57 protein-coding genes (1 of these 57 cut by a window edge) are annotated in these 57,295 nt (G+C 57.9%); 19 read left to right on the plus strand and 38 right to left on the minus strand.

The window, feature by feature from the left end; genetic code table 11:
- Positions 1-606: 606 nt before the first annotated feature.
- A complete protein-coding gene (locus tag BUC26_RS04160; RefSeq protein WP_073373578.1) occupies positions 607-1,458 on the plus strand; it encodes a hypothetical protein in 852 nt (283 codons plus the stop codon).
- A gap of 130 nt (positions 1,459-1,588) precedes the next feature.
- Here the strand turns inward: BUC26_RS04160 and BUC26_RS04165 are convergent, their stop codons facing one another.
- The 4 genes from BUC26_RS04165 to cooS (BUC26_RS04180) form a co-directional block, all read right to left on the minus strand.
- The gene (locus BUC26_RS04165; RefSeq protein WP_073373579.1) at positions 1,589-2,722 is read right to left on the minus strand and encodes a hypothetical protein; all 1,134 of its coding nucleotides are present in this window, start codon (positions 2,720-2,722) and stop codon (positions 1,589-1,591) included.
- Positions 2,723-2,734: 12 nt separating this feature from the next.
- Complete coding sequence (locus BUC26_RS04170; protein ID WP_244155780.1) at positions 2,735-4,195, minus strand: sigma-54-dependent transcriptional regulator; 1,461 nt, start codon at positions 4,193-4,195, stop codon at positions 2,735-2,737.
- A 3-nt stretch (positions 4,196-4,198) separates the two neighbouring features.
- Positions 4,199-4,648 (minus strand): hypothetical protein, encoded by a 450-nt coding sequence (locus BUC26_RS04175; RefSeq protein ID WP_073373580.1) that lies wholly within the window; start codon positions 4,646-4,648, stop codon positions 4,199-4,201.
- A 74-nt stretch (positions 4,649-4,722) separates the two neighbouring features.
- Positions 4,723-6,684, minus strand: coding sequence for an anaerobic carbon-monoxide dehydrogenase catalytic subunit (gene cooS / locus BUC26_RS04180; RefSeq protein WP_073373581.1), 1,962 nt, complete (start codon positions 6,682-6,684; stop codon positions 4,723-4,725).
- 326 nt (positions 6,685-7,010) lie between these two features.
- Here cooS (BUC26_RS04180) and BUC26_RS04185 point away from each other — a divergent pair, with 326 nt between their 5' ends.
- On the plus strand, positions 7,011-7,586 hold the full coding sequence (locus tag BUC26_RS04185; RefSeq protein ID WP_073373582.1) for a lipid-binding SYLF domain-containing protein: 576 nt from the start codon (positions 7,011-7,013) through the stop codon (positions 7,584-7,586).
- A 51-nt stretch (positions 7,587-7,637) separates the two neighbouring features.
- The gene (locus tag BUC26_RS04190; RefSeq protein ID WP_073373583.1) at positions 7,638-7,841 is read left to right on the plus strand and encodes a hypothetical protein; all 204 of its coding nucleotides are present in this window, start codon (positions 7,638-7,640) and stop codon (positions 7,839-7,841) included.
- Between the two features lie 248 nt (positions 7,842-8,089).
- On the opposite strand, the gene BUC26_RS04195 is transcribed toward BUC26_RS04190, so the two are convergent.
- Together BUC26_RS04195 and BUC26_RS04200 are read right to left on the minus strand one after the other, a co-directional pair.
- On the minus strand, positions 8,090-8,317 hold the full coding sequence (locus tag BUC26_RS04195) for a ChaB family protein (protein ID WP_073373584.1): 228 nt from the start codon (positions 8,315-8,317) through the stop codon (positions 8,090-8,092).
- A gap of 93 nt (positions 8,318-8,410) precedes the next feature.
- Positions 8,411-8,845, minus strand: a complete 435-nt coding sequence (locus tag BUC26_RS04200; protein WP_244155781.1) for a sll1863 family stress response protein — start codon at positions 8,843-8,845, stop codon at positions 8,411-8,413.
- A 362-nt stretch (positions 8,846-9,207) separates the two neighbouring features.
- Between BUC26_RS04200 and BUC26_RS04205 the strand changes: the two genes are divergently transcribed.
- The 10 genes from BUC26_RS04205 to BUC26_RS04250 all read left to right on the plus strand — a co-directional run bounded on the left by BUC26_RS04205 (position 9,208) and on the right by BUC26_RS04250 (position 16,750).
- On the plus strand, positions 9,208-10,329 hold the full coding sequence (locus BUC26_RS04205) for an NADH:flavin oxidoreductase (protein WP_073373585.1): 1,122 nt from the start codon (positions 9,208-9,210) through the stop codon (positions 10,327-10,329).
- 59 nt (positions 10,330-10,388) lie between these two features.
- Entirely contained in the window at positions 10,389-11,015 is a 627-nt protein-coding gene (locus BUC26_RS04210; RefSeq protein ID WP_073373586.1) for a LysE family translocator, read from the plus strand.
- A 103-nt stretch (positions 11,016-11,118) separates the two neighbouring features.
- Positions 11,119-11,559 carry a universal stress protein gene (locus BUC26_RS04215; RefSeq protein ID WP_073373587.1) on the plus strand — a complete coding sequence of 147 codons (441 nt, stop codon included), beginning with the start codon at positions 11,119-11,121 and terminating at the stop codon, positions 11,557-11,559.
- A gap of 52 nt (positions 11,560-11,611) precedes the next feature.
- Entirely contained in the window at positions 11,612-11,956 is a 345-nt protein-coding gene (locus BUC26_RS04220; RefSeq protein WP_073373588.1) for a hypothetical protein, read from the plus strand.
- Positions 11,957-12,035: 79 nt separating this feature from the next.
- Positions 12,036-12,473 (plus strand): VOC family protein, encoded by a 438-nt coding sequence (locus BUC26_RS04225; protein ID WP_084540439.1) that lies wholly within the window; start codon positions 12,036-12,038, stop codon positions 12,471-12,473.
- A gap of 5 nt (positions 12,474-12,478) precedes the next feature.
- On the plus strand, positions 12,479-12,958 hold the full coding sequence (locus tag BUC26_RS04230; RefSeq protein WP_084540440.1) for a DUF5329 family protein: 480 nt from the start codon (positions 12,479-12,481) through the stop codon (positions 12,956-12,958).
- A gap of 255 nt (positions 12,959-13,213) precedes the next feature.
- Positions 13,214-13,912: an aspartate/glutamate racemase family protein gene (locus BUC26_RS04235; protein WP_073373589.1), complete on the plus strand. Its 699-nt coding sequence runs from the start codon at positions 13,214-13,216 to the stop codon at positions 13,910-13,912.
- An 83-nt stretch (positions 13,913-13,995) separates the two neighbouring features.
- A complete protein-coding gene (locus BUC26_RS04240; protein ID WP_073373590.1) occupies positions 13,996-14,958 on the plus strand; it encodes a sensor domain-containing diguanylate cyclase in 963 nt (320 codons plus the stop codon).
- Between the two features lie 17 nt (positions 14,959-14,975).
- Positions 14,976-15,944, plus strand: coding sequence for a Na+-dependent transporter (locus BUC26_RS04245; protein WP_073373591.1), 969 nt, complete (start codon positions 14,976-14,978; stop codon positions 15,942-15,944).
- A 134-nt stretch (positions 15,945-16,078) separates the two neighbouring features.
- Entirely contained in the window at positions 16,079-16,750 is a 672-nt protein-coding gene (locus tag BUC26_RS04250; RefSeq protein ID WP_084540441.1) for a methylated-DNA--[protein]-cysteine S-methyltransferase, read from the plus strand.
- Between the two features lies 1 nt (position 16,751).
- Here the strand turns inward: BUC26_RS04250 and BUC26_RS04255 are convergent, their stop codons facing one another.
- The 15 genes from BUC26_RS04255 to BUC26_RS04330 all read right to left on the minus strand — a co-directional run bounded on the left by BUC26_RS04255 (position 16,752) and on the right by BUC26_RS04330 (position 32,924).
- Positions 16,752-18,038: a CBS domain-containing protein gene (locus BUC26_RS04255; RefSeq protein WP_073373593.1), complete on the minus strand. Its 1,287-nt coding sequence runs from the start codon at positions 18,036-18,038 to the stop codon at positions 16,752-16,754.
- 12 nt (positions 18,039-18,050) lie between these two features.
- On the minus strand, positions 18,051-18,383 hold the full coding sequence (locus tag BUC26_RS04260; protein ID WP_073373594.1) for an STAS domain-containing protein: 333 nt from the start codon (positions 18,381-18,383) through the stop codon (positions 18,051-18,053).
- 249 nt (positions 18,384-18,632) lie between these two features.
- Positions 18,633-18,989 carry a hypothetical protein gene (locus BUC26_RS04265; RefSeq protein ID WP_143165905.1) on the minus strand — a complete coding sequence of 119 codons (357 nt, stop codon included), beginning with the start codon at positions 18,987-18,989 and terminating at the stop codon, positions 18,633-18,635.
- 94 nt (positions 18,990-19,083) lie between these two features.
- Positions 19,084-20,154, minus strand: coding sequence for a redox-regulated ATPase YchF (gene ychF, locus BUC26_RS04270; RefSeq protein ID WP_073373596.1), 1,071 nt, complete (start codon positions 20,152-20,154; stop codon positions 19,084-19,086).
- A gap of 298 nt (positions 20,155-20,452) precedes the next feature.
- Complete coding sequence (locus BUC26_RS04275) at positions 20,453-21,925, minus strand: ATP-binding response regulator (RefSeq protein ID WP_073373597.1); 1,473 nt, start codon at positions 21,923-21,925, stop codon at positions 20,453-20,455.
- A 24-nt stretch (positions 21,926-21,949) separates the two neighbouring features.
- The gene (locus tag BUC26_RS04280) at positions 21,950-23,476 is read right to left on the minus strand and encodes a PAS domain-containing sensor histidine kinase (protein ID WP_073373598.1); all 1,527 of its coding nucleotides are present in this window, start codon (positions 23,474-23,476) and stop codon (positions 21,950-21,952) included.
- A 95-nt stretch (positions 23,477-23,571) separates the two neighbouring features.
- On the minus strand, positions 23,572-24,555 hold the full coding sequence (locus BUC26_RS04285) for a hypothetical protein (RefSeq protein ID WP_073373599.1): 984 nt from the start codon (positions 24,553-24,555) through the stop codon (positions 23,572-23,574).
- A 112-nt stretch (positions 24,556-24,667) separates the two neighbouring features.
- Positions 24,668-25,054, minus strand: a complete 387-nt coding sequence (locus BUC26_RS04290) for a response regulator (protein WP_073373600.1) — start codon at positions 25,052-25,054, stop codon at positions 24,668-24,670.
- Positions 25,055-25,091: 37 nt separating this feature from the next.
- Entirely contained in the window at positions 25,092-26,018 is a 927-nt protein-coding gene (locus BUC26_RS04295; RefSeq protein ID WP_073373601.1) for a methylenetetrahydrofolate reductase, read from the minus strand.
- Entirely contained in the window at positions 26,015-26,683 is a 669-nt protein-coding gene (locus BUC26_RS04300) for a methylenetetrahydrofolate reductase C-terminal domain-containing protein (RefSeq protein ID WP_073373602.1), read from the minus strand. The genes BUC26_RS04295 and BUC26_RS04300 overlap by 4 nt, the downstream gene beginning before the upstream one ends.
- Before the next feature lie 50 nt (positions 26,684-26,733).
- Positions 26,734-27,153 (minus strand): hydrogenase iron-sulfur subunit, encoded by a 420-nt coding sequence (locus BUC26_RS04305; protein WP_073373603.1) that lies wholly within the window; start codon positions 27,151-27,153, stop codon positions 26,734-26,736.
- Positions 27,153-30,194, minus strand: a complete 3,042-nt coding sequence (locus tag BUC26_RS04310; RefSeq protein ID WP_073373604.1) for an FAD-dependent oxidoreductase — start codon at positions 30,192-30,194, stop codon at positions 27,153-27,155. The genes BUC26_RS04305 and BUC26_RS04310 overlap by 1 nt, the downstream gene beginning before the upstream one ends.
- Before the next feature lie 179 nt (positions 30,195-30,373).
- A complete protein-coding gene (locus BUC26_RS04315) occupies positions 30,374-31,246 on the minus strand; it encodes a methylenetetrahydrofolate reductase (protein ID WP_073373605.1) in 873 nt (290 codons plus the stop codon).
- 64 nt (positions 31,247-31,310) lie between these two features.
- The gene (locus BUC26_RS22645) at positions 31,311-32,633 is read right to left on the minus strand and encodes a (Fe-S)-binding protein (protein WP_084540442.1); all 1,323 of its coding nucleotides are present in this window, start codon (positions 32,631-32,633) and stop codon (positions 31,311-31,313) included.
- A gap of 45 nt (positions 32,634-32,678) precedes the next feature.
- Positions 32,679-32,924, minus strand: coding sequence for a sulfurtransferase TusA family protein (locus BUC26_RS04330; RefSeq protein WP_143165906.1), 246 nt, complete (start codon positions 32,922-32,924; stop codon positions 32,679-32,681).
- Between the two features lie 264 nt (positions 32,925-33,188).
- On the opposite strand from BUC26_RS04330, the gene BUC26_RS04335 reads away from it, so the two are divergent.
- On the plus strand, positions 33,189-34,559 hold the full coding sequence (locus BUC26_RS04335; protein ID WP_073373609.1) for a sigma-54 interaction domain-containing protein: 1,371 nt from the start codon (positions 33,189-33,191) through the stop codon (positions 34,557-34,559).
- A 138-nt stretch (positions 34,560-34,697) separates the two neighbouring features.
- On the opposite strand, the gene BUC26_RS04340 is transcribed toward BUC26_RS04335, so the two are convergent.
- Positions 34,698-34,949 carry a hypothetical protein gene (locus BUC26_RS04340; RefSeq protein WP_073373610.1) on the minus strand — a complete coding sequence of 84 codons (252 nt, stop codon included), beginning with the start codon at positions 34,947-34,949 and terminating at the stop codon, positions 34,698-34,700.
- On the opposite strand from BUC26_RS04340, the gene BUC26_RS04345 reads away from it, so the two are divergent.
- Both BUC26_RS04345 and rbr read left to right on the plus strand, forming a co-directional pair.
- A complete protein-coding gene (locus tag BUC26_RS04345; protein ID WP_073373611.1) occupies positions 34,948-35,139 on the plus strand; it encodes a ferredoxin in 192 nt (63 codons plus the stop codon). The genes BUC26_RS04340 and BUC26_RS04345 overlap by 2 nt on opposite strands.
- Positions 35,140-35,150: 11 nt before the next feature.
- Complete coding sequence (gene rbr / locus BUC26_RS04350; protein ID WP_073373612.1) at positions 35,151-35,726, plus strand: rubrerythrin; 576 nt, start codon at positions 35,151-35,153, stop codon at positions 35,724-35,726.
- 40 nt (positions 35,727-35,766) lie between these two features.
- On the opposite strand, the gene BUC26_RS04355 is transcribed toward rbr, so the two are convergent.
- From BUC26_RS04355 to BUC26_RS04385, 7 genes are all read right to left on the minus strand, one after another.
- The gene (locus tag BUC26_RS04355) at positions 35,767-36,132 is read right to left on the minus strand and encodes a CGGC domain-containing protein (protein WP_073373613.1); all 366 of its coding nucleotides are present in this window, start codon (positions 36,130-36,132) and stop codon (positions 35,767-35,769) included.
- Between the two features lie 624 nt (positions 36,133-36,756).
- On the minus strand, positions 36,757-37,575 hold the full coding sequence (locus BUC26_RS04360) for a DUF3786 domain-containing protein (protein ID WP_073373614.1): 819 nt from the start codon (positions 37,573-37,575) through the stop codon (positions 36,757-36,759).
- 39 nt (positions 37,576-37,614) lie between these two features.
- Positions 37,615-38,901, minus strand: coding sequence for a citrate synthase (locus BUC26_RS04365; RefSeq protein WP_073373615.1), 1,287 nt, complete (start codon positions 38,899-38,901; stop codon positions 37,615-37,617).
- Positions 38,902-39,106: 205 nt separating this feature from the next.
- On the minus strand, positions 39,107-40,402 hold the full coding sequence (locus BUC26_RS04370; protein WP_073373616.1) for an MFS transporter: 1,296 nt from the start codon (positions 40,400-40,402) through the stop codon (positions 39,107-39,109).
- Positions 40,402-41,103 carry a DUF166 family (seleno)protein DfsP gene (gene dfsP / locus BUC26_RS04375; protein ID WP_267461797.1) on the minus strand — a complete coding sequence of 234 codons (702 nt, stop codon included), beginning with the start codon at positions 41,101-41,103 and terminating at the stop codon, positions 40,402-40,404. Before dfsP ends, BUC26_RS04370 begins: the two co-directional genes overlap by 1 nt.
- Positions 41,100-41,489: a hypothetical protein gene (locus BUC26_RS04380; RefSeq protein WP_073373617.1), complete on the minus strand. Its 390-nt coding sequence runs from the start codon at positions 41,487-41,489 to the stop codon at positions 41,100-41,102. The genes dfsP and BUC26_RS04380 overlap by 4 nt, the downstream gene beginning before the upstream one ends.
- A 13-nt stretch (positions 41,490-41,502) precedes the next feature.
- Positions 41,503-42,573, minus strand: coding sequence for a uroporphyrinogen decarboxylase/cobalamine-independent methonine synthase family protein (locus BUC26_RS04385; protein WP_073373618.1), 1,071 nt, complete (start codon positions 42,571-42,573; stop codon positions 41,503-41,505).
- 415 nt (positions 42,574-42,988) lie between these two features.
- On the opposite strand from BUC26_RS04385, the gene BUC26_RS04390 reads away from it, so the two are divergent.
- The 3 genes from BUC26_RS04390 to ybaK all read left to right on the plus strand — a co-directional run bounded on the left by BUC26_RS04390 (position 42,989) and on the right by ybaK (position 44,635).
- Complete coding sequence (locus BUC26_RS04390; RefSeq protein ID WP_073373619.1) at positions 42,989-43,171, plus strand: hypothetical protein; 183 nt, start codon at positions 42,989-42,991, stop codon at positions 43,169-43,171.
- A 162-nt stretch (positions 43,172-43,333) separates the two neighbouring features.
- Positions 43,334-44,167, plus strand: a complete 834-nt coding sequence (locus BUC26_RS04395) for a TSUP family transporter (RefSeq protein ID WP_244155782.1) — start codon at positions 43,334-43,336, stop codon at positions 44,165-44,167.
- A gap of 3 nt (positions 44,168-44,170) precedes the next feature.
- Positions 44,171-44,635, plus strand: a complete 465-nt coding sequence (gene ybaK, locus BUC26_RS04400; protein ID WP_073373620.1) for a Cys-tRNA(Pro) deacylase — start codon at positions 44,171-44,173, stop codon at positions 44,633-44,635.
- 235 nt (positions 44,636-44,870) lie between these two features.
- Here ybaK and BUC26_RS04405 read toward each other — a convergent pair whose 3' ends face one another.
- The 9 genes from BUC26_RS04405 to BUC26_RS04445 form a co-directional block, all read right to left on the minus strand.
- Positions 44,871-45,647, minus strand: a complete 777-nt coding sequence (locus tag BUC26_RS04405) for an ATP-binding protein (RefSeq protein WP_073373621.1) — start codon at positions 45,645-45,647, stop codon at positions 44,871-44,873.
- Between the two features lie 59 nt (positions 45,648-45,706).
- Positions 45,707-46,006, minus strand: a complete 300-nt coding sequence (locus BUC26_RS04410; RefSeq protein WP_073373622.1) for a DUF3110 domain-containing protein — start codon at positions 46,004-46,006, stop codon at positions 45,707-45,709.
- A 123-nt stretch (positions 46,007-46,129) separates the two neighbouring features.
- Entirely contained in the window at positions 46,130-47,020 is an 891-nt protein-coding gene (locus BUC26_RS04415; protein WP_073373623.1) for a dihydropteroate synthase, read from the minus strand.
- 97 nt (positions 47,021-47,117) lie between these two features.
- Positions 47,118-48,458 carry an acetyl-CoA decarbonylase/synthase complex subunit gamma gene (gene acsC, locus BUC26_RS04420; protein ID WP_073373624.1) on the minus strand — a complete coding sequence of 447 codons (1,341 nt, stop codon included), beginning with the start codon at positions 48,456-48,458 and terminating at the stop codon, positions 47,118-47,120.
- 81 nt (positions 48,459-48,539) lie between these two features.
- Positions 48,540-50,753, minus strand: a complete 2,214-nt coding sequence (gene acsB / locus BUC26_RS04425; protein WP_073373625.1) for an acetyl-CoA decarbonylase/synthase complex subunit alpha/beta — start codon at positions 50,751-50,753, stop codon at positions 48,540-48,542.
- A 46-nt stretch (positions 50,754-50,799) separates the two neighbouring features.
- Positions 50,800-52,830 carry an anaerobic carbon-monoxide dehydrogenase catalytic subunit gene (gene cooS, locus BUC26_RS04430; protein WP_208609719.1) on the minus strand — a complete coding sequence of 677 codons (2,031 nt, stop codon included), beginning with the start codon at positions 52,828-52,830 and terminating at the stop codon, positions 50,800-50,802.
- A 56-nt stretch (positions 52,831-52,886) separates the two neighbouring features.
- Entirely contained in the window at positions 52,887-54,458 is a 1,572-nt protein-coding gene (locus BUC26_RS04435; RefSeq protein WP_073373626.1) for an acetyl-CoA decarbonylase/synthase complex subunit delta, read from the minus strand.
- A gap of 184 nt (positions 54,459-54,642) precedes the next feature.
- On the minus strand, positions 54,643-56,601 hold the full coding sequence (locus BUC26_RS04440; protein WP_073373627.1) for an ASKHA domain-containing protein: 1,959 nt from the start codon (positions 56,599-56,601) through the stop codon (positions 54,643-54,645).
- A gap of 349 nt (positions 56,602-56,950) precedes the next feature.
- Positions 56,951-57,295, minus strand: the end of a protein-coding gene (locus BUC26_RS04445) for an NADPH-dependent 2,4-dienoyl-CoA reductase (protein ID WP_073373628.1). The gene runs 1,680 nt beyond the window's last position; only the last 345 of its 2,025 coding nucleotides appear in the window; the start codon falls outside the window, past its right edge; it ends in the stop codon at positions 56,951-56,953.

Consider the following 57,295-nt stretch of genomic DNA (forward strand, 5'->3'; position numbering starts at 1 on the left):
GGCGAGAAAGTGATCGAGGTCAGCGACTACAACGTTATCAACTAAAAATAATCTGAAACCCTTGCCGGCCAGCGCCGGCAGCGGTGAGTCAGGGGGCGTCGCAGACGCCCCCTTTTTTTTCGTCCGCACATATCACCTCAAGCTGCTCGGCAACGCGCCGGGTCCAGATCCACTGTCGCGAGTTGATTCAGGCAGGAGCGAAAGGTCTTAGTAAACGCGACCCGCTAGCCACAAACGTTTCTTTCTGGTTGAAGATCGCCTTGTGACAGTGAAGGTTATTCCCTTCACGATGGGTTCGGTAACACCTTGAATAATAATGATTTATTGAGCGAACTAGAAGTTGCTCCGAGAGTGTATGGTTTTGCCCTTCACTCGGCACCCTGACGGTCTTCGACGCCTTCTCCTTAACTTACTTTGATTACAGCATATTTTATATTACTCCAAGCTGGCATGGGTATTGCTCTATAAAAGGCAAGAGATGAGTTTTCGGACTCATACAATGATCAGAGAATCGATCGTTCCCGAAACTATCCATAGGTGGCCAAGGGAACAAACTAAAACTACCCTGCCCGACAACGGGCGGAAAAAAATTGAAGGAGTACCGTCATGAAAAAAATTATCTCTACCACGACAGCATTCATGTTCGTCGCATCTCTGGGTATCGCCGGCACCGCCGCAGCGGTCAGCTGGAACTTCAAGGAAAACTACCTGGATCGATCGGTAACGTCAGTCACCGACTCAAAGAAAGCGGCACCCGAGCAAAGCATGGCTGCCTCCTCGCGCGGTTCCGACGAGCGACACGTCGTATCCTGGAACTTCGATGAAGGCAATTTCAGCAGCGGCGCCGAAATCATCGACAGCGGCCCGACAACTGACCAACTCGCCGCTTCGGGTTTCGGCGATGACGCTCGCCTGGTCAACTGGAACTTCAAGGAAGACTACCTGGATCGCTCGGTAACGACTGTGACCGATTCCAAGAAAGCCGCACCCGAGCAAAGCATGGCTACCTCCTCGCGCAGTTCCGACGAGCGGCACATCGTATCCTGGAACTTCGATGAAGGTAACTTCACCAGCGGCGCCGAGATTATCGACAGCGCCCCGGCAGCCGACCGGCTCGCCGCATCAGGCTCCGGGGATGACGTCCGTCTGGTCAGCTGGAACAGCGACGAGGGGCGTTTCGACAGCGGAGCGGCGCTGAGACTGCCGGCAGAAGAGCGAGTAAGTCTGTCCGGGACGATCAGTAACGACAATCCGATCAGGTGGCACTCTGAGGAGCTTGCCGCCACCGACTCCGTAACCTTCCGGGCCGGCAATGGAAACACCTTCAGCCTGGCGGACAATGCCAAGGGACTCAAGCTGAGCGACCTTGACGGCAGGTCGGTCGAAATCAAGGGTAGCGTGATGGAACGGGCCGGCGAGAAAGTGATCGAGGTCAGTGACTACAACGTTATCAACTAAAAAAAATCTGAAATTCTTGCCGGCCAGCGCCGGCACCGGTGAGTCAGGGGGGCGTCGCAGACGCCCCCCCTTTTTTCTCTGTTTTCATGGGTTCGCGTCTGCGGTCAATGGTTCTGCCTGGCATCCGCAGTTACTGCAGTAGACGCTCCATCTCGTCAGGGGATTTCATAAAGAGAGCAACGCTTCCACGCACCCCCAGATCAGCGACTACCTCGATCGCCCGAGGCAGCAAACGATATTTTTCGAATTCGGCTTTGGTCTCCAGATCTTCCCGGATCATGGTTTCCGGCAGTTCCGGAATACGCGTAATCAACACTTCGGGAACGAGATGATAGACCAGCCCGCCGACCACCGCTTCCTCAACCGCCATCCACCGCTCGACGATACCACCGACCTCCGTCATGGTGGGAAGTTGCTCGCTGGCCTCGATAGTCTCCATGATCGCCCTCTCGGTCGCATCACGCAGACCGATATGCAGGGTCTCCTCGAGGGGCGTCATCAGAACCGTATAGGGATTATCCGAGGCACTTTTCCAGATGGTCTTACGGGCACGCATAAAACGCCAGCTGTCGGTTTCTTCCGAATAACTGATATAACTCGAGAAGGAACCGACCTCATCGACAGACGACCTGCCGGCAAGATCAAGACTGATATGTTTCTCCGTATCACCGCTGAATTTGTAACGCGCTTTATATTCCCGAGCCAAGTCCCGGACAATAACCGCCTTGATTCCCTGTCCACCGTCGAACGGCTCCACGCCGTGCTCCATCACGGTGGAAATTGAATGATACGGATCTGCCAGACCGGTCCGAGCCAACAAGTCATCGATGGTCTCACGAGAGTACTCGACAAACAGCTCAGCCACCTCTTCTCGTGGTTCCGGGACGTACAGGAGACGATAGGACATGGCATCAAGCTGCCAGTTTACCTCTTCACAACCGAGGTCGTCGCGAATTCGCTGAATCAGATCGGGCTGGGACTGCAGATAGTCGACGCAGGTGCCGTGATCGGTTCGTTCCCGGTCCGGTAAAAATTCTGTAAACGGTATAAACTGCAGCTCACCGTCTTTCTCACCGAGCATCTCCACCAGACGCGAAAATTTTCCCTCTTCCGTTCGGCTGCCGGTATCGCCACCGGCCAGTCCGGTCGCCAGCAGAAGCAGGACAACTGTCAGCAATAGATATGCCGCTGTCCATGTCTGGCGCGCGCCAACCTGGCGTTGGCGGCAACCCGGTGCCTGCGCACCGCATGTTTCTTTCATCATGGTTTCTCGATCTTACTGTTTCCAGGCGCGTCGAAAGCGCTCTGGGGACAACCCGTGTTTGCGCAACAACGTATAAAAGTCGGCTCGATACATACCTGCCTCCTTTGCTGCCCGGCTGACGTTACCCTGGTGGTGGTCCAGGAGTTGCGTAAGGTAATCCTTCTCGAAACTGTCCCGGGCATGTCGAATCGGCGGCACGCCGGTTCCCGGAGACGCCGACCCTATAATCAATTCCGGCGTCACCGTCTTCCCCTGAGCCAGAGCGACGGCATACTCCATTGCGTTTTCCAGCTCCCGAATGTTGCCCGGCCAGTCGAGGTTCATTAATTTCCGGGCGGCTGCTGGGCTGATATCACTTACCGTTTTCCCGGTGTCGTGGCTGAACTTGTCGAGAAAATAGTGCGCCAGCGGCAGGATATCCTCCTTGCGCTCCCGCAACGGCGGCAGGGTAATAGGGATCACCCGGATCCGATAATAGAGGTCTTCACGGAAGGTGCCGTCGCGCATCTGCTGCTCCAAACGGCGGTTGGAAGCGGCAATGATCCGCACATCGACGGTGACCTTGCGGTTGCTGCCCAACGGGTAAAACTCCCGCTCTTCGAGAATGCGCAGCAATTTCGCCTGCATGGACAATGGCAGTTCTGACAACTCGTCGAAAAAGAAACTGCCGCCATGGGCCCGCGCGAAGAGCCCCTCGCGGCGGCCGTCGGCACCGGTGAAGGCGCCTTTTTCATAGCCGAGCAACTCGCTTTCCAGCAGATTTTCCGGGATAGCGGCACAATTGACAGCGATGAATGGACCATCCTTGCGACGACTGGCACCATGCAGACAACGGGCGACGAGTTCCTTGCCGGTGCCGCTTTCCCCTTCGATATAGACATTGGAATCGGTAACGGCAACCTGGCTTACCTTGGCCAGGACCTCCTTCATCGCCCGACTTGAGGTAATAATCCGGGCACAGGCCGGGGCCAGGTTCGGCAGTGATTCAACCTCCTGGCGCGATGTTGCCAGCGGTTGCGGATAACCGTTGATCATCCGGCTCTGCTGCAGACAGCTCTTGATTTGCGCGACCAGCCTGACACCGTCCAACGGTTTGGTCAGGTAATGACAGGCCCCGTGTTTGATGACATCGACCGCCCGGTCGATGGTGCCGTTGTCGGTGAGAACAATCGCCGGGAGGCCCCACTGCAATTCGCGCAAATCATCCATCAGCAGCAGGCTGTTTTCACCATTGCGATGATCGTCGATGACGGCCAAGTCAACGAAGCGTTCCCGAGCCAGCCGCAGCGCTGCACGGCTATCAGCCGCCGGCAGGACCCGATAGCCCTCGGTTTCGAGATGACGGGTCGTCTCCTGCAAAAGAGCGGGGTCGTCATCAATCAGCAGGATGGTCGTAGTGTCGCCGACGCTCGGACCCGGGATCGGCGCAGCCGTTGCCGGCCGGTGAGGTTCCACGGTCTTCAATCCGCTCACGACTCACGCCTGCTGTTTGATGGATGGTGATCCCGCTGCCGTCGACTCCGCCGCCGCCTGCTCGATCACTTGCTGTTCCGCGCCAATCGGCGACCGCTTACTGATCCGATAAAAGTCCTGCCCTCCAAGGCGGCCATTCTTGGTGAAAACAATTACCTGATAGTCGCCGGACGCCGGCAGTCGCGAACGCTCGACCCAGAGCACCCGGTCGACAGCCAGGGAGAAGTCGTGACAGATATGCTGCATGAACCGCTCGGGGTCAGCGGAAATGGAATGCCCCTTTCCTGTTTCCTGGTAGATACAGACATACGGTTTGAGCAGAGTAACATTCTTCGTCCCCCGCTCCACCTCACAGATATGCAGGTGGTAGGAACCGGGAAACCAGGCGATGGGCGGCCGTTCGTCATGTTTCTTGCCGTCCCAACTATAGATGCCGCTAAATATGGTCTTCATCGTCTTTCTCTGACCGATCTGCCCGGACCGTCATCCCCGCCGAATACGGAAACGACGGTCCAGGCATCGATGCCTCACTCGTTGGCGGCCAGTCCCCGGCGAGCGTCCATATCGACCAGGACCCGTTCCCGGGCGGTATCGATGCCGAGGGCTTGGCGCTTCTTGTCGATATGGGCGAGCATCAGCCGGGCCATCTCGTAAGGATCATCGGCAAAGCCCCAGCTGCCGAGACCTTTGCTCGCCAACCCTTCGAAAAGGAGCTTCTCGAACTTGGTCTCCCTGGTGATCGGGAAGGTGTGCCCGAACACGGTGAAGACCCCCGATGCCACGAAATACTGGCCGATGGCAATGGCCTTTTCGCTCATCCACTCCGGTGCGCAGCCGGCAACCGGCAGATCGGCAATCGATTCGCCGAGACCGCCGGTTTTGACCATCTCGGCCACCGCCATCAAGATGCGACTGTTGTCGACACAGGAACCAAGCCCGAGCACCGGCGGGATGCCGACGGTCTCGCAGACTTCGGCCAGGCCTGCCCCGGCCAGCGCCGCGGCACCCGGAGTGGTCAGGCCGGCCTTGGCCAGCGCCACCTGCGAACAGCCGGTCTGAACGACGAGCACATCGTTCTTGATCAGCTCCTTGACCAACTCGACGTGAGAAAAATCCTGCTTCGAGCGCGGGTTGGTGCAACCGACCACACCGGCGACGCCGCGAATCCGCCCATTGATAATATTATCATTGAGCGGCTCATAGCCACCCCGAAACGATCCGCCCAGCATATATTTGATGTATTCGTGCGAGAAGCCGTGCACGCCGCGGCCGACCCGGCGGGGTATCTCGATCGGGTGCGAGCGGTTCTTGAACCGGCTGATCGCCTTGATGACGATCTCGTCGGTGCACTTCAGCGGGTCATGCTCGTCGAGTTCGATATGCTGGGCGCCCTCGATTTTCGCCCGATAGTTGGTGGTGACGAACACCGTGTCGTAGCAGCCGGCGACCTTGTGCAGATCCTGCTTGATGCACTGGATATCGACGGTCATCGCATCGACCGCCCCGGTAACCAGCGCCGCCTCGGTAGACGAGAAATTGCCGGCATGGGGGATGCCGTGGCGCGATAGGACCTCGAGCCCGGAGCAACACATGCCGACCAGGTTGATGCCCTTGGCCCCGGCCTCGGCGGCCATCTGCTGCAGGCTCGGCGCCGCGGTGGAGACCATCATCGCTTCGAGCAGATTCGGCTCGTGGCCGTGGACGATGATATTGACCTGGTCCTCCTTGAGCACTCCCATATCAACGGTGATCTCCACCGGCGACGGGGTACCGAACAGGATATCGGAGATATCAGTGGAGACCATCGAACCGCCCCAGCCATCGGCCAAGGCCGTCCGCGAGATCTGCTTGGTCAGGTTTTCATAATCCTGGTCGACGCCGATCGCCGTGCGGTGCATCATCTCCATGATCTCGCGCATCGCGCCGCGCGGCACAATTCCTTCGCGCCGCCAGGTTTCCAGCGTCTTGGCCGGAACCCGCTTGACCAGCGGAATCTCGCCTTCGACCTGGGTATAGGTCTTTTCCAGCTCCCGGTAGACATCGGCGGCGATCTCCTTGATCTCCCGCCCGTCCGTCTCGATATCGAGTGAGGCGGCGACTTCGCCGAGCTTGAGGTGGTCCTTGATCTGAAAATCGGTGATTGTCCCTTCGATGACACCGCGAAACAGCTCGAGCATGGCCATACCGTGATCGGTATGGGCTGCGGTGCCGGCGGCCACCATCCTCCCAAAGTTCCGCGTGGCGATGGTGTCGATACTGGCGCCGCAGACCCCGACCCGCTTGTACGGATCGGTCGGGTTCATCCGGCACGGCCCCATCGAGCAATGTTTACAACAGGCCGAATCGGCGCCGATCGGACACGGCTTGAGTTCTTCGGCCCGGTCGAAGAACAGCTCAACGCCGTCCCGGCGGGCCTTGCTGATCATCTGCTGGGTCGACTCACAGATGGTGATATCTTCCGGTCGAATGATTTGTTTCGGTTTGGCCATGACTCCTCCGGTCTCGTGACAGTTGGGGGATGACGGGATACCTGATCTGCCGGCACGAAGATGCCGCAGTCCTGCAGTTCCAGCCACAAAGAATAAGAACAATTCCCATTACCATACAACGATACCGCCACATTGTAGCATTGTCAACGAGAAGTTCATGCCGCGCAGGAGGCCACCAGACTGGCCAACGCCACCGTAATGACTATTGTGTCGAGGGTGGACAGGGCGCACCTTGTCTATGAGCGCCGGCGATTTCTCACCGGTGGTGACGAGCAACCCACCGCGCATTATCCGAAACCTACAAACCACAACGTCAGGAGCAGATCATGAAACTGTTGACAGCCCTTATTCTCAGTTTGTTATCGTTCAGTTTCGGCACGCATCAAGCAGCCGCACAACCGAAGGATTATTCAAGCACCATCGAGCTGTTTCGCAGCTCACCCGTTGTCGAGAAATTTTTTGCCGCTTCTTACGGCTATGCCGTTTTTCCGCTGATCGGTAAAGCCGGTTTCGTCGTCGGCGGCTCCTACGGGAAAGGCCAGGTCTATCGGGGCGACGTCGTCACCGGCACAACCTCGGTGATCGAAGGCTCAATCGGGTTCCAGGCAGGCGGTCAGGCCTTCAGCGAAATCATCTTCTTCCAGGACGAACGGGCCTACCGTGAATTTATCAGCGGCAGCTTCGAATTCGACGCCACTGCGCAGGCGGTGGCCGTCACGGCCGGCGTGAGCGCCCAGGCCGGCACCACCGGCACCAGCGCCGGCGTCAGCACCGGTCCGCGCACCGGTATCCAGGCGGAGACCGGCTATGTCAAAGGCTTCGCCACCTTCGTCCACGCCCAGGGCGGCCTGATGTACGAGTTTTCCGTCGGCGGCCAAAAATTTACTTTCCAGCCATTGTGATCAATGGAAAATACCGGTAACTGCCGGACCAACACACACGGAGATATCCTGATGAAAAAAGTGAGTGCATCAGCGTCAAACCTCAAGGAATTGATCAAACACGCCATCGACGATCTTGAGGTAACCCCCGAGGAGTATAAGAATATCATGGAACACGCCCACGAAGATGGTCACATCGACAAGGAGGAACAGACGTTACTGAGCCAATTCCAGTCGATGATCAGCAACGGCACCATCAAACGCGTTCGCGGTTAACTCCAGACATCATTTTGCCTCAGGAAGAAGGACACCTCTCCTGAGGCAAAAGCCACCAGGGGCTGCCGGCCGCCATACCGGCCGCTGCCTATGCCTCGCTCATCCAGGTTAGCAGCAGCGAAACAAGCAGAAAAGCAACCGATCCGAGGTATATCCTCAGTCGCTACCGCAGACCGTGCGTTTTCGGGGGGTAAGCTCGACCCGGCCCGCTCCCCGCGAAGCTGCAGTCGCCGGTTCGCCCAGCCTGATCATGGCTTCCGTTGCCAGCGCTCCCCGTGTTTCTCGTATTTCTGTTTCACGGCCGACCAAGCGACTTTGTGGGCCACTTCTTCCCGTGAATCGTCATCTCTTCTGCTGTCCTCATCCCGGTACTGATCCCAGGCATTGTTGAACGCTGCCAAATAGATTTCCTGGGCATGTTTCGGCAAGGCCTGCCGGACCGCCTCCGGCAGGCCTTGCAGTGTATCGTACGGCATGGGCAACCTCCTTGCCGATGATCGTTGCTGCAACGCGTGCGGGAACACCTCTTCCGCACCTGACTTGCATCTCCTGCAGAACTTCGAGCATAGTTACTTGAAGCGCGAACGAGCCGATTTCATCGCATCGCCGAGTGAGTCCCAGGCAAGTTCCATACCGGATTTGAGATCTTCCCAGGCATCCTCGCCGGCCCGTTTCAGCTCACTCAGCTTTTCTCGCGCCGCTTCCTGTTTCATTCGCAACTCGTCGATCTGCTTATAATATTCGAGCTGACCATCGGCGTCGGCGTCTTTTGCCCGCGCCTTCATTTTCTCGATTTCTGCTTTCCATTCATCCAACTGCGCTTCAATCTTCTGTTGGTATGCATCTTTCATGCTCATGGTTTCCTCCATTGCGGTTGATTGACGAAGCGGTGCAGCGATACGGGTCATCTCTTCTTTGCCCCCGAGCATACCCGCAAAAAAATGCGAACCCCGCATATCGTTACCCGTAACTATACCATAAAATGATATTTTTTGCTGGCGCATCGACGGCTACAACGGAGCAATCCAGATTCGGTTCTTCCGAGCCAAACATGGCGGCGTTCCCCTAACACGGTATCGATCGCTCAACCGAATGGACAGTGCGAAAGATCGGTGATCAATCATGGTAAGAATTGTCGATCTGAGATATGTTTGCAGGTCCGGTCGATAACACCGTACGCCAGACACTCGCGAGCCTTTTGCAAAACTTAGATTTCCGTTCAAAATCAAGGCATGCTAAAAATTTTACCACAGGCATATAATTGATATTCCGAGGATAAAATTTTGAGCATAACGCGGAGTTTGGGCGAAAAGATTGTTTTGCAAATGGCTCTCGCTTCAGGAATCGAAAGCACAGGGGATACCAGATGAGCAGATTGTTCACTGAACATGGCATCAACACCATGTCTGTTAAAAACAGATTCGTTCGCTCCGCCACTTGGGAAGGACGCGCCGGCGAAGACGGAGCCGCCACGGCGGACCTGACCGAAATGATGACGACGCTTGCTGAGGGCGGCGTCGGGTTGATAATTACCAGTCACGCTTTCGTCTCGCCGGCAGGTCAGGCGACGCCCCGGCAACTCGGCATCCACGACGGGGCCCTGATTTCTGGACTACAAGAAATGGTGTCAGCGGTACACGCCCACGATGCCAAGATAGTCATGCAACTCGCCCATGCCGGGATCCACGCCAATACAGAGTTGACCGGCCAGGCTGCTCTCGCCGTGTCCGGCACCGACGATTTTCCTCAGGGAGCCGTTCGGGTCGCAACGGTGGCGGATATCGAAGCTCTCGTTTCCTCCTTTGCCCAAGCAGCGGGAAAAGCACAACAAGCCGGTTTCGATGGAGTTGAACTCCACTCCGCCCATGGTTATCTTCTCAGCCAGTTTCTCTCCCCGGCCTACAATAGGCGGGATGACGACTATGGCGGATCGATCGGCAACCGGGCTCGGATCCACCTGCAGATATACCGTGCCATCAGAGCGGTAGTCGGCAAAGATTACCCGATTCTGATCAAGATGAATTGTGCCGACTTTATCGACAATGGCTTGACCGGCGACGATGCGCTGACTGCCGCCACGCTTTTTGCCGACGAAGGCTTCGATGCCATCGAAGTCAGCGGCGGCACCATTTTGGGCGGCAAGCTGTCACCCAGCCGACCGAAAATCGCCACGGCGGATCAAGAGGCGTATTTCAAAGAATACGCCGGCAGGATCAAAAACGCCACCAACGTACCGGTAATACTCGTCGGCGGCGTGCGCTCCTTCGAGGTGGCTCAGGCTGTCGTTGCCGACGGGACTGCCGATTTCATCGCCATGAGCAGGCCGCTTATCAGGGAACCCGCCCTGGTCAATCGCTGGCAAAGCGGTGACCGGCGCAGGGCCGCCTGCACATCGGACAATCTCTGCTTCAAGCCGGGGTTCGCCGGCAGCGGAGTGTATTGTGTAACCGCAGAAAAGGAAACAATGAAGCAATCGAACGCCGGCTGAACGGTGCCCGCTGCCGGACGGCGCCGGAACGACCATCGCACCATCAACGAGGGACCGATATGAGCCTGGAAATCTGGATTGCCTATCTTGTGGCGACAACGTTGATTCTGGTCATCCCGGGACCGACCATCATTCTGGTGATCAGTCAAGCGATAACCCACGGGCGCGGTTCGGTGGTTCCGCTGGCAGCCGGCGTGGTGCTCGGCGATCTGACCGCGATGACCTGCTCGCTGCTTGGGCTGGGGGCGCTCATCAGTACCTCGGCCACACTTTTTATCGTGTTCAAATGGATCGGCGCGGCCTACCTGCTCTTTCTGGGGATCAAACTCTGGAGAGCGACCCCGGATCTCGTTGCCGGTCACCGGCAGCCAGCGGGTTTCTCACAGCGGTCACTGTTGCGCAGTTCTTTTGTCGTCACCGCGCTCAACCCAAAAAGCATCGCCTTTTTCGTGGCCTTTCTACCGCAATTCATAACAACCGGCAAACCCGTATGGAGCCAGCTCCTCCTGCTCGGTGGGACGTTTCTGCTGCTCGCCTTGATCAACGCCGCACTTTATGCGTCATTTGCCAGCCGGTTGCGTGAAGCTGTCGGCAAGAAACATGTTCGCACCTGGTTCAATCGTTGCGGCGGAGCTGCTCTGATCGGCGCCGGGGTCGTCACGGCCGCGATGCAGCGTACTTCATAGCCGTTCCCAGTCGATCGCAAACCGGACACCGACGGAGACCGATGGAACAAGCGACCTGGAAGTACGTAACCCCAGCAGAAGAAATTCGACCCGGAGAGAACTCATGAACATCCTGGTGGCAATTGATTTTTCCGACGCGACGGAAGCAATCGTGCGCCAAGCTGAGGAAATCGCCGTCACGCATTCTGCAAAAGTGTGGCTCCTCCATGTCGCCGAGCCGGAACCGGATTTCGTCGGCTATCAGCCAGGTCCACAGGCAGAGCGGGATTTCCTGGCGGAGCGGTTCCATACGGAACACCGCAACATTCAACACATTGCCAAACGGATGCGCGCGACCGGTCTGGATATCACCGCCCTGCTCGTACAAGGCGTTACAGGCGAGACAATTCTCGAGAGGGCGCGTAAACTGAATATTGATATGATTATCGTCGGCTCCCACGGACGGGGAGCAATGTATCAACTTCTGGTGGGCAGCGTCAGCGAAGGGGTATTGCGCGGGGCAGTCTGCCCCGTACTGGTCGTGCCGACGCGCCGCGACACGTAAATCGGCAGGATACCGACACAGTGAAACTCATGACGCACAGCCGACAAGCCGGATGAAGATTCTTGGCGAGCAGATAGCATTTCGTGAAAATATTGCATTTTCCCTGAGACGGTACCTCGTCTGGTGGCTTATCCTCGTGATCACCATGGCCTACGATATAGCCACGACTTCGGCTTTTGTCGCAAAATACGGTTCTGATGCCGAGGCGAATACGATTACAAGATGGCTTATGACCGCTGTCGGCGGGGATCTCGGTAATCTTGCCGGCAAAGGTCTGCAGCTCGTGGCGGTGATCGGTTTTGTCGGTCTGCATCGCCGGCTCGGAAACATCTTTCTGCTCTTTGTTATTTTGCTCAACTGCTGGGCTGTTGTTATCAACTCGCTGTCATTGGCCTGAAACGTGGTTCATCAGCATAACCGAAAAGAATCGGTTACATCCACTCAAGCCCCCTCAACAAAAAAGACAAGAAGCCAACATGAAAATTCCACGACTCTCGATGATAACCCTCGGTGTCGCCGATCTGGCAAAAGCGGCTTCATTCTATGAAGCCGTGCTCGCTACGCCGCCCAACCGCTCCTATGACGGCGTCGTCTTCATTGAACTGCCGGGCAGCTGGCTGGCCCTCTATCCGATCGACGCGCTGGCCGCCGATATCTCCCCGGAAATCACCCCGGCCCGCACCGGCTTCAGCGGCATTACCCTGGCCCATAATGCCCGGAACAGGGAAGATGTCATCGCCATCATCGATCGCGCTCGAAACGCCGGCGCCCGTATTCTGCGAGAACCCCAGGAAACGTTCTGGGGCGGCTTCAACGGATACTTCGCCGATCGTGACGGGTATTGCTGGGAAATTGCCTGGGGACCGATGTTCGGTTTCGACGAACACGGCGACATGCACTTTCAGGCAGGCTGACAGCGATGCAACGAAACCATGGCGTCCCTCCGGCCCCCCACATCAATCGCCTCTCCCTGGTGGCCCTTGAAACCACCGGCGCCACGACGCGGACTCTCTGGAGCACATCCTCGTTGCTGATGTCGCTGTTGCTCTGCTGCTGGCTACTGATGCCGACCGGAGCGGAGGCGGATACCCTCGACCCGCAAGTAGCCATTGAGATCGATCACCTGCTTGAACACATCAGGACCGCACCGTGCCGATTCAACCGAAACGGCACCTGGCATGAAGCCGACGAAGCAGCCGAACATATCGGCAGAAAGTATCGTTATCTGCTCCGACGCGATCGTATCGACTCAACGGAAGACTTTATCAGGCAGGCAGCGACCGCCAGCAGCATCTCGGGCAGAGCGTACCTGGTACAGTGCCGGTCAGACACGGTGCTGAAAACCGCGGACTGGCTGACCGGTATCCTTGCTGAGCTACGGCAGCACGAGCCCCCATGACGGCACATCGCGACGGATTATCCAAAACTGCCCCACGACCGCTCAGGCTGAATGGCTGTAACGTCGGAAGCAACGCAGCAGCCGGAGGAAGGACCGACCAGGCCTGCCGGCCACGAAGATGGTTTGTATTGTTCGTTGTGACATCCAGTCCGGGAAAGTATAGCAAAAGACAGGTTACGGCCTGTCACGCCGCCGGTTGACATTTGTCGGCCGGTAAACCGATAAAGATTAGAGCAGGAAGCAACCGGGGAAGCCATGAAAACAATCGGGCTGTTGGGCGGCATGAGTTGGGAGAGTACCATCGGCTATTACCGGGCGATCAACGAAGGTATCAAGGCCCGCCTGGGTGGTTTCCATTCGGCCAAGATCGCACTGTACAGCGTCGATTTCGAACCGATCGAGACCCTGCAGCGGTGCGGAGACTGGCAGCAGATGGGCGATCTGCTGGCCGATGCGGCCCGGAAGGTCGAGGCTGCCGGCGCCGACTTTCTGCTTATCTGCACCAATACCATGCATAAGGTCGCGCCTCGCATCGAGCGGGAGATCTCCGTGCCGCTCCTGCACATTGGCGATGCCACCGCCGAAGCCTTGATTCGAAACGGCATTCGGACCGTCGGCCTCCTCGGCACCGCGTTCACGATGGAGCAGGACTTCTACAAGGGGCGGCTGAGAGACAATTACGGCCTGAACGTCCTGATCCCGGAGAAACAAGACCGCCGGCTGGTTCACGACGTCATCTTCAATGAGCTCTGCCTTGGCAGGCAGAAGGCCGAATCGCGCCGGGCCTACCTCGACATAATCGAGGCACTGGCCAAACGGGGTGCCGAAGCGGTCATTCTTGGTTGTACCGAAATCGGAATGCTGGTAAACCAGGACGATACGGGTGTCAGACTCTTCGACACTACGAAGATTCACGCCGAACAGGCGGTCGACTATGCGCTGCGCGAGGCATAACCGGCCGGCTCGATGGTCGATTCGGCGTCACCGGTCGACCGGTGGATCGTCTCTTCCTGTCAAACCGTTTACCGTGTCAGCCGATGATTGAGTCCTACGCATTTCTCAAACGGGTCCTTGACGCCATCACCGAACACATCGTAGTGATCGATCAACAAGGAACCATCCTCTTCGTCAACCGCAGTTGGACGCTTTTTGGCAAACAGAACAACTGTCTGATTATCGACAACAACTGGCAAAACATCAATTACCTCGACGTCTGCAATACCGCCTCTGCAATGGGCGATGACTTCGGGTCGCTGGCCGCCGACGGCCTGCGTGCGGTGATCAGCGGTACAAAACCGTCGTTCTCCCTCGAATACCCGTGCCACAGCCCGCGCGAAAAGCGCTGGTTCATGATGCGTGTTTCCTCTTTTTCAATGGGACAAACCCGTTGTTTCGTCATCTCTCACCATAATATCACCGAGCGCAAATTAGCCGAGGAACAGGTTATTAGCCTCTCTCGCCTCGACGGTCTGACTGGAATTGCCAATCGCCGCCGTTTCGATGAATTCCTCGAGGCCGAATGGAAACGCTGTGCCCGTCTCAGCCTGCCGATCTCGCTGGCAATTATCGATATCGATCATTTCAAGCTACTCAACGACACGTACGGCCACCTGGCCGGCGACGACTGTCTGAAAGCCATTGGAAATACTCTGCAAAACTTCGCCAACCGGCCTGGCGACCTGTGCGCCCGCTACGGCGGGGAAGAGTTTGCAATCATCTATGGTAATACATCCCTGCAGCAGTCGTGCCTCCTGGCCAAACAAGTTCTCGCGGCAATCCGTGACCTTGGCATCGCCAATGAGAACGCACCGACTTCGCCGACGATGACGGCAAGTATCGGCGTCGCAACAATGTATCCAGACCAGGTTTCGACAGCAACAGAACTGATCGAAGCGGCGGACAGACTCCTCTACCAGGCCAAGAACCAGGGGCGCGACCGGATCGTCTGCCAGGACGAGTCCCCCCCCGGCTCCGACAAAGGCCCCACGACCGCAGAATAACAGGGACAACACCGCTCATGGTGCAGATCAATCATCTCACGGGGGCTCTGTCCTGGCTCGGTCGGCAAGGCACCCGTGCGGTAGCGGCACTCGTCATCATCGGCATCGCAGCACCGCCACTTGGCACACTCTTCAAACCGCTCGTCACCGAAACCATCTTCGTGCTGCTCTGCTTCGCCTTCATGCGGGTCGACATGGTCGCTTTCCGGGCCTACTTAAAACGCCCGGGCCTTGTCTTGGCGGCAACCGCCTGGACATCGGTACTCGTACCGCTGGTCTTCGCTTCCGGCTGCCTGGGGCTCGGCCTGCCGGCACAGTCTCCACATTTGTTCCTGGCACTGATGCTGCAGGCCATCGCCTCGCCGATCATGGCCGCTCCCGCCTTTGCCTCGCTGATCGGTCTCGACGCCGCCCTGGTACTGGCGACGTTGATTACCAGTACCGCGATCATTCCGCTAACCGCGCCGCTGTTTGCCTCCCTGTTCCTCGGCCCGGCATTATCGTTGGCCCCGCTGGACCTCGGCCTGAAGCTGTCGGCGATTCTCGCCGGCTCGGCCCTGGTCGGTTTTGGCGCCCGTCGGGTCTTCGGTCTGGCAGCGATCGAACGGCGCGCGGATGCGATCAACGGCGGCAATATCATCTTTCTCTTCATCTTTGTCGCCGCCATCATGGAAAACGTCGCCGACCGGTTCCTCGCGGCACCGCTTTTCACCCTTGCCCTGATTGTACTGGCCTTCGCGATCTACCTCGCCCTGCTGCTGCTCTCCGTCTTAATTTTCTGGCGAACCGGCCGAGAGCGTGCCCTGGCGCTCGGGTTTCTCTCTTCCCAGCGCAACATGGGGCTGATGCTCGCCGCCACCGGCGGCGCGCTGCCGGAGTTAACCTGGCTCTATTTCGCATTGGCCCAGTTCCCGATCTATCTCGGCCCCTACCTGCTACAACCGCTGGCCCGGCGCCTGCTCAACCGGAATGGAAGAAGACGGTAACAACATGGTCACCACCCGATCAATCCCTGCCGCGTCAACGAGAAAGTCAGCTTTTCCGCAGACGAAAGGGATGTTTTCGACCGGCAGGACGCTTATACTAATTCCATGGGAGCACGGCAGAAAAAGGAGATACAATGAAGACCGACCAACACACCTCTACCCCTGACAAACCCCTTCGGCACTCGCACTCGGGGCGATACCCGGAAGAGACTCGACAACGATTGGCCACGCCACCCGCAGCGCCTCGTACAGGCGGGACCGCCAGTTCAACCATCCGTTTCGCGTGCGCTCCCTGCTTTCTCGGTTGGGTCGCGGTAGCCATGACCGAACGCGGCATCTGCGCCATCGAATTGGGTGATGATCGGCAGGCCGTATCCGCGCAGCTGCGCCGCCATTTCCCCAAGGCACGGCTGGCAGACGTCGGGCCGGAATTCTCGTCGATCGTTGCCGAAGTGATTACCCTACTCGAAACGCCACCGAAGACTATCGACCTGACCCTCGACATTCAGGGGACCGCCTTCCAGCAGCAGGTCTGGCAGTTCTTGCGCCAGATTCCACCCGGCAGCACGGTCAGCTACGGAGAGGTGGCCCACCGCCTTGGCCGTCCCCGGGCGGCCCGTGCGGTGGCCGGGGCCTGCGCCGCCAACAGGCTGGCCGTGGTCGTCCCCTGTCACCGGGTCATCAGCAGCAACGGATCGCTGGGTGGTTTCCGCTGGGGCATCGACCGAAAGCGCACCCTGCTGCATCGGGAAAATACTGCCTCGAACGCAGCTTGGATAAACGATAAAAAATCGGTGCCGAGGTGATTCAGAAATCGTACATGTTCAGGATGATGGCGGCACGGGTGATCTCTCCAAGGAACCGGCCGTCTTCCAGTACCGGCAGAAAGCCCAGTTCGCTGCGGGCCATCAGTTGCAGGGCGTCGCGCAAGGGCTGATTAGGGGTAACAAATGGTACCTGGCCGCGCATCATACCGGTCACCGTGTGCTCCAACTGCCGCTCTTGTTTGATCCTGGCGGCCTGCTGGCTGCTGAACGAGCCGAGCACCCGGCGTTCGCCATCGACGATCAGCAGGGCCTGGCGTCCCGTGTCGCCAAGCCGATCGATGGCCTGACGTACCGTAACAGTCGGCTCCAATATTGGCACGTCGGTAGACATCAAGGTCCGGACGCTCGTTTCCTCGATCTCGGTCCGCTGCAGCAGTTCGGTGAGCTGGAGCCGCACGTCGGCCAGCGGGGAGCCAACCATGGCCGACCCAGCACCGGCATGACCGCCGCCGCCCAGTTTCCGTACCACTGCACCGACATCGAAGAGACGCGGGTTGCCCCGCCCGATGACCACCGTTTTCTGCGGTCCCATCGGAAATACACCGAACGCCGCATCAAGGCCCTTAATCTCCTTGAACTTGCTGACCACGGTCGGCAGCATGGTGAGCCCTTTATCGGCATCCTGGACGCAGATGCCAAGCCGCAGACTGCCGACCTGTAACGATTCGGACTCCCCCAGCATCCGGCTGAACAATTCGAGATGTCGCTCATCGAGGGTATCATCGAGATAGGCGGAAACGACGTTCAGGTCGGCCCCGTTTTCCATCAGGAACGCTGCCATCCGTACATCACGGGCGGTGGTGCTGGGAAAGGACAAGGACCCGGTATCGTCGTAAATCCCGAGCAGGAACAGGGTGGCATGCATCGGTGAAAACGGCGTGTCGGCGGCCTGCAGCCGCTCGAGCAACAGGGTGACGGCGGCGCCGACCTCTTCCTGCTGGATCTCGGCTGCGGCGATGGTCCCCGGAGCCGGGTGGTGATCGAAGACGATGCAGCTCACATCGTTGCGCCGGGCCAACTCGTCCATGGTGTCCAGCCGCTGCCAGCTGGCGGTATCGGTCACGATCAAGCGATTGATAGAATCGAGGTCGACACTCTTGCGCGAGGAGAGACGAAGCAGATCCCAGTGCACGGCCAAAAACTCCCGCACCGCTGGTTGGACCTGGCTGGGGATGACCCGCAGTGCCTGGGGATAGAGCAGCGAAGCGGCGACCATGGAGGCCAGCGCATCGAAATCGGTATTGCTGTGGGTGGTGACGGCAATCATCTGCGCCCCGTTTCACCCATCGGCCCGGGCCGCCGCCTCGGTATCGTAAATCTTCAGCATGCTGTACAGACCGGCCATTTCAAAAACCTCCCGGACCGGACCGTGCAGATCGCTGAGAACAACCCGGCCACCTCGATTCTGCAATTTCTTGGCCAGCGCCAGAACGCTGCGCAGCCCGGCACTGCTGATATAATCGAGCCCGCTGCAATTGACCAGAACCCGTGTCGCCTGAGCCGGCAGCCGCTCTTCCACCTGCCGGTCGAAGAGCGGCGCCGTCACGGCGTCGAGCCGGCCCTGTGGTGAGATGATCAACAGATCTTCATCGGTTGTAGTCGTTAATTCCATAAAACCCCCATGATAGGGAACCACAACGAAGCATGAAAATCAACGTCGTGGTCGGAAAGGCTGGCCGGTTCTGCCTCCAACTGCTGCGGACGTCCTGTCCACCGCCCTTCAGGCCTGTTTTTCCGGCCACCCGGGCCTTCGCGATGCAGCTTCCGGCAGAACCGGCCAGCCTGGGGAACTGATCTTCATATAAAACCATTCCGTCGTCGTTTTCCCCGGACTTGTCTGCCGAAAACGCGCCGAAAGCCCTTACCTATCGCGGGTATCGCCATCGGCAGCGGCCTCGAACCAGGCCAGATCGTCGGCGAGGCAGCGACGATGCATCTCTCTGGACCAGGCCATACACGGGGCATAGGCAAGCCGATCGATATAATCACGCCGGTATTCGCACTCCTTGAAGGCCCAGATCAACACCAGGTCCTGGCAGACCTGCCGTTTAACCCGCTCGCTGCCGGCCATCGTCTGCTGCCTCATCCAACGGGCGGCACCGAGACACTGATCCCGGGTGCGCCTGACGAGCAATACCCGGTCATCACGATCGAGCTCGTTGATCCACTCCCCCGTCAGCGCGGCACACTGCTGCCGGGACTCGGCAGAGGCACCCACGGGCCAAGAGGAGACCGCCAGCAAACACCCCAGAACGAAAGCGAAAGCGACGGCTCCGGAAATGTGCCGGGCTTCCCGTCCAAGAAGCCGCCTATCAGACATTGAAGCGAATATTGAGGATATCGCCGTCGACAACGATGTAATCCTTGCCCTGCACGTACATCTTGCCCGCTTTTTTCAACTCGGCTTCACTGCCGCAGGCCATCAGTTCATCGTACTTCATCACCTCGGCGCGAATGAACCCCTTCTGCAGATCGGAGTGGATGACACCTGCGGCGACCGGCGCCGAAGCACCGACCCTGACCAGCCATTGCCTTACTTCATCCTTCCCGACGGTGAAAAAGGAGATGCGGCCGAGGGCCTGCAGACAGAGCTTGGTCAGCATTTCCAGCGCCGATTCGGCAATGCCGAGATCATCAAGAAACTCGCGCCGCTCCTCCTCGCTGTCGAGCAGTACGATCTCCGCCTCGACCTTGGCCGAAACGATCATCGCCTCCATTTTATCCTGTCGGCACCGCTCAGCAACCTGATCGAGCAGGGAGTGGTCGCCAAGGCCGTCTTCATCGACATTGAAGACAAGAATCAGCTCCTTGCGGGTGATCAACGGATAACTGCGGATCAGCAGATCCTCGTCATCGGAGAACGACAGCAGGCGCAACGGTTTTTCCGCTTCAAGGTGGGCCTGGATACGCTGCATCAGATCCAGTTCCTTGAGCTGCCGATCGTCCTTGATTTTCTTGATGCTTGTTTCCAGTCGCTCGATACGTTTTTCGACGAATATCTGGTCGTGCATCAGCAGTTCCGCATTGACCATCTCTACGTCGCGAAGCGGATCGACCGAACCGGATGCGTGATAGATGGACTCATCGCCAAAGGCCCGAACTACGTGACAGAGAGCGTCGACATCACTGATATCACGAAAAATATCACCGCGGGCGATAGATTCCTGTTCCATCTTCGGTAGCAGGACCAGATCGATTCTGGCCTGAGCCTCTTTTTTCGGACCGTAGAGTTCGACGAGCCGGTCGAACCGGTCATCGTGAATCTCGGCAGTCCCCGGAATCGCCTTTGCAGTCCCGGCCAGTTCCGGCAGGCTGCTGCCGGTCAAGACCTGAAACAATGTCTTCTTGCCAGTCTGCGGCAAGCCCATTATGCCAACTTTCATATACGCCTCATCGATAATCACTCACGGGGCCTGCCTGTAGGCCGACGCCATCCGTCATTTCAGTTTACCGGCCCCGCATCCCGGCGGTATCGCCACAGCTGCGGCAGGCGGTCTTATACCATACTCTGCGAACTTTGCCTGCTCTTCCCGGCAGCGCCACGACATTTTCCCGTTTGCCACCACTGACAGGCTAGCTGGGACGGCAGCAAACGGCAAGCAGTTTCCCGGGCCCGAAGACAATCCTGCCACCGGCCTCCCGAAGGTACACCCTGCGACAAAGAGGAAGAAGACGGTCGACTCAGATATCGGCCAGCGGCAGAAGAACGGTAAACGTACTGCCGCTACCCGGCGTGCTGGTGACCTTGATGCTGCCATGATGAGCGTCGACAATGCTCTTGACGATAGCCAGGCCAAGCCCGGTACCGACGATGGCCCTGGTGTTCTCGTCGTTGACCCGATAGAAACGATCGAAGATCCGTTTCAGATCCTCTTCCGGAATGCCGTAGCCGTTGTCCCGGACAGAAAACCGCAGATACTCGTTTTCGATTCTGGCCATAAGCCGAACTGTGCTGCCCTCCGGAGAATACTTGATGGCGTTGGTGATCAGGTTGGTGACCACCTCTTCCATGCTTCGCTGGTTGGCTAGCGCCGGCGGCAGCGACTCCGGGACGTCGAGCGTCAGAGTGATCTCTTTTCTGGCACCGTTGGCCTCATGGAAAGCGATTTGCTCGCGAAACAGCTCAGCCATGTTCACCGCTGATTTTTCACTGGCGATCAACCCGGACTCAAGCCGCGACAGGTCGAGCAACTCCGAGACCATTGTTGTCAAACCGTTCATTTTCTCGGAAACGCGCTCCAGGATCTCGCGCTGCCTACCGCTGAGTTCACCGGCCAGGCCGTCGAGAACTACCTTGAGCTGCATCATCATCGAATTCATCGGGCTGCGTACTTCATGGCAGACCATCGACACGAAGTCGGAGCGGATCCTGTCGAACTCCTTGAGCGCCGTGATATCGCTGAGCACCGTGATGGTCCCTATGGTCACACCGTTCCGCCCGCGAAACGGCACGCAGGTGGCCCGCACGATCCGCTCTCCGCCCTCACCGGTGCGGGTGATTTCCGCGGTCAGTTCGGTGAAGGTGTCGTCCGGCATGACCAGCGCTTGGTCGATCAGTGTCAGCAATTGCTCGCCGATGTCGAAATCGGTGACAGCACGGCCGCGCACCGGTTCACCGTGATAGTCGATCAAATGCAGAAAGGCCGGGTTGGCGACCACCACCTTCTTGTCCCGATCCGATGCCATGACCCCGTCGGTGAGGCGGTTGACCATGGTCTTCAGCCGGGAATTGGTATCGGCGATATCCTGCAGAGCCCGGTTGTACTTGATCGCCTTGGCCACCACCGCTCGCAGCTGATCGGGGGTGAACGGTTTCGGGATAAAATCAAAGGCGCCGCGCTTCATCGCGTTGATCGAATGCTCCAGCGTCGCATAGCCGGTAATGACGATGACCACCGTATCGGGATGGGATTCCCGCACGTAGGACAGCACCTCGAAGCCGGAAAGCACCGGCATCATCAGATCGACCAGGATCACGTCGAAGTGCTCCTCGCGAATCATCTGCACCCCCTCGTTGCCGTCGGCGGCCAGGGCGACCTCAAATCCCTCTTCGCTGAGTACCATCCGGCAGGCGTCACGGATGCGGGGCTCATCGTCCACAACGAGAATCTTCGAACGTCCGGGCTCTTCGACTACCGGTACTGTTTCTTTCATGAACTGCTCCTCTTGATGGGGGGATTAGCCGATCGATTCGTAAATCTCATTGCTGGATACGGAGACATACGGCAGTTCCAGGGCAAAACTGGTGCCGTCGAGGCCGGTCTCTTTGACGTAGATGACCCCCTGGTTCTCTTCCATGACCCCGTAGGCCATGCTCAGCCCGAGGCCGGTTCCCTTGCCCAGATCTTTGGTGGTGAAAAACGGGTCGAAAATCTTGGACAGGTTCTCCTGCAGAATGCCGCCGCCGGTATCGGTGACGGTCAATATCGCCGTTCCGGTGCCCTCGTCCTTGGCGGTTGCCAGGGTTAACACCCCTTTTTCTTCCATCGCGTCGACGGCGTTCATAATCAGGTTGATAACCACCTGACAAATCTGGTTCTTGTCGGCCCGCACCAGCAATTCGTCATCGGTCAGCACCTTAACTACCTCGACGTTCATGAACAACCGCTGATCGTGAATCAGTCGCAGGCTGTCGGTGACCAGGCTGTTGAAAGCGAAGACTTCTTTCGAGGCGCTCGATTGCCGGCTGTAGGCGAGCAGGTTCTTGACGATCTCCCGGCAGCGATCGGCATCCTCGAGGATGTAGTCGATATTTTGACTGAGCGGATGATCCTTCTCCAGCTTTTCCCGCATCATCGAACCGTAAAGAAGGATGCTGGTCAACGGGTTGTTTATCTCGTGGGCAACACCGGCGGCGAGTCGGCCAAGGGATGCCATTTTCTCGGTCTGACCGATCTTGGCCTGGGCCTCTTGCAGTTTCCTCTCCACCGCCAGTTTCTCTCGAAGATCGTTGAAGATCCCTGCGGAAGCGACCTCCTCACCATTTTCGTAGATAATGGCCGCTGTCATTTCCACCGGGATCCGCGTACCAGCCTTGTTGACGATATCGACCCGGGTAATGGGCAGCTTACCCCGGCCCCCAAGCCGCTCGTCGCGCAGTTTCCGCATGATCTCCCGGGCCACCCCTGCGGGATAGAAATCTTCGATGGAGACTTCGCCGACCTCATCGGAGGTATAACCAAATAATTCCTCAGCCGCTTTATTGGCCAGGATGATGTCGCCCGAACGATTGGCGGCGATGATCCCGCTGACCGAGCTCTGCACCACCTTGTCGATCAACTCCCGCATATCGCTGTAGAGTTTTTCCAAGCGCTTGACGCTGGTCACATCGCGGATGCTCTCGATCACGTAGCCGACCCGGCCATCATCATCAAGAATCGGCGAAAAGACCCGGTCTTCCCAGCGCTCCTCACCATGCTCGTCAACGGTGTGGAGCAGCACCGACTGACCGGCCTTGCTGTCCACGGCACGGCACAGCGGGCACTCCCGGTTGTTCATGCAGGGAAAGGTCTGGTTGGGGAAGTGGCGACGATTGGCCTCGATACAGGTCCTGCCGACGATATTCTCGGCCAGGTCCCGATTGACCTGCAAAAAGACATCGTTGACGGCGACGATGGTGCCGTCGGGCCGCAGCACGCGGGTCGGAAACGACAGCGAGTCAAAGACCCGAAGTCGCCAGCGCATTTCTTCAGGATGGATAGTCATGGCTGTACCACTCGGTCATTTCCGGACAAACCTGCGTCCCACTCTCTTTTCAAGCTCCTCTTCAGTTCGGCCGGCACAACGGCCACCTCGTCTGTTCATACCTTCGGCACGATAAAGACGTCCGTCAACGCTCGGGCCGCCATCTCGCCGGTCTGCGCCGGGACGACCAGATAAATGCTGGAGCCGGTGCAGCCGACCGCCCACACAAGAACCCCATGGTTGTGCAGCGAGTTGACGGCCGCGTGGGCAACGCCGTAGCGATCCTGAAAATGTGGGCCGTGCAGGGTGAGCAGTTCACAGCTGCCGCGATCGGTCCTCGCCGGCAGTGGCAGGACGGAACCCGACGCCCCATCGCGGTCAAAGAGCACCAGGCGGAAACGGCGGTTGGCTAAGCGCTGTATGATGGCCATGTTGAACCGACCCTGACCGTTCGCCACAGCCTGCAGTGCCTCGCCCAGAGGTTCCAGTTCCGTTTCGGAGAAGTCCACGCTGGTTACGCTGAGCCCGGCAACCCTGGATATCCCGTAGATCCTGATCATCGGCTCCCAATAGGATGCCGCTGTCTCCACCGGGGTCGTCAACGACATCGGCAACGAACCGTCGTTTGGGCATGCCTCCGGCTCCGACTGAAACGGCGCATGATTGTCCGGCAGCACAAATCCTTCCTGAACTGCCGCTGCGGCCGACTCCAGCAGCGAAAAGCCGGTGTTGACCGCCAATCCGGACAACGAAGAACAGAGAGAAAGCAACGGTAACCGACACCGACCGAACACACCGAGCAATCGGCCGAGCACCGCCAGTTTGCCTTGATGAGGAAAGATGATCAGGGTGCCGACCGAATCGGCAACATCGGGCTGCGGCCCGCCGGCGGGAACCATCGTCTCGAGCACCGCCCGGCACCGGGGCAAATCCTCCCGTGCCAGGCAGAATCCGACGTGCGACGGGCCGGTATGGTCTGCGCAGAAAAACGACAGGTTGATCTTCTGCTGTAGCAGTGCCGACAACACCGCCGGCACCGCCGCAACTCTACTCAATTGTTCCGGCAGACGGATCAGCGCCTGTTCGTCGCTGAATTTCAACCCGCCGATCCTGAATTTCTCCGTTGCTTCGATGGCCGTCCCCCCAACGATCTGCAGACTGTCCCGGACAAAGATCCGGCCCCACAGTTGTGCCGGTGGGGCCGGAGAGAGGTTAGCGCAGATTGTCTTCGACGATCTCCATCAATTTGTCCAAGTCGATCGGCTTGGAGACAAAATCGTCCGCCAGTGTCGTCTTACCGCCCATATGGGTATAGTTGGTAGAACTGATGGCATCGGTCACCGCGGTCAGTAAAATGACAGGAACGTCCTTGTACTCATCGGATTTTTTCAACTCGTCACAGAGCTGATAACCGTCCTTGCGCGGCATCATCACGTCAAGAATAACCAGGTCCGGACGTCGTGATTTGATCTTGTCGAACCCTTCAACGCCATCATAGGCCTTGGCCACGGCATAGTTGAGGCTCTCCAGCTTCATGGCCAGGGCCTCGACCAGATCGATGTCGTCATCGACAACCAGGATGAGTTTTTTGTCGCTCATAATGACTCCTCTGCAGATAATTATCGGCCTTGATGCTCTACTGGACCTGAGGTCTCGGGTAAAGCCCGGCTTTCTTGACGATCTCTTCCACTTTTTCTTCCCAGTCGATGGCCATGATGTGGAAACCGGCGACACCTTCGACCTGCTTCAGGCGTTCGATGGTCTCCACGCAGATGGCAATCCCCTCTTCCGGTTGCTTTTCCTTCTCGACGGAACCCATCCGCTCGACCAGTTCGGTCGGCACATCCATGCCGGGCACCCTGTTTTTCATGTAGCGCGCCGCCCCGACCGACTTCATCGGTGTCACCCCGGCCAGGATGTAACACTTCTTGTGCAACCCCATCTTGCGCACTCCCTCCATCCATCGCTCGAATTTCTCGATATTGAAAATGCACTGGGTCTGGATGAAATCGGCACCGGCGGCGATCTTCTTAGCGAGCCGCATCACCCGCAACTCGAACGGATCGGCAAAGGGGTTGGCGGCCGCACCGATGAACATCTTCGGTGCCCCTTTAATCTCTGCACCACCCTGGAACTTCCCTTCATCCCGCATCGTTTTGACCATCTGGATGAGTTGGATGGAGTCGATATCGTGGACGTTCATCGCCATCGGATGATCACCGAACTTTGTATGATCACCGGACAGGCAGAGCATGGTATTGATGCCGAGCGCGTACGCGCCGAGAATATCGGCCTGCATCGCCAACCGGTTGCGGTCCCGGGTAACCATCTGCAACAGCGGGTGCATACCCTGCTGCCGGACCAGCACCGAACCGGCAAAACTGGACATGCGCACCATGGCGGTCTGGTTGTCGGTGATATTCACCGCATCGACCACGCCATCGAGATATTTTGCCTTGTCCTGCACAGAAGCGGCCGTGGCACCGCGAGGAGGACCGCATTCCGAAGTGACGGCCAGGTGGCCTGCGGCCAATACTTTTTCCAAATAGCTGTCGGTTTTCATTCTGCCAAATCCTCCCTGATAATCTTGCGTGGCCCGGCACCACCCGCCGGTCGCCAGTCCTTGGCCGGCATGATCTCGAGATAACGATCCTGCAGGCCGAGCGCTTTGAGACGCTCCCAGATCAAATGCCAGGCGCATTCGACATCCTCGCCGATTTCACACTTCCCGTCGCATGACCCACCGCACGGCCCGTTCATCAGCTGCTTGGCGCAACGGGCTATCGGACAGATGCCGCCGGTGATGCCGAGCAGGCAATCGCCGCAGCCCTGACAGCGCTCGTCCCAGACGCCCTGACGCTGCGAGCCACCCATGAACTTCGTGTTGACCGCCGGGAAGACCGGTTTGTCCTTGAAACGCATGGCCAATTGCTGCACCCCGCAGCCGCAAGCCATGGACAGGATGGCATCGGCGCCGTCGATCATCGGCACCAGCTCCTCGACATATTCCGGATCACACTGGCGCTCCAGGGTATGCTCGCGGATTTCGATGCTCGATCCGGCCTTGAGCATGGCCATCTGCAGGCCCGAGGCCAACAGGCCGACCTCTTTTCTACCCCCGGCGGCACAGACCGTGACACACTCGTTACAACCGAGCAGCAAGATGCGCTTGAAGGGTTTGACGTAATCGATAATCTCTTCCAAAGGTTTTCGTTCCGCCGTAATCATGGTGATTCACTCTCCTTGTATAGTCGGCTCAGATAGTCGCCGTCGCCGCCTTATGCGGCTGCGGCCTTGATCGGGCTCGGGCCGAGCCGGCGAATCTTCTCGGTCATTTCGGTGGCCACTTGGGCGAATCGGGCACCCATGCCGGCCGACATGCGAACCATCATCAGCCGCTCGCTCTCGATGCCGATCTCCTCGAGATAGCGCTTCACGTAGTCAACGCGCCTGGCCGCCTTGTCGTTGCCGTTCTTGAAATGGCAATCACCCTCCAGACAACCGGCCACATAGACTCCGTCCGCTCCCTTTTCAAAGGCCTTGAGGATATGCAGCGCATCGACCTTACCGGAACAGGGGACCCGAACGATCTTGACGTTCGACGGATAGGGCAGCCGCTGGCTGCCGGCCATGTCTGCGGCCGTATAGGCACAATAGTGACAGCAGAAGGCCACGATGACGGGTTCAAATGATTCCATTATCCTTCCACCTCTTCAAAAAGTTGTTCGAGTTTCGAGAGAATCCGGTCATCCTCGAACTGCATCAGCTGGATGGCTTTGGCCGGACACTCCGAGGCACAGACGCCGCAACCGTGGCACCTGGCCGGATCGATCTCTGAGTAGCCGTCGGCATTGATGAACGGCACGCCGAACGGGCATGCCCGCACACAGATCAGGCAGGCAGCACACAGCTTCGAATCGACCCGGGCGGTCGCTGCGCCGAGGCTAATATAATCGCTGGCCAGCATGGTCTGAGCGCGGGCGGCAACGGCGCGGGCCTGCACCAGGCTCTCGGCGATGGTCTTCGGCGCATGAGCGGTACCAGCCACGAAAAAACCGGGGACCGGCAGGTCGACCGGCCGCAGCTTGATGTGATCCTCCAGGAAATAGCCATCGTGGGTGCGCGGCAGCTTGAAGATCATCGCCAGTTCCTCGGTGTTGTCCTGCTCGGCGATCAGACCGGTGCTCAGGCAGAGACAATCGGTGCTGACCTGTACCTCCCGGCCGAGGATGATATCCTGGTAAACGACTTCCAGCTTGCCGCCGACCTCACTGACTTGCGGCGGCCGGTCCTGATGGTAACGGACGAAAATTACACCCTTTGCCCGGGCCTGCTGGTAGTACTCTTCCTGGAAAGCGTAAGTGCGCATGTCGCGGTAGAGTACGAAGACCCGTGCCTCGGGATTGATTTCAAGAATCCGCAAGGCATTTTTCACCGCTGTCTGACAGCAGATGCGCGAGCAATTGGGATTGTCCTCGGTGCGCGACCCGACACACTGGATCATGACCACATTCTCCCAGTCGCGAACGAGTTCAGGCCGTTCTTCCAGCAGCTGCTGGGTCTCCAGCTGTGTCTTGACATCCTCGTGCCTGCCGAGCAGGAAAAGATCGGGCCGATGCGGCATAGCACCGGTGGCCAGGATCGTGATCCCGTGCTCGATTTGCCGGTAGAACAGCTGCTTGCCGACCTGCATGCCGGTCTTGAACAGACCGGGCATGCCGCCATGATCGACAATGATTGCCGATGTAATGACATCGATATTGTCATGAGTAGACGTCCGCGCCACCAGGTCGGCGACAAAGCCCTGCACATCGTCCCCTTCCAGGGTCCGGTGAATTCGGGAGGCGAGGCCGCCGAGTTGCGCGTTTCGTTCCACCAGGTAGACCTTGAGCCCCTGTTCAGCCAACTCCAGCGCCGCGGTCATTCCGCTGACACCGCCACCGATGACCAGAACATTTTTATTGATCGGCAACCGGTGCTCGGCAAGGGGCTGGGCATTGAGCACCGCACCGAGCGCCATCCGGATCAGCTCTTCGGCCTTTTTCGTCGCTTTTTCAGGCTGATGGGAATGAACCCAGGTGGCCTGATCACGGATATTGGCAAATTCCAGCAGGTACTTGTTGAGGCCGGCCCGGCGCAACAAATCCTGAAACTTGGCCTCGTGGGTGCGGGGCGAGCAACCGCCGATCACCACCCGGTTGATACCCTGCTGCTCGATAGTGGCGCGAATATGCTCCATCGACTCGCGGCTGCAGCCGTGTCCCGCCGCCTGCGCCACCGTCACGTGAGGCAAGGCACCGACTCGGGCTACCAGAGCTTCAACATCGATGACTCCGCCGATGTTCTCGCCGCAATCGCAGACAAAAATGCCGACCCTTGGCTCCTCGCCAACCAGGTGACGCTCTGGGGGCAACGGTTCGGGAATCTCCTGCTCACGGTCCGGCGAGCTGACGTCGTGACCGGCTAAGCAGGCGGCGGCGCTGGCCTGTACCATGGTCTCCGGAATATCCTTGGGGGCCTGGAAAGTGCCGGCGACATAGATGCCGGGACGGCTGGTAGCCACCTGGTTCAACCCGGTATGGATGGGGAAATGATCATCGTTGAGCTCGATACCGCAGACGGCTGCCAGCTGTCGGGCCTCTTCGCCGATACGGAAACCGGTGGCCAGCACGACCATGTCGAAATCCTCGTTGATCAGCACCGGTGAATCGTCGGTAGTGTAGGAGAGATGCAGGTTCTCGGCCCCCTCCGGGCGCAGGATACTGTGCGGCCGACTGTGAATGAAACGCACGCCGAACTCGTTTTTCGCCCGCTGGTAATACAGCTCGTAATCCTTACCGAACGTTCGCATGTCCATGTAGAAGATCGTCGTCTCGGTATCTTCCTGAAATCTCTCCCGGGTGACGATCGCCTCTTTCAAGGCGAACATGCAGCAGGCGCCGGAACAATAAGGCGCAGCCCCTTTTTGCAGTCCACGTGAACCGATACACTGGATCCAGGCCACTTTTTTTGGCGGCTGGCCGTTGGACGGCCGCAGCAGTCGCCCACCGGTCGGACCGGAAGCGGACAGGATCCGTTCGTATTCAAGCGAGGTGACGACATCGGGTAATTCTCCATAACCGAGATTGTCGAGACCGCTCGGATCGAACAACGAGGCCCCCGGTGCCAGCACGATGGCGCCGCAGGCAACGTTGCCCTTGCTGCCGATATCGTCGGGTACGATGGCCCCGGCCGGACAGACCTTGACCAGTGCCTCGATGTCGGCACACGTGGCCAGATCGATGGAAAAGGCTTGCGGGGTGGCTTGGGGATAGCGCATACAGGTCGGCGCCCGGTGGTCGAGTCCCGGCGTAAAGCGGACACATTCGGGAAAGGCCTGAAAACATTCACCGCAACCGGTGCAACGTTCGAGGTTGATATAGCGCGGCGCCGTCTCCAGCGTGACGATAAAATCACCCTGCTCGCCGGTCACTTCCCGGAGCGTGGTCATCGGCATCAGCGTGATGTGTTCCTGGCGACCGCTCTCGGAAAGATTCGGGGCCAGCGTGCAGAGGTCGCAGTTATTGGTCGGAAAGGTCCGATCCAGCTGTGTCATCAGCCCGCCGATGTTTTCCGCCGTATCGACAAGGATGACATCTTTCTGCGCCTCAGCCAGATCCAGGGCGGCGCGGATGCCTGCCAGGCCGCCGCCGACAATCAGCACTCGATTACTCGTCTGCGATAGATTCGTGTTTTGCATTGGTACCTGTCCTGGACAGCCTCGTAGAAGTCCGCTGCGCCGCCGCCCTCAGCATGTGGTGTCCACGGTGGGCGGGTCGGCCAGCTCAGTTACGCTCTACAATGCCATCTTCTTTCATGAGGGTGAGGATAAGGGCCGGTTGCCCGGTGCCGATTCGAACACTGGTTGTCACGGCGCCCCTACAATCCGGCATGATCGAGGATGATGGGAAGCTTGTGTTCCCACCCCAGCGTCTGCAGCATGACCCCCTGGGCCATGTCTCTGAGAGCGGCGACGGTCTCGCCGGCGATCTTCAAACCTTCCGCCTCCCGGTCGGACGATTTGCGGATCCGCCGGACCAACTCCTCGGATATTTTCGCACCCGGTTCGCTTCGGGCGATATACTGGGCGATAGCCAGGGACTTGAGCAAAAACACGGTCGGGATGACCGGTACGCCCAAGCCTTTGGCCTGTGCCAGAAACGACTGAAAGTGATCGAGGTCGAAGACCGGCGGAGTAATGACGAATTTCGCCCCAGCGGCCACCTTGTCGGCTGCCGCCTGCAGCTCACCGGCCAGAGCCGCCTCGTCCGCATAGGGAGCAACCGTGCAACCAACGGTAAAATCGGGCGAACCGTCGAGTTCGAAGCCGCTCAGATCCTGCCCCCCGCATAATTCGCCGACAGTCCGGACCAGTTCGACCTCGTTCAGATCGAAGACCTCCTTGGCCTCGCGGTGATCCCCCTGGCTCATCTCCTCACTGTGCGTCACCATCACGTTGCGGATGCCGAGCACGTGAGCGGCCAGCAGATCGCCCTGCAAGGCCATGCGGTTGCGGTCCCGGCAATAGATGTGGATGATCGCCTCGATACCCTGCTGCTGCATGAGGACACCACCGGCCAGGGCGCTCATCCGCATGATGCCGTTGTCCATGTCGGGAACGACAACCGCATCGATCCTGCCCTTGATACGCCGGGCGTCATTGACCAGCCCGGTGATATTGACCCCTTTCGGGGTGTGCATCTCGGCCAGAACGACAAATTCGTGTGCTGTTAATCGCTTTGAGAAACTCATATGATTCTTTCCCTCCAGATAAGAGCTGACTGAATAATCACTTGCCCCGGATGCATGACAGTCGCTAGTACAGGGACGTTTCGGGGTGAAATACGTCGACGTCCTTGAGGTCGTCCCCCAGGTAGGCGCGCTCGTTCGGGCCGAGAATGCCCAAAGACAGGCAGATCAGGGTCCAGATATGCACGGTATTGTAGGCGGCGCCGTGATGGTGCGCCAGGTCGTGGATCTGGGCATGGCAGTTATGACAGCCGGCAATGCAGTAATCGGCACCGGTGGCGATAATCTGCTCGAATTTCAGCCGGCCGTAATCATGCCTGCCCTGGGTAAAACCCGACTGCAGGAAGCCGCCGCCACCACCGCAACAATAGTTGTTGGACTTGTTCGGGGTCATCTCGATGACGTTTTCCGCACCGACCACCGACCTGACGACAAAGCGCAGATCCTCGGCAACCGCATCGCCATAGCTCTTGCGTACGATCTGACACGGATCCTGGATGGTGAACTTGATCTTGCGTTCCCGGTTCCACTCCGAGTTGACTTTCAAGCGACCCTCACGGATCCACTTGGCATAGTATTGATAGATCGAGGCGACCTCGAATTTGTGGTCGATATTGAATTTTTTCAGTCCGGCCCGGACTGAGAAGGTGATGTGCCCTCATTCCGTATTGAGAAAGACCTTGCACCCCAGCTGGTCCGCCTGCTCTGCCGAGACCTTGATGACGTGTTTCCAGCAATCGTCGTCGGCCAGGAACATGCAATAGTTTTCGGCCGCCCAACCGCGGCTGCCATACGTCCAGTCGACCCCGGCCAGGTGAAGGATCTTCCACAATGGTACCAGTTCATCGGGTTCGGTGTTTGGTTCCCGGGAGTTCTGGTTGAGGAAGAAGTGGGCCCCCGGCTTGTCGATCGGCGCCACCATATCCTTGAACTCGGGCTGCGCCTCCTGATATTCGGCCAGCACATCCTCGACGACAAAGACGAAATCGTCGGGTGCGGTGCCCATGGCCGAACCGGAATCATTGCGCATAGCCATGTCGCACGAATCGCGGATGCCTTTGGGGCGAGCGTCGCGCGGCCACGCGGCACGGGCGTTGTAGACGAGTTGCGGGATATCGATCTGCATCGGGCAGACATAGATGCAGCGCTGGCACATGGTGCACATCCATACCCAAGGGGTGGTAGTCACCTCCTCGTCCAGGCCCATCGCGCACATCCGCAGAAACTTGCGCGGATCCATGTTCTCCAGGCCGGAGGCCGGACAACCCGAGGCACAGGCGCCGCAGGTCAGACAGAGATCAAGATTGCCGCCCCCGGGAATAATGGATTTGACCTTGTCCTTGAACGAGGACCGTTTCTTTCCTTTGATTGCAATGCTGGTTTCGCCCATCTGCTTATCCTTTCGGTTTATCGAATCTTGCGGCAGGGCTGCTCGTCAGGTCCGTTTCTGGATGCGGACCTGAAAAGAACCTCCCGCTCCCTCTTGATCGTCCACCGTCAATACCTCATATGCCGATGCTGGCAGGATCTTGAATAGGTCCTGCTTGGTGTCGGGGTCGGCGCCGCGGATCTCCAGCACATCGGACACGGCCATCGCGTCAAATACCTGGGTGATCTTTAACAGTGCCACCCACGACACGAAATTACGCAGGTCCATGATAATATGAGGCTTGTCAGTCACTGCTCGGTACTCCTTGGAAAACCATATCGCTGGTGAACGCAACAACCGGGCCAGCTCTCCATCAGTTCTGTTGATGGAGAACGTCAGCGATAATTTCTTCTAGAATTTTCTGCTGATTACCATCATTGGCCGGCATATTACGGTGTTTCCCAACGGCCTGTGATTTGTTAGAATAGCAGCCGGCACCGCTGCACATTGTTCATCAGGTGTTAAAGTGTTAAAGGCATGTGCATGAACAGGTGTTAATCCTTAACAGGTGGACTGATGATCGGGCGAGAGCTGGAAGGATTCTGGAAGACGGTGGTCAACACCATTCGCGACGGAATCATGATTATCAATACCGGTGGGGCCATCGTTTCAGTCAACCGGGCTTTCGAGGAAATCACCGGCTATAGCCGTGAGGAGCTGATCGGTAATTCCTGCCGTATCCTGGACTGCGACACCTGCCGCCAGGAAGAGCAGGAGCAGGAAGCCACCGACATCTGCCTGGCACCGCAGCGCGAAGCAACCCAGCACCAGTGCCGAATCCGCCGCAAGGACGGCTCCCTGATCCACGCCCTGAAAAATACCGCACTGTTGCGCGATGGCTCGAACCATACCATCGGCACGGTGGCAACCATCACCGATCTGACCGAAATCATTGAAAAGGAGCACCAACTCGAGGCGTTTCGCAAACAGCTGTCCAGCGAGAACCAGTTCCACGGCATCGTCGGTTCTTCGGCGGCCATGCACCGGGTCTACGACATGATCGATAATGCCGCCCATTCCGATGCGCCGGTCATCATCTACGGAGAAAGCGGTACCGGCAAGGAGCTGGTTAGCAGAGCCATCCACGAGATCGGCGGTCGCCGGGACAAGCCGTTTGTCAAAGTCAATTGCGCCAGCCTCACCGAATCGCTGCTGGAGAGCGAGTTATTCGGCCACGTCCGCGGAGCCTATACCGGCGCCTACAAAGATCGGGTCGGCCGTTTCGAGAAAGCCGATCAGGGTGATCTGTTTCTCGACGAGATCGGCGACCTGCCGCTGCCGACGCAGATCAAACTGCTCCGGGTCCTCGAAGAGAAAACCTTCGAGCGGGTCGGCTCAAGCACGCCGATCGCCAGCGACGTGCGCATCATTTCCGCCACCAACCAGGATCTGCCGGCACTAGTCGGCAAGGGCTTATTCCGACAGGACTTCTACTTCCGGATCAACGTCATTCCGATCTTCCTGCCGCCGCTCCGGGAACGGGTCGAGGACATCCCGCTGCTCGCCGAATCGTTCGTCACCAAACTGCGCTTGAAAACCGACAAGGAAATCAACGGCATTCGCGAAGACACCATGGAAATACTGATGCATCACACCTGGCCAGGCAATGTCCGGGAATTGCGCGGTGCGCTGGAGTATGCCTTTGTCACCTGTCACAATTCGCTCATCCACCCCAATCACCTTCCGGAAACCATTACCGGCGAGAGAAGACAGCTGCCCCCCGCCAAGCGGACCGCTTTCAATCTGCAGGAAATCGAACGGCAGGAGCTGCTCGAAGCGCTCGACACATGCAACGGCAATCAGTCCCAGGCTGCCCGGATGCTCGGTATCTCCCGGGTTACCGTGTGGAATCGGATGAAGCGCTACCAAATCTCACCCCGGCGCTGACATTACGGCTGCCGAATCACCGACCTGCCGATATTCCACCGTCGGCGGAGGCACTCTGTCCGTTGACAAGGTCATTGTCTCAAACAGCATCACAGACGGCGCGAGCCCTGCGAGGATAAACCTCCCGGAGAAAAGTTCTCATTGACTGATTGAACTTCCTTCGATAAAACACAGGACAGTCCTGACTTCAATCAGCAGGGAACCTTGAAAAATTTCCATTTCGCCCAACTTCATCGTTGCGCAATCAAATTTTATCCTCGGAATATCATCTATACCTGCGGAAAAATTTTCATGCGCGCCTCGATCTTGAACGAAATTCCGATTTTTCAAGCTCCCCGGCAGTATTACCGTCATCGGCGGCATCGGCCGCCGCAACAGGGAGATCGGCATGAAAGCAACGATTACCAGCCAGTGCATGGGCGATCGCAACTGCAACAAACTGTGCCCTGAAGTATTTGCCTACGATGAAGACAAATTACTGTCGGTCGTCAAGTACGATGTGATTCCGGCCCATCTGGAGGATATCGTTCGGCAGGCGGCTCGCGAATGCGGCGCCGACGCCATCGAAATCGAGGAATAGGCCGGCCTTCGATGGGCTCCTTCAGAAAAAGCCGGACCGCCCGCAACCTGCTGATTTCCTACTCGGCAGAGGCCCAGGCCCGCACCCGGTACAACTTCTTTGCCCGACGGGCCGAAGAGGATGGTTATATTCAGGTCGCCCGCATTTTTGATGAAACAGCCGCTCAGGAATACGAGCACGCATTGCGTTTCTTCAAGTTCTTCAACGGTGGGGAGTTGGAAATCACCTGGCGATTTCCGGCCGGCGTCATCGAGGATACCCGCGCCAACCTGCTCTCCGCCGCCGAACTCGAGCGCTTCGTTCACGAAGAAATGTACCGGGAGTTTGCCCGGATCGCCCACGACGAAGGACTGGCCCGGGCAGCGGATACATTCGATGCGATCAGCGTTGCCGAACGGCACCACGAAAAGCTGTTTCGCGGCTTGGCCGACAATATCTCCGATGGCCGGGTTTTTGCCCGCAGTGACGACCAGGTCTGGAAATGCCTCGGTTGCGGTTATCTGCACCGTGGCCGGGAAGCTCCCGACAAATGCCCGGCCTGCGTCAGGCCACAGGGCTACTTCGCGCTGCTCGAAACGAACTGGTAGGTGGCCGGTGCGGTAACCGGCCACCTGCACCCGGACGGTGTCAGGCAAAGATGTCTGCGGGTACGTACGGGTGAGTTCCCTCGATCACCCTGACGCCTGCCTTTGCCTTGATTTTCTTCATGATGTCATCCTTGTACGGGCACTGTTCGGCAATACAGGGAGCAATGTGGATGACCGTCGGCTTTTCTTTCATCGGGTCGTTCCACAACTTCACCTGCATCAGCCGCGTGACGATGGCCGGGGCCGGACATCCCCCGCACCCGACCATGCCGACAATCTCCGCCTCGACCCCCTCGTAAATCTCAAACACCCCCTGGCGGCGGTTGAAGGCCACCAGACAACGGGAACAACCGATGCAGACATCATCCATGGTATTTTTACAACCAACGATCAGTATCTTCTCCACGACAGACCTCCTTTGTTTTAATGTGCCAATGCACACATCCTACCACTGACCCGGACCTGCCGACAAGCGCTTTTGTCTCACTTGCATCAATAAAATCAGCAACCTGTTTAGCGGGAAACAGCCTTCCAGGCTGCTCGGTCCTGCCGAAAGCCGCATCGCGAAGGCCTGACAGGCCGAAGAATCAGGCCCGAAGGGCGACGGACAGGACATCCACTAACAGGAAGCGGCAGTCAGATATGTAAAATCTGTCCGCCGTTTATTCCGTGAACCTCAGTGTTCCCCGGGCTGGCCGGTTCTGTCGGAGGATGCATCGCGAAGGCCCGGCTGGACGGAGAATCAGGCCCGAAGGGTTGCGGACAAGGCGTCCGTAACCGGCGGTCAGGCCGCAGCGCAGCAGCCGGAGGCAGGACCGGCCAGCCCTTCCGGCAGCAATGACGATTTTCATTGTTTGTTGTGACTTTTAATCACGGAGGTATGTGAAAATCCGTTTTCCCGAGTTGGTCGGAGGAGGACACCAAGACGTCCTTTGAACGTGAGCAGAGGACGAGTTTCAAACTATCCTTCCGTTGGGAGTTTGCGGGGGACAGGTTTAAACCTGTCCCGCCGCTGGAAGAGATTGCGCCGTTAGTTGAGATGGGGGTGATCGATGGGAACTCCGTGACGCAGGGCCAGTTTCTCGAACATCTGGGTCAGGCCGGCCGCCAGCGTGTAAGCATTGTCGATGCCGATGTTATCGTCCGCCGATCGATCGAAAAAGATGAGCAGATCAGAGTCCATACCCTCATCCGCCTGCCAATAGCAGATCATGATCGGCACCAGCGGCAACACCGGGAGAATGACACTGACGTCGGAATCGAACGGGCTGTCGATCTGCCGTCCCCGAAACAGGTGCGCCATGTCGCTGAACAGGTCGGGATAGCGATCGGCAATCTGCCGCATCGCCTCCTCGATACGCTTGCGGAACAAAGGGTAGCGTTCGGCGCCCCCGCGCAGCTCGCGGAAAGAGAGCCACTCTCCACTCACCTCCCGCCCCCGGCAGTCGAGTACATAGCCGAGAAACGGGCCGATTACCCAGGGCAACATATGGATATCGGTGTGAAAATCGCCCTTATCGTCGATACTGAAATCCTTACCGAGAATCTTGAGGGTCAATCGATTCCCCTGAACTCGCCCGCCAATGCGCGTGGCAGCCTGCTGAAAATCGAGCGCGGCCACCTGGTTTCTCGGCTCATCAAACGAATCGTCAGAACGTGCGTCAGCCAGGGACCGAGCATCGGCAAAGCGCTCAATGACCCGGGGACTCAGGTGCGGGCATTCACCGATCGCGCGTCGCCCCTGAAAAACGGCACCGGCAAAGGCCAGACAGGTCTTTTCACCACACTCCCGGCAATTGCTTTTGTTCAACAGACGAAAAATCTCCATTGCATTTTCCGGTCTGGCCATCAGTCCTCTCCTTTCGGCATGCTGTTTGTCGGTTGTTCGCTACCGCTGGGCCAACGGTACAAACGACCGCGTCGTCTCGCCGGTATAGATCTGGCGCGGCCGTGAAATCCGCTGGCCGTGTTCGTGCAACTCTTTCCAATTGGCGATCCAGCCCGGCATCCGACCGATGGCAAACATCACCGTATACATGTTGAGAGGAATACCGATGGCCCTGAGCAGGATACCGCTGTAGAAATCGACGTTGGGATACAGATTGCGTTCGATGAAGTAATCGTCTTTAAGGGTTTTCTCTTCCAGCTCAAGCGCAATCTCCAGCAGCGGATCCTGCTGCTGCAATTCATTGAGCACCTCGTACACCCGTTTTTTCAAGATCTTGGATCGCGGATCGAAATTCTTGTAGACCCGGTGCCCAAACCCCATCAATTTATAGTCGTTGCTCTTGTCCTTGGCGAGGTCGAGATAATGACTGATCGGCCGGCCGGAAGTCTTGATGTCTTCCAGCATCCTGATCACGCCGGCATTGGCGCCGCCGTGCAGCGGTCCCCAGAGTGCGCAGACCCCGGCCGAAACGGAACTGAACAGGTTGGCCCGGGAACTGCCGACCACCCGCACCGTCGATGTCGAGCAATTCTGCTCGTGATCGGCATGCAGCACGAGAAACAGCGTCAGTGCCTTCTCCACCACCGGGGAAGCTATGTATTCCCGATACGGTTCGGAGAACATCATGTGCAGAAAATTTGAACAATAGCTGAGACTGGGATTGGGATGAATGAGCGGTTTCCCTGTCGCCATGCGATAGGAAAATGCGGCGATGGCCCGCACCTTCGAGAGCAATAACGCAGCCGTCTTATCGAAACCCGGTCCCTCCGAATGGACATCGAGAACTTCAGGGTGAAAACAGGAGATGATATTGAGCATGGCCGATAGGATGGCCATCGGCGGCGCCGACCGGGGAAAGCCGGAGAAATGGTGTTCCAGGCTGGTGTGAAGCGGCGCATGTTCGGCGATCGAGGCCCTGAAATCGGCAAGCTGTCTGGGATTGGGCAATTCACCGTAGAGGATGAGATAAGCGGTTTCGACAAAGGTCGCTTTTTCGGCGATCTCTTCGATCGGGTACCCTCGATAGCGCAGTATACCGTTGGCCCCATCGACATAGGTGATCGAAGAATAACAGGAACCGGTGTTACCAAAACCGGGATCCATGGTGATACAGCCGGTCTCGGAACGCAGTGCCTTGATATCGATACAACGCTCGTTTTCGGACCCGGTAATGACATCGTACTCGTAGCTCTTTCCGTCTATAGTCAAGGTTGCCTTGTCACTCATATGCTCTCCCTGGCTGATTATGGATGTATGCCGGTGCCGCCCCCCTAGACGTACCTTCCTCTTCTGCTACAGATAAGTACTATTGGTCGGTTGTCGACTCCTCGACGCCTCTGCTAGTCTCCATCATTGCCATTTTCTAAAGGATTTCCCAGTGGTTGTCAATACGGATGGGCTTGGAGGCGCACCGTACCGGCGGGCCGGAGAATCAGGTCTGAAGGGGCTCGGTGCGTGCCCGGCGGGGCCGGTCGCTGTCGCTTAAGAAATCTGCTTTGCCGCAGAGCACCAAAGTACCCAGGACAATCAAGGCGGAACCCGCAAAGAGAATTTTATAGGCGTCCTGTTGCGGGAACGACAACGTATCAAGGGCAAGGCCAAACAGCAGCGGATAACCGACGGCAAAAGGCAGTGAAATTATCGGCGCCAGGGAGAAGTAGGGTGTGACATCGGTTTTCCCGGAGATTTTCTTTACCGCCGGTGCGTAGACCATATTACGGATCGCCCTGACAAAACCGAGCAGATAACTGATCAGGTAAAATGTCGGCAGACTCGGCCACAACACCATGATGGCCAACAGCGCAAGCGTCACGAGTTTGGCCAGCACGAACTTTCCCTTGAGACTGAGCAGATTCATCGCCCCGAGAAAGATGTTGACCGTAATCGACCCGGCATAGATGCACGCCACAAATCCCCCGGCAGCAATCGCCGCCGGCACCTGGTAATAGGTCGTTGCGTAATTGGCATAGAAGGACATGATCGTCAGAATCACGTAGAAATCGAGGTCGGCAACGGTATACCTGAGAAACCGCCGGTTGGCCATGATTTCTCGGACACTGGCGGCCGTGTGGCGCCAGAACGACAGCTGATCGGGCTCAGGATCGTCGGGATCCGGAACTTCGCGGGTTATCAGAAAGCACAACGAACCGGCGACAAAGAGCAGCCCGGTGACGATGAAGACAATAGCCGCCGCCTGCACCGAAAAGGAATAGCGCTGCACCGTCTTGAGGATGAAAAAGCTGGCGACGATCTTACCGCAGTTCTGCGCCAACATCATGTATCCGAGACCTGAGACGGTGCGGGTTTCCGGAAAGATACGAACCAGGTAATTGAGCCAGACCGGGATACTCAGTCCCATGGAAATGGAAAAGAGCGCGTAACAGCAGAAAAACAACGGCAAGACGCCGGCCGACTCGCCAAAGATCATCAGCAGCACGCCGAGCAGCAGGATCGTCAAGGCCGAGCTGAGATGGAGCCCGATGACAAAAGGTCTCTTGAGTCGGTAATTGCGCGAGAGATAACTGGCAAAGAGCGGGAAACAGGAAACCCCGGCGATAAAGAGCGCCGGCACGAGCCCGATAGCAAATCCGGAAGCGCCAAGATGCTTGAGGAACAATTGCAGGAAGGTGGACTCGAGGACGATCGGGAATCCCAGTCCCCAGAAAAACTCAACGATCGACGAACCGACGACGTTCCGCCTGAAACAGGCGTCTTTCTCGCTGTCCATTAATCCTGGCGAGCGGTGCCCCCGGATGGAGGCGACTGGTCCGTTTCCTCGGCCGCCGCGATCGCTCTGGCCAGTGCCTTGCTGTGGACAATGCCGGCAAAATGGACCGGACTTTTACCGTATATCGGATCCCAGCCGGCCGGATCGGCTGAGCAGGAAAACTGGGCGAGGAGACCGATTTTCCGGACAGCTTCTTCAGCCCGCTCACCGATCAGCTGCCGGGCCGCATCCCATGTTGCGCCGCAGGGCGCGCCGCGCACGACCGCAACGCTGACGAGCCGCCCATCGGCGACACGTACGCGAAATTCCGGAGCGCCAAACCGTTGCCCGTAATGACCAAGACAATCCTGCCTTGGCAGGCCGCATCAGGTGGGTGGCGTCACTGCCCACTTATCGAGGCTTTTTTTTCCCGAGACGACGATCGGTATCTTCTCCTCGGCGCAGCGCCTGGCCAGATCGGTCGACAGATCGTAGTGTTTCAGGAAATCGAGAACCAGGTCGGCATCAATGACTCGAGGCAGATAGGCATCGCTGTCGTCGATGATCGGCGGCAATTCCGCATCGATCGATACCACCCGCAGGTCGATAATGTCGGCCCCGTGGCGCCGAACGCCGTCTATTTTCCGCTCACCGCTGCCGTTTTGCTGAAAAACGACAACCCGTTGCCGTGCCGAAGCCTCTTTGTCCTGTTTCATGCTCATATATCCAGACGTACCCAGCGGGTACAATAACGGTGCGCCGACTCCAACAGTTTCCGCGGGTTGAGACCCGTGTGAACAGCCGCGCCGATTGCTCCGGAGGTCTCCCGGTAGATGATCATTCCCCTGAGCAATTCCGCTTCGCCGCTCGGCCCGACGAGCCGGCAGGGGCCGGTCATTCCAGCGACCTCGAGTTCTCCATCCTGAAACTGATAGCAGGCGGTCTGAGCCAAGGCCTGCAGGCCGTGTTTGTCGACCGCCGTCCCCTGCCCGGCCATCATCGTGATATAACCCGGCTCCTGCAGCGCCTGCTCCGGCACAATAATCGCCGCAGCGCATTCGACGGGTCCGTTGCCGCCGTCGGGAAAATTGATGGTCAACCCGTTCATGGCCGCCGCCGTCTCAACCAAGCTTTGTTCTGATCAGGGTGGAAACCTCCCCGGTCAGTCGCAGAACGGTCTCGGCCAGCTCTTCACTGATTGTTCCGGTGCCGCAACTCGGCGTGATCAGGGTCTGCGCGAAAACGGTCCGTTCATCAATTCCCAGCCGGCCAAGTTGCCGGGTTTGCTCGAACCACTTGTCGGCAAGGGATGCGGCGCTCTCCTCACGGATCTGTTCCGCCGCGGTCGGGACGATTCCCGAGGCGAGGATACCGCCGCGAGCAAAAAACGTTGTCAGCTGTTGTGGATAAAGCAGCAGTTTATCGAAATAGGAATAGGCGTCAAAATTGACGATATCGACCGCGGTATCGAAGATAACCGACCACTCGGTATTGGCACAGACATGTACACCGGCTAGACCGCCTTCCCGGTGAACTCCTGCAAAAACCTCACTGAAGCAACCGGCGATATCGGCCGGCGTGATAGTGATAAACGCCGACGAGCCGAACCCGGCCAGCCCCGGTTCATCGAAAAAGATCAACGGCCGCTCCTTGACCTGAGCCATCATCCTCGTCTGCCAGCGCGCCTTCATGGCCAGCAGCTTGACGGCCGCATCCCGCAGTTGATCGTTGTAGAAAACGGCCCGGCCGTCCTGGTCGACCAGTCCGGTACAGAACGTTATCGGCCCGGTGATCTGGCCCTTGAGCGCGGTCAATTGCTCCCGCCGGTGCTCCGCTTCCTCAAGGAATACAAAAAAACCGCCGGCTTCCTCGGGCGACATCGCGAAACGCGAATCCTCCAGCGCCGCACCACCCTCGTCGACAAGCAGGTACTCCTCGAAAAAGGCCAGGAATTGTTCATCGAAATCGGCACGCTGGGAATCGACGAAGATTTTCCCGTCGAGTTCGGTAACTCCGGGCATCCCGGGCAGAAACTGACGGAGCATCCCTTCGATGGGGTATTTCGGTAATTGCGGCCAGATCGGAATCTGCGGGGTGGCGGCAAAAATCAGGTCGACTGCCTGGCGATGGTCGGCATGGGGCATACTGCCGACCAGGACCGGCAATGCATCGGTGGAAAAAACAGAGGTCATAGTCCTATCCTGCTCAAAAATTACTGGTGGGAACCTTGGAAAATTGCCATCCCGAACAATCTCATCGTGCTCAATCAAATTTTATCCTGGAAATATCATCTACGTCTGCGGAAAAATTTTCTTGCGCTCCTCGATCTTGAACGAAAATCCGATTTTTTCAAGTTCCCCTGGTGTCGGTTTTTATATACCTGAGAAGTGTAATGCGCAACCAGATCTTGTCACCCCTTTTTTGCGTTTCACCGCAAGCATGGGCGGCGCTGGCGCCTCATTGGCGGGATTGGTACGATCGTGGCACCGCTTTGGCAGCCGGCAGGCAAAATGATACTGGAATTTCTCCAATAATGCGTTATTGATTAAAGAAGTCGTCTAACGACACGGGACGGTAATCGGAAAATTCCAACACGAAGGGGGACCCATGAGAATCACACTCGACAAGACACTGGTGGAACTAAAACCCGAAAGCCCTCAGGAAGTCAAGGAGCTCGACGCCCTCTGGAAAGTGATCATCGATTGCGTTAAAACCAATAAAAAGCTGGTCCCGATCGGAGAATACCTGCCCGGCGAGAAAGAAATCGCCCGTTTCAACATCGAAGACTGATCCCTCCACCGTCCGCAGTTCCGCTCAACGGGCGAGTTTTTCAGCTCCCCGGCCGGTGCTACCGATCTTTCCGGCCGGGGAGTTCTTTTTCGTTGCCGCATCTCTACGCATCGGGTATGCAGGATATCCGGTGCCAAGCGACAGTTCCCGGCGGCCGGCACCATGGCGCCACTTTCGGTGCCGGATCTGGTGCCGGGCAAAGAGGATCTCTCAGGCATGGACGTTTCCGTCACCCTCTCCGGCGATATCTTCATCCTGCTCTTTTTCGTCGGTCTCGTCTCCGGACTGGTCGACTCGATCGCCGGCGGTGGAGGACTGATCGCTCTCCCGGTCCTGCTTTTCATCGGTCTGCCGCCCCAGGTCGCCCTAGGAACCAACAAACTGCAAGGGACCTTCGGCGCCTTTTCCGCCTCCTTTAATTTCGTCAGGAAACGACTCGTGGACCCAAGGGAGTGCACGACTGGCATCGTCTGTACGCTGATCGGCGCCGCCGCCGGCGCCCTGCTCGTCCAGATCATCGATCCGGCAATCATTGAACCGCTCATCCCGATCCTGTTGTTTCTTGTGTTTCTCTACACCTTGCTGTCCCGACACCTTGGCTATGTCGATCGAACAGCGCGAATGAACCAGACACCGTTTTATATCCTGTTCGGTCTCGGTCTCGGCTTCTACGACGGTTTTTTCGGTCCCGGGACCGGCTCGTTCTGGGCGTTTGCGCTGATGATCCTGCTCGGTTTCAACATGGTCAAGGCGACCGGCGTCACCAAGGTCATGAACTTCACCAGCAACATCGCATCTCTGGCACTGTTCGTCATCGGCGGCAACATCGTCTACTCGATCGGCTTGACCATGGCAGCCGGGCAACTCATCGGCGGCCGGATCGGCTCCTCTCTGGCCATCACCAACGGTGCCCGTATCATCCGGCCGATCTACTTGGCCATCGTTTTCCTGACTATCGTCAGGCTGCTCTGGACAAGAGTGATTACAGGAGGCTGAACAATGACCCCGGCGGTCAATGAATTGAAAAGAAAAAAAATCGCCTTCACTCTCCACTCCTACGACCACGATCCGAAACATCCCTCATACGGACTGGAGGCGGCCGAAAAACTGGGTATCGCTCCAGACCTGGTGTTCAAAACGCTGGTCATCCAACTCGACGACGGCCGACTGGCCGTGGCCGTGCTGCCGGTTTCAACGCAGCTCAATCTGAAGAAAACGGCCGCGGCCTGCGGCTGCAAGAAAGCGGTAATGGCCGACAAAGCAATGGTGGAAAAAACCACCGGCTATGTTCTCGGAGGAGTCAGTCCGCTCGGCCAGAAAAAACGACTGACAACCGTCATCGACGCATCGGCCGCCGACCATTCGACCATACTGATCAGCGGCGGCCGGCGCGGCCTCGATATTGAGATCAGCCCGGCCGATCTCGCCAGTCTGACCGGTGGCCGCTTGCTCCAGGTGACCTAGCCGTCGACACGGGCCTCAAACAGAGCCACGGCCAGCTGGACCAAGGGAATACTGGTAGGCACCGCCGGAGGAGGGCTGGTCGATTCTGCCGGAGGCTGCATCGCGAAGGCCCGGCTGGACGGAGAATCAGGCCGCAGCGCAGCAGCCGTAGGCAGAACCGACCAGCCCGGCGCCAACACCCCCTGATCCAAAGCGTTGGAAGTTAGCGGGGGACAGGTTAAAGCCTGTCCCGCCGTTATTTGAGACTTAGCAGCTGTTCCGCCGCCTCGTGCAGCTGGCGCGGCGCCTCGGCGATCTGTTCAAAGGGGCGGCGGCCCTGGCGGTCGGCCTGGACGATCTCGTCGTTTTCCGGCAGAAAGCCGATGATCTGATAATCCGGCAACGCTTCCCTGATCAGTGCTTCATCTTCTTCGTCCCTGACGCGATTGCCGAGCACGAGAATTCGCTTGATACCGATGTCATGACCGAGTCTGCGAATGGTTTCGGCCGCCGCCCGACTCCGCGCACCGGGATTGACGACAATCACCAGGGCATCGACTGAAGCGGACGTGGCCCGGCCGAGGTGTTCGACCCCGGCCTCCATGTCCATGATCACGACATCGTCGCGAAACAGTACGAGGTGAGTCATCAACGCCTTGAGGATGGTGCTTTCCGGACAGATACAGCCGGAACCGCCGCTTTTCACGGTCCCCATGACGAGCAACTTGACCCCGTCACGCTCGCGGGAAAAGCGGTCCGGAATATCGTCAACCTTCGGGTTCAGCGTAAAAAAACCGCCCATGGTGCCCGGTTCGGCGCCGGTCCGCTCAGCGATCAGCTCGCGCAACTCGGCAATCGGGGTAATCGGCTCCCCCCCTTCGATACCGAGCGCGGCAGCCAGGTTAGCCACTGGATCGGCATCAATGGCGATCACCTTGTTTGCCGGATCAACGGCCAGCGCCCTGGCCAGCAACGCGGCAACAGTAGTCTTGCCGACCCCGCCCTTGCCGCCTATTGCAATCTTCAGTCCCATCTCAATTCATCCCCTGTTCCACCGTGGTGGTGCGCTCTGTATCCTGGCGACCCGATATGTCAGACAGTTTCACCGTGACGGTCAACGATCTTGCCGTTGCTGTCGACGAAGGCGACGGTAAAACCGTTTTTCTTGGCATCGGCGGTCAACTCGTCGATATGGACCGCCTGAATTTCATACTTGTGCCCTTTCTGCCGCGGCAAGTTCAGATAACAATCATCAGCCGCTTCCCGGCTGATAAAGGCCGGGATGAAATCGATATCGTTTTCCTCGCTGTGCAGGCCGAGATAATGACCACTGTCGGCCTGATCGTGGACAATTACCCACACCCAGCCTTCGGTATGCTTGTTTTCCACCATGTTCGTCTCCCGTTACGCAGTATCCGCCGATCGTTTACCTATCTTACGGACCAAGGTAATCACGAACAAAAAAAATAGCCCCATTCTTTTCGGGAATGGGGCCGGGTTTGCGAAGTGAATAAATCAGATGTCCAGGTAGGAATCGGAGAACAGCGTCTCGCCCATAATCACCTTGACCGTTTTGACATAGTCGCCGAGTTCCTTGTCCAGTGTGGAAGGATCAGGGGCGGTGCCATCCATCGCCTGGTGTACGATATCGACGATTTCCGGCCGCTTGCCCTTGGCCACTGCGGTCAGGTTGGTATCGAGCGGGTCACTGATTACCGCTTTCATGCCGTAGCGCTCGAGCATGACCATATAGGTGGTATTGAGGATGGGACGCAGCTGTACCGGCGGGCCGTTGGAGATATTGGACAGGCCGCAGGTACTCATCGCACCGGGGGCGATATCTTCGAGCATCATCTGGAAATTGAGCAGGCTGACACATTGCGCCTGCTGGATATTGACCGGGGTCACGATGCCGTCCACCCAGATTTTCTCGTTCGGGATGCCCGCTTCGTTGGCGGCATAGAGCAACTCGACACAGAGTGCCGCCCGCTCGTTTTCGTCACGGGGCAATCCGTCCGGTCCCCAGAGCAGGGCAACGATATCGGCCTCGTACTTGGCCGCCATCGGCAGCATCACTTCGTAGCGTTCGGCCCGGGCCATAATCGAGTTGACGATATGGGGCTTGCTCACCGGTTTGAGGACCTTGAGTCCTTCTTCGATCGCCGCGATATTGCTGGTATCCAGCAGGATCGGCAGATCGGGCACAACCTCCTGAACCACCTGGCACACCCAGGGCATCAATTCGTGGCCGTCTTTTTTTGCCGGCCCCAGGTTGATATCGATATAATCCATGCCGAGTTTTTTCTGCTCGAGGGCCTCTTCCTGAATCGGCTTGGGATCGCGCTCCTTGAACGCCGTTCCAATTTTCTTGGAAATGACGTTGAGGCTTTCACCGAATAAAATCATATGCTCTCTCCTTTCATGATGGTCGAAAATAGCAGCAACCGAACTACACGCCCGGTGCCTGAATCGCCGCCCGACACCGGGCGCCGGCCGCTCTTCGCTAGCGCGCCTTCAAAAAGCCGGGAAGATGGGCAGCCTCCCGCGGTCCGACGGTGATGGTCCAGCCGGGCAATTCCTCCTCGACATCGGCAACGATGGAAGCGGCATACCCGGGAATGATCAGTTCGGTGTGCTTCACCTTGTCGGCAATACCGGACTTCTTGACAAAGAGGCCGACATCGTCGCCGCTAAACTTGCCGGCGGCCCAGGCGGTCAATACCGAGAGTCCTTCGGAATCCTTGATCAGCAGCCATGACGATACCTTGCTCGCCTCTATCTCACCGGACACGATGAAGTACGTCAGCGCAAAGTTGGTAGTGACCAGAACCGGAGAATTCTCATCCGGGGTGCCGATCTCGTAGATGCCCTCGGTGACTGTCATCGGCCGCTGCGGATCGGTGTAGATATTGAGCCGCTCGAGCAGCAATGGGAACAGCGCTTCAGTGGTCAGGTTGGAGAGGACGACAATACCACCATATTTGGAGATATACATGCCGGCGACCAACGCTTCCATGTCGGTATTGCCGGCCATCTCGCACGGAAAGGCGATGGTCGGGAATCCAAGCGCCCGATTACCGTCCTTCAGCGCCGCCCGGCGCAGCGCGATCATATCCTCGATCCCTTGCTTCACCTCGCGGGAACCAGGGTCGAGCACCAGGTCTTTGAGCCCCATGCCGGTCAAGGTGGTGGTCAATTCGACCAAACCGTCAATGGAATCGGCCTTGACGGCCAGGGGCAGGTTGTTGTCCAGGGCCAATTTGCCAATCGCCTCGACGTTGGCCGCTGTCGCCGCATAGAGCAGTGGCCGCTTGAAGCCGCAGGCGGCAACCGCCGCTTCCATCACGGCAGCATCCTCGCTCATCAGGATGATATTGAATTCCGAGGTTTCGGCAACCTGTTTGGCCACGGCGGCAAAGGCCGCAGCGTCTCCGCTGACGTCCTTGACCGCTACCAGCTCCGGCCGCAGATTAAGCCCGACCCGCTCATACTGCAGCGCATGCCAGTCTGTGAGGGTTTTCGCTACGTCGTCCGCCGCCGTATCGGCGGTGATCAGACCGGCGATCAGGGTTGGGTTATAGAACGTCTTCTCGTGCCGATACAAGACCGTCTCTCCGCCGGTCTTGGCCGCCCTGACCCCTTTGCCCAATGCCACCTGACGGATCGGCGGGGCGGCAGCCTCTTCCAGCTGCGCCCGAGCCTCGTCGGAGACGTATGGACAAGAGTCAAGTTCCGCCTTGCCCGATGCCAGGTTCATGGCAAAGGCAAGACATGTCGGCACCCCGCACTCCTTGCAGTTCGTTTTCGGCAGGAGCTTGAATATTTGCATTCCTGTTAATGCCATCGGTGTTCTCTCCTCTTCTGTTTTTCGGGACAAAAAACAGGACCGGCCGCTCACAGTGCGGCCGGTCAGGGCCCGTTATTGTTAGCTGATCAATGACTCCATGTTCAGGGCCGGATGTCCTTTTTCCTGGAGGAACGGCAGAATCTCGTCTTCGGTTATACCGACGGTTTCATCGGCAATCATATCGGCGAGATTCTCTACGCCCATCTCCTTGCCGCGGGCGTTGAGCCGGTCATAGATCTCATCCTTGAGGCTCTTGGGCATCCAGACGACGCGAAGCAGGCCGCCATCACCAAGGATGAATTTCTTCTGAGTGACATTGAACTTGGAGTGGCCGACAAAGCCCGGCGAGGCAGCACCGCCACCCATGACACCGGCCAGCGTGGTGAACTTCATGCCGCACGGCGTCTCACCGGCATAATCGCGGTTGACCGTCATGACGCCGTTGCAGGACGGCAGCATCGCAGCGATGCACTCGCAGCAGCCGCAGGTGGTCATCGGTGCATGCACCATGGAGTAGAAGTTGTAGGTCTCGTGGGCCCCTTTCGACGCCTGCTTGAGAAATTCATCGACACCCTCGAAGCGGCCGAGTTTGGGGTCGAGGACCTTACCCTTCTTGATCGGCTGGTTTGGGCCGGTCGGATTGATCTCGAAAGAAGCCTTGCAGTCCATCCAGTTATAGGCGCCGCACAGGCCGGTCCGCTCCGGGCTGACCGTGCAGACATGGCTCGGCGCAAAAGACTGGCAGAGCGTGCAGGAGTAGAAGGTATCGACATCCTCGTCGGTCATCTTGTCGACCCGTTCGTCACGGTGCTTGTACTCGGCCCGGGCCCGCTCGGTCAGTTTGTCGACATCTTCCTTCTTGGAATAGAGCGTTATCTGGACCTTGTCGAGAATCTTCTGGAATTCCTGGTGGAACTTGGCGTGCAGGACGATGCCGAGATGCTTGAGCGAAAAACCCTTCTCGACGGCACCCTTGCTGACCCGAACCCAGGAGATGTCCCGTTGGCCGATGTGCATGACGCCCTGGATGTAGTTGATCAGATGATGGATCTGGCGTTCCAGGATCGGCTCGAAATCTTCCTGAAATTCCCGGCCGGCGATCTGTACGTAGATGCCGAGGGGCAGGGTGTCGCCTTCCTTCAGGTCGGCGATATCCGGGCCGACCACCTCCACTTTGCCGTCTTCGATCTCCTTCATGTCGGCCATCTTGACCAACTCGGTACACTGCGTCTTACCGCCGCCCATCTGGCAGTAGAGATCGCCACCACGGACACGCTCGCCCTCGAAGGCCGGACCGAAAGCCAATGGGATGTCGATTTCGGTGATATTGATCTTCAGTCCGCGGACCTCGACGGACTTCTGGCAGATCTCGTCATGCGGCACGTTGGCGACCACATGTTCATAGGTGCAGATACCGGTCGGCAGGATTTCCGGGATATCGGTATCGGCCAGGGTCGGGAAACCCCAGTTGACTGCACCGGCCGCCGCCACCGCCCATTCGGTACCGACATCACCCAGTGCGTTGACAAAGGCGAAGATGCGGTTCTTGTTGTACATCAGCATGCGCCGATAGTCGCCCGGTTGAACACCGCCGAAGGCCATGGCGGCACGGTTGGCGAAACCGAGCGCGAAAACTGCGGAACTGATATCCGGTCCGAACGGGACGATACGGGTATTCCAGCCGATTTGCATTCCCGCCTCCAGGCACTGCTCGATGACCGTCTTACCGTTATGATTCGCAGCACAGAAGATGTAGAGGCTCTTTTTCTGGTAATCCTCGACGATCATCTTGGCGATCTCCGGGTTCGGCGCGGCACCGACGATGGCGGCAAAACCGGGCGCGGAACCGTCGACGAACTCGACGCCGCGCTTACGGAGAATGGTATCATCGGCCGGGCCGACCCAGATCTTGCCGGCATCGATATCGGGATCCTCGGTGAACGTGTAGAATTCCGGTTCTCGCAGAATGCGCAGCGCCTCCTTGACCTCATAGGCGAAAATCCCGGCCATACCCGCATCGAGCAGCGGTCCGAGATAGGGCAGGTGATTCTGGCCTTTGACATGGGGCGGCAACAGACCGCGGGCGAATTCCAGCGGTTTTCTGAGGTCTTCCAGTGTCTCACACTTCATACCGGTCAGCGAGTAGATAACCGGCAGATAATAGGCGGTATTGCCGAAACCGATCTTGGTGGCGGCATCCTGGGATGCGAGTGCTTTCTCCAACTCACCTTCGACCTGCGACACGACCTTGTAGCCGCCTTGTATCGCTGCAAAAGCTACTAATCTTGACATGCTATCCTCCTTTATTCAGGATTGACTCCCCTGCAGATGCGTATGCTTATTCCATTCCAAGGGCCTGACGATCGGCCATATCCATCAGAACGCGCTCCCGGGCCTTATCGATGCCGAGTTCTTTGCGCTTCTTGTCGATATGAGCAATCATCTTGTGCGCATGCTTGACCGGATCGGGTTCGCAATCCCACATGCCGCCGTACATTCTTTCCATATCCTTGTAGAGGTAATCCTTGAATACCGGAGCGCCTTCCAACGGCAGCGAATAGCCAAAGACCGTATAGACGCCTGAAGCAACAAAGTAGTGACCGATCGAGATGGCCTTCTCACTCATCCACTCGGGAGCGCTTCCCGCGGCCGGCAGGTCACTGATATCGTTACCGAGCCCGCCTGCCCTGACCACCTCGGTCGCAGCCAGCAGGATCCGGCTGTTGTCGACGCAGGAGCCGAGATGGAGCACCGGCGGAATACCGACCGTCTCGCAGACCTCGGCGAGGCCGGGACCGCAGTGAACAGCGGCAGCTCCCGGGGTCATCAAACCATGCATGCCGGCGGCAATAGCGCTGCAGCCCGTGGTCAGCACGATGACATCATTCTTGATCAGTTCCTTGATGATGGTGATATGCTCTTCGTTATGTTTGGTCCGGGCATTATTGCAGCCAACCACACCGGCGATGCCACGGATTCGACCGTTGATGATATTGTCGTTGAGGGTATAGTAATCGCCGCGGAAGGTGCCGCCGAGATGATAGCGGATCGACTCGACGCCGAAACCGGCGATCTGCGCGGTTTTATGCCGCGGGATCATGACATCGGCACTGCGGTTGGGGAAGTTGTCGATAGCCATCTTGACGATGCGCTTCGCGTCTTCCATCGCGTGATGCTCGTCAAACTCGATATGGATGACGTTTTCCTGCTCCATCCTGGCGATCGGATGAGTGGTGATCAGCTTGGTATGAAAACACTTGGCGACATTAGCCAGATTTTGAAAAATACACTGGATGTCGACCACCATCGCGTCACAGGCCCCGGTAATGATCGCCAATTCCTGCTGCAGGAAGGTTCCGGCCGGCGGCACGCCATGGCGCTGCAACACCTCGTTGGCGGTACAGCAGATACCCGACAACTGAATGCCTTTGGCTCCTTTCTCCTGGGCGTAGGCAATCATCTCCTGGGACTGACAGGCGGCGACGACCATCTCGGAAAGCACTGGTTCGTGGCCATGGACGATGATATTGACGTGGTCCTCCTTCATGACGCCAAGATTGGCTTCGGACTGCAGTGGCGACGGGGTGCCGAATAAGACGTCCTGCAGATCGGTAGCGATCATCGAGCCGCCCCAGCCGTCGGCCAGTGCTGCCCGGGTGCCCTGCTTCATCAGGTTCTTGTAGTCCTGATCGACGCCCATGTGGGTGCGGTGCATAATTTCGACAATCTCGCGATCCACGTTACGGGGCACGACACCTTCCTGCGCCCATTTCTCTTGGAGCGGTTTCGGGGCCCGCTTGACATATTTAATGCTGCCCTCCGGCTTGCCCCACTCGGCATAGGCGGCCTCGGCCACCTCAAGGGCGATCTCGTCGATGTCGCGATCCACCGTCTTGCCGTCGACCTCAACCGTCGTAGCCACGTCGAAGTACGGGGCGATATCAACCAGTTTGATCGGGTCCTTGATGGAATAGTCATGACTTTCCTTACGGGCCACCGAACGAAAAACCTCGGCCACCGAACGGCCGTGATCGGAATGGGCCGCGGCACCGCCGGCGATCATGCGAATGAAGTTTCGTGCGCAGATGGTGTTGGCGGTGGCACCGCACAATCCTTTCCGCGTGTCTTCGCCGGTAATCCCGCCCTTCGGAAGCGGCAGACGGCAAGGACCCATCGCACAGTTTTTGCAACAAATCCCCTGCATGCCGATCGCACAGGGTTTCATGGTCATGGCACGATCGAATACCGTCTCCACCTGCAGCCGTTGCGCCCGTTGAATCATCTCCTGGGTTGCCGGGTCGATCGAAGCATCTCTCGGGTCCACGAGCTTAGGCTCTTTCGCAGCGGTTTTTGCTTGTAATTCTGCCATCTGATCTTCCTCCACAAAAAATTTCGTTACGTCCGCCTGAACACCGAACAGATCGATCACACACGCTTGTGGAATCTGTCGAGCATTTCAAGTATCTTCTGCTGCTCGGTTTTCTGTATCGCAGCAGGGGTCATTGTTCCCTGTACCGTTGGTTCGTCCGTCCGCTTGGCCGCCAATTCGGCCCGTTCTCTGGCCCGTTTGGCCCGCAGTTCCTTCTCCTCGGCTTCCCGCGCCGCCCGCGCGTCCGCCGCGGCCTGCTTCTCGGCCTCAGCTTTGGCCTTAGCTTCCGCCTCGGCCTTGGCTTTCGCCTCTTCCTCGGCCTTCACTTTGGCTTCAGCGTCAGCCTTGGCCTTGGCTTCCGCATCGGCTTTGGCCTTTATCTCCGCCTCGGCTTTCTCTTTAGCTGCCGCCTCCGCAGTCGCCGTTGCATCCTTCTCGGCCACCGCCGGCTTGGCCGCGACCTCTTCCTGTTTCGCTGCCGGCGCGGCAGCTTGTTTGGCCGGTGCTGCCGGCGCAGCCGGTTTGTCGGGAGTCTCCTTCTTGGCCGGCGCTTCCTTTTTCGGCGGAGCGGCAGCCTTCTTCTCCTCCTCGATGGTCAGGTCAAGCGGCGGGGCCAATGCGGCAAAATCGACGGCAACGGAGGCAAGCCGTTTTTCGATCGGTGCCACCTCGGCCACGGATCCGCCCGCTATCATCGCTTTGATATATTCCTTGGCCAAACGAATCGCCTCCGGATGGCGCATGATCAGGATGTTTGAACCACAGAGCAGGTAGGCCACGGCTCCGACCGCCTCCATAAGAATAGCCCGTTTCTCAGGATCCCCGAGCAACGGCGCGTCCTCGGCGCTCTCTTTGGCTTCCTTGCATTTCCAGACCTCGTTGCCGAGGTTGTTGATCATCGGATACTGGAGTTTGTCATCTCCCTGGCTCATGGCCGCCATCGACAGTCGTTCCATGACGCTGTACGAATACTCCATGCCATAGCCGAGCCCGCCGGTGGTCGGATCGACGACAACCCGGTCCATCGGCATTCCGAAGTTTTCCAGCAGGATGTTGATCTGCTTGGCCAGGTTGACGTCGATCGGCGAGGACGCGATCAACGAATGACCGTAGCCCATTGCCGCCGCGGCAATACCTTTATAGTTTTTCTCCTCGACCGGGCCGAGCAGCAAATTCTTATTCTGGCAGACTTCGGCCACGACCTTCATAACCTCTTCGTCCTTGGTCGGTGCCGCGCATCCCCAGACGATAACCGGCACCGAAACGGCATCGAGAACCTTCTTCACCGTTTCCGCCGCCGATTGGGGGCTGGCATCCCTATCGTTGGGGTCGATGCTCTTGAGCTGTAGAACGATTGCTTCGGCGCCGTATTCATCAACACACTTCTTCGCCCAGGCGGCCGGATCGGCAACCACATCTTTGAACGGGACCAAGGCCGCCTCGGCCCAGTCGGTCGGCTCCATATCCCAGATTTCCATAGCAATCAAGGGCTTATTGGGCATGTCACCTTCAAAGGTGTAGAACGGGTAACATGTCTCGCCACCGACAGTTACAGCGGAATCTCCCTTACCAATGGAAATCGTTTTGATACCACCGGTATAGGCCTCCTTCTTAATTTCAAATGCCACGTGAGCCTCCTTGAAAGTGAAAATTAGTCTCGAACGAGTCTGTGCAATACGGCAGACACCCCAGCGAAAACCGGCCTGATGGCATGCACATTTCCACGCTCCCGTTCTCCTGGTCACTAAAAACCGACAATCAATACGCTTTCGTCATGCCCCCCGACCCGGCAAACCACTCCGACCGGTTTTGTCAGGGCTTATCGGCCCGCAGCTCCTGCCAGGCCTTCATCCGGCGTTTGACGCCGGGAAATTTTTCGATTTCCGTGTGTGGGATAAACATCGCCGCAACATAATGATCCATGTAGGAGGGTGTCTCAGACAGTTCGAAATTGGTCATTTTCTTCGTTACTTCGACCACATCCTTACGAATCCTGTTGGTCAGCGAACTCATTCGAGCACCCATCAGAGAACCGTTGCCGATGAAAATAACCCGGTCGGGGTCGATCTCCGGCAACAGACCGATGGTCATCGCCTTTTCCAGGTCGATATAGCTACCGAATCCACCGGCCAGAATGATCCGTTCAATCGTGCCCATGTCCAGGCCGACCTCTTCGAGCAGCGTCATACAGCCGCTGTAGACCGCACCTTTGGCCCTGATCAGGTTGTCGATATCGATTTCGGACAGGGAGATATCACGATCGATCTGCGTATCGTCCTTCCACGCCAGGACAAATTCCCAGATACCCTTGTTTTCTCTGATTCGCGGTGTTCCATGCTCCCGGTTGAACTTGCCGCGGTTGTTGATCACGCCGATCTCAAACATCAGCGCCACCATATTAATCAATCCTGACCCGCAAATCCCCTTGGGTCGAACATCGCCAATCGTCACCAGCATCGGCTCATAGGTGACCGGGTCGATTGAAAAGTCCTCGATGGCCCCCTTGGCCGCACGCATACCGAACTCGATACCGCCACCCTCAAACGCCGGCCCGGCCGAACAGGCCGTGCAGGCCAGCCAATCCTTGTTGCCGATAACGATTTCGGCATTGGTGCCGATGTCGAGAAACAGCGTCAGCTCCTCCTCCCGGTACAACCCGGTGCCCATGATCCCGGCGACGATATCGCCGCCGACATAACTGGCAATGGCGGGATAGAGTAGCGCAATGACATGCTCGTCGAGATCGATGCCGATGGTCGACGCCTGAAACGGCGGGAACAACGTTGATGCCGGCACATAGGGGGAACGGCGCAGGTAGCGCGGATCGATGGCCAACAGCAATTGGGTCATCGTGGTATTGCCGGCCATGGTGATGGTGGAAATGTTCTGGCGGTCAACCTGCGCCTGCTTGATGATCGTGCCGATTACCTTGTTGATGGTAGTGACCACCGTCTTTTGCAGAGTCTCCAGACCTTCCGGCTTTTCAGCATGGATGATGCGGCTGATGACGTCCTCGCCATAACTGATCTGGCCATTGAAATCACCGGCCTCGCCCAGACACTTGCCGCTGGTCAGATCGATCAATTGGGCATAAATGGTGGTGGTGCCGATATCAAGGGCAATCGCATAGTTTTGGCCCGTGGTATCACCGGACTGGACGCTGGTGATCAGGGTCTTGCCGTCATCGCGGACCGGCCTGACCAGAGTGGCTGTCACCTTGAAATCGTGCTCCCGCATGATAGCCGGCAAGGTTCTGATCACCGCCAACGTCAGTTCGAGTTTATGCTCGTTACCCTTCAGTTTCAAATGTTCGACGAGCCTGGTGACATCAGGCATATTGTTCTGTGCATCGGGGGTGGGCAACTCGAGATAGACCTTCTCCACGGGCGGAATGAACAACCCCCGCTCCTTGAGACTGTCAAAATCCATTTGCCTGATGGAAGCGGTTCGCCGGGGCGTGAACCGCTTGTCGAAGACAGTCCTGTCGATGGCCGATTCGACCGGTACCCGGACCGTAACATCGCCGATAATCCGCGACTGGCAGGCAAGATGCCAGCCACGCTCAGTCTCTTCATCGCTGAACCGGTCCGACTCTCCACCGCTGACAGAGCCCTTCTCCACCTGGACCCGGCACTTGGCGCAGACGCCCTCACCGCCGCAAGAGGCGTTGATGTGCACACCGGCTTGCAGCGCGGCCCTGATCAGGCTTTCTCCTTCGAGGACAGAGACGACTCTGTTATGCGGTAAAAATGTTACCTTGTGCTGACCCATTCGAATTCCCGGACCATGAAGGCGAGACGGCTTCTCTTTCTCCGCTCAATCGGGCTAACTGTACTCAAAAATAGCCAATATGAAAAAAGAAAACTGTCGACGATATTCTCCAGGCTTGGCCTTACCAGTTTCCCAAACGAGTTCAACTTGCTGTTTTAGTAGTATCTTCTGGTATAACACTATTCCCAGAAAGCAAAAAAACAGTAATGCTTGAGTTCTTTTTCAAGGAAATCGATGTCAACCAATCAAAATATGCAAGGTGTGCCTATTAGACACACGATATCTTTCGGCTCCGCCTTGGCCGTTGATCAATCAGCGGGTAAGGCGATCTCTGTTTCATCTCTCGAAGCTACCAACTGTCGGCCAACTCGACTCCCTGACGGATCGCTCGCTCGGCATCGAGTTCGGCAGCCAGCAGAGCGCCACCGATGAGGTGGTAGTCGATCGCCGCAGCGGAAAGCTGATCGGCCAACCCCCGCTCGGACTCCTGGCCGGCGCAAATGACCACGTTGTCGACCTCGAGCAGACGGGTTCCGCCCTCATGGTCGATCAGTAAGCCGTCTTCATTGATTTCCCGGTAGCTGACGCCGGTCCAGAAGGTCACCTTGTTCTTCTTCAATTCGGCCCGATGAATCCAGCCGGTGGTCTTGCCAAGGGTGGCTCCGGGTTTCGTCGTGCGCCGCTGCAGCAGGTG

It is taken from the genome of Desulfofustis glycolicus DSM 9705, from assembly GCF_900130015.1.
Classification (GTDB): domain Bacteria; phylum Desulfobacterota; class Desulfobulbia; order Desulfobulbales; family Desulfocapsaceae; genus Desulfofustis; species Desulfofustis glycolicus.

What these genes read in the sequence shown, in the direction of transcription:
- rbr (WP_073373612.1), top strand. Translation starts at nt 35,151, where the DNA reads ATGGGCTCCTTCAGAAAAAGCCGGACCGCCCGCAACCTGCTGATTTCC.
- BUC26_RS04225 (WP_084540439.1), top strand. Translation starts at nt 12,036, where the DNA reads ATGAAAATTCCACGACTCTCGATGATAACCCTCGGTGTCGCCGATCTG.
- cooS (WP_073373581.1), bottom strand. Translation starts at nt 6,684, where the DNA reads ATGGCCAAACCGAAACAAATCATTCGACCGGAAGATATCACCATCTGT.
- BUC26_RS04260 (WP_073373594.1), bottom strand. Translation starts at nt 18,383, where the DNA reads ATGGAATTAACGACTACAACCGATGAAGATCTGTTGATCATCTCACCA.
- BUC26_RS04395 (WP_244155782.1), top strand. Translation starts at nt 43,334, where the DNA reads ATGGCGCCACTTTCGGTGCCGGATCTGGTGCCGGGCAAAGAGGATCTC.
- BUC26_RS04415 (WP_073373623.1), bottom strand. Translation starts at nt 47,020, where the DNA reads ATGATTTTATTCGGTGAAAGCCTCAACGTCATTTCCAAGAAAATTGGA.
- BUC26_RS04165 (WP_073373579.1), bottom strand. Translation starts at nt 2,722, where the DNA reads ATGATGAAAGAAACATGCGGTGCGCAGGCACCGGGTTGCCGCCAACGC.
- acsB (WP_073373625.1), bottom strand. Translation starts at nt 50,753, where the DNA reads ATGTCAAGATTAGTAGCTTTTGCAGCGATACAAGGCGGCTACAAGGTC.
- BUC26_RS04365 (WP_073373615.1), bottom strand. Translation starts at nt 38,901, where the DNA reads ATGAGTGACAAGGCAACCTTGACTATAGACGGAAAGAGCTACGAGTAC.
- ybaK (WP_073373620.1), top strand. Translation starts at nt 44,171, where the DNA reads ATGACCCCGGCGGTCAATGAATTGAAAAGAAAAAAAATCGCCTTCACT.
- BUC26_RS04390 (WP_073373619.1), top strand. Translation starts at nt 42,989, where the DNA reads ATGAGAATCACACTCGACAAGACACTGGTGGAACTAAAACCCGAAAGC.
- BUC26_RS04290 (WP_073373600.1), bottom strand. Translation starts at nt 25,054, where the DNA reads ATGAGCGACAAAAAACTCATCCTGGTTGTCGATGACGACATCGATCTG.
- BUC26_RS04295 (WP_073373601.1), bottom strand. Translation starts at nt 26,018, where the DNA reads ATGAAAACCGACAGCTATTTGGAAAAAGTATTGGCCGCAGGCCACCTG.
- BUC26_RS04335 (WP_073373609.1), top strand. Translation starts at nt 33,189, where the DNA reads ATGATCGGGCGAGAGCTGGAAGGATTCTGGAAGACGGTGGTCAACACC.
- BUC26_RS04385 (WP_073373618.1), bottom strand. Translation starts at nt 42,573, where the DNA reads ATGACCTCTGTTTTTTCCACCGATGCATTGCCGGTCCTGGTCGGCAGT.
- BUC26_RS04190 (WP_073373583.1), top strand. Translation starts at nt 7,638, where the DNA reads ATGAAAAAAGTGAGTGCATCAGCGTCAAACCTCAAGGAATTGATCAAA.
- BUC26_RS04380 (WP_073373617.1), bottom strand. Translation starts at nt 41,489, where the DNA reads ATGAACGGGTTGACCATCAATTTTCCCGACGGCGGCAACGGACCCGTC.
- BUC26_RS04405 (WP_073373621.1), bottom strand. Translation starts at nt 45,647, where the DNA reads ATGGGACTGAAGATTGCAATAGGCGGCAAGGGCGGGGTCGGCAAGACT.
- BUC26_RS04310 (WP_073373604.1), bottom strand. Translation starts at nt 30,194, where the DNA reads ATGCAAAACACGAATCTATCGCAGACGAGTAATCGAGTGCTGATTGTC.
- BUC26_RS04230 (WP_084540440.1), top strand. Translation starts at nt 12,479, where the DNA reads ATGCAACGAAACCATGGCGTCCCTCCGGCCCCCCACATCAATCGCCTC.
- BUC26_RS04340 (WP_073373610.1), bottom strand. Translation starts at nt 34,949, where the DNA reads ATGCCGATCTCCCTGTTGCGGCGGCCGATGCCGCCGATGACGGTAATA.
- BUC26_RS04360 (WP_073373614.1), bottom strand. Translation starts at nt 37,575, where the DNA reads ATGGCCAGACCGGAAAATGCAATGGAGATTTTTCGTCTGTTGAACAAA.
- BUC26_RS04315 (WP_073373605.1), bottom strand. Translation starts at nt 31,246, where the DNA reads ATGAGTTTCTCAAAGCGATTAACAGCACACGAATTTGTCGTTCTGGCC.
- BUC26_RS04220 (WP_073373588.1), top strand. Translation starts at nt 11,612, where the DNA reads ATGAAGATTCTTGGCGAGCAGATAGCATTTCGTGAAAATATTGCATTT.
- BUC26_RS04235 (WP_073373589.1), top strand. Translation starts at nt 13,214, where the DNA reads ATGAAAACAATCGGGCTGTTGGGCGGCATGAGTTGGGAGAGTACCATC.
- BUC26_RS04300 (WP_073373602.1), bottom strand. Translation starts at nt 26,683, where the DNA reads ATGATTACGGCGGAACGAAAACCTTTGGAAGAGATTATCGATTACGTC.
- acsC (WP_073373624.1), bottom strand. Translation starts at nt 48,458, where the DNA reads ATGGCATTAACAGGAATGCAAATATTCAAGCTCCTGCCGAAAACGAAC.
- BUC26_RS04440 (WP_073373627.1), bottom strand. Translation starts at nt 56,601, where the DNA reads ATGGGTCAGCACAAGGTAACATTTTTACCGCATAACAGAGTCGTCTCT.
- BUC26_RS04205 (WP_073373585.1), top strand. Translation starts at nt 9,208, where the DNA reads ATGAGCAGATTGTTCACTGAACATGGCATCAACACCATGTCTGTTAAA.
- BUC26_RS04250 (WP_084540441.1), top strand. Translation starts at nt 16,079, where the DNA reads ATGAAGACCGACCAACACACCTCTACCCCTGACAAACCCCTTCGGCAC.
- BUC26_RS04175 (WP_073373580.1), bottom strand. Translation starts at nt 4,648, where the DNA reads ATGAAGACCATATTTAGCGGCATCTATAGTTGGGACGGCAAGAAACAT.
- BUC26_RS04195 (WP_073373584.1), bottom strand. Translation starts at nt 8,317, where the DNA reads ATGCCGTACGATACACTGCAAGGCCTGCCGGAGGCGGTCCGGCAGGCC.
- BUC26_RS04210 (WP_073373586.1), top strand. Translation starts at nt 10,389, where the DNA reads ATGAGCCTGGAAATCTGGATTGCCTATCTTGTGGCGACAACGTTGATT.
- BUC26_RS04345 (WP_073373611.1), top strand. Translation starts at nt 34,948, where the DNA reads ATGAAAGCAACGATTACCAGCCAGTGCATGGGCGATCGCAACTGCAAC.
- BUC26_RS04370 (WP_073373616.1), bottom strand. Translation starts at nt 40,402, where the DNA reads ATGGACAGCGAGAAAGACGCCTGTTTCAGGCGGAACGTCGTCGGTTCG.
- BUC26_RS04185 (WP_073373582.1), top strand. Translation starts at nt 7,011, where the DNA reads ATGAAACTGTTGACAGCCCTTATTCTCAGTTTGTTATCGTTCAGTTTC.
- ychF (WP_073373596.1), bottom strand. Translation starts at nt 20,154, where the DNA reads ATGAAAGTTGGCATAATGGGCTTGCCGCAGACTGGCAAGAAGACATTG.
- BUC26_RS04215 (WP_073373587.1), top strand. Translation starts at nt 11,119, where the DNA reads ATGAACATCCTGGTGGCAATTGATTTTTCCGACGCGACGGAAGCAATC.
- BUC26_RS04410 (WP_073373622.1), bottom strand. Translation starts at nt 46,006, where the DNA reads ATGGTGGAAAACAAGCATACCGAAGGCTGGGTGTGGGTAATTGTCCAC.
- BUC26_RS04200 (WP_244155781.1), bottom strand. Translation starts at nt 8,845, where the DNA reads ATGCGCCAGCAAAAAATATCATTTTATGGTATAGTTACGGGTAACGAT.
- BUC26_RS04255 (WP_073373593.1), bottom strand. Translation starts at nt 18,038, where the DNA reads ATGATTGCCGTCACCACCCACAGCAATACCGATTTCGATGCGCTGGCC.
- BUC26_RS04160 (WP_073373578.1), top strand. Translation starts at nt 607, where the DNA reads ATGAAAAAAATTATCTCTACCACGACAGCATTCATGTTCGTCGCATCT.
- BUC26_RS04280 (WP_073373598.1), bottom strand. Translation starts at nt 23,476, where the DNA reads ATGACTATCCATCCTGAAGAAATGCGCTGGCGACTTCGGGTCTTTGAC.
- BUC26_RS04245 (WP_073373591.1), top strand. Translation starts at nt 14,976, where the DNA reads ATGGTGCAGATCAATCATCTCACGGGGGCTCTGTCCTGGCTCGGTCGG.
- BUC26_RS04305 (WP_073373603.1), bottom strand. Translation starts at nt 27,153, where the DNA reads ATGGAATCATTTGAACCCGTCATCGTGGCCTTCTGCTGTCACTATTGT.
- BUC26_RS04275 (WP_073373597.1), bottom strand. Translation starts at nt 21,925, where the DNA reads ATGAAAGAAACAGTACCGGTAGTCGAAGAGCCCGGACGTTCGAAGATT.
- BUC26_RS04240 (WP_073373590.1), top strand. Translation starts at nt 13,996, where the DNA reads ATGATTGAGTCCTACGCATTTCTCAAACGGGTCCTTGACGCCATCACC.
- cooS (WP_208609719.1), bottom strand. Translation starts at nt 52,830, where the DNA reads ATGGCAGAATTACAAGCAAAAACCGCTGCGAAAGAGCCTAAGCTCGTG.